Below are 57,671 nucleotides of genomic sequence, written 5' to 3' on the forward strand. Positions count from 1 at the left end.
TTACTTCATATAATTAATGTTTTTAAAATACTATTTTACTTCATTAGCTACAAAAAATTGCTCACAGACACTCGAAATACGCTGTAAGTCTACGTTCCCACCAGATATTACCGCTACTACTTTTTTCCCTTTAATATATTGATCAACTTTCCCTGCCAGTAGAGCAGCAGTAGCTAATGCACCCGCACCTTCTACAACAGCTTTTCCACGTTGTAATAAATCTTTCATCGCTACTTCCAGCTCTTTTTCTGATACTGTTACAATATCATCTACTAATTCTTTTACAACTTCAAAAGTTAAATTCCCAGGTATTTTAACTGCGCAACCATCTGCTATAGTAGGTGCCTCATAATGTTCTACAATTGTACCTTTGTCATAAGATGCCTTCATCCCATGTACATTAGCTGCTTGGACACCAATTATATTAATGGATGGATTAAAAGATTTTAATGCAACAGCAATACCAGAAATAATTCCGCCTCCACCGATTGGTACAATAACAGTATCAACATCCCACATATCATCCAGAATGTCTAATCCAATTGTACCTTGACCAGCCATTACCTCTACATCATCATATGGATGTAAGTATGTTTCACCTGTTTCCCTTGTAATCTCCTCACATTTTGCCTTTGCATCATCAAAAGTTTCACCATGTAAAATCACTTCAGATCCATATCCTTTAGTTGCTTCAACTTTCGCCTGTGGTGCAGAAATTGGCATAACAATTTTACTCTTAATACCAAGTAAATGTGCAGATAATGCAACTCCTTGCGCATGATTACCTGCTGAACATGCAATTACGCCTCGTTCTTTTTCTTGATCCGTGAGTTGCGACATTTTATTAAATGCGCCACGGAATTTAAAAGAACCTGTTAATTGCATATTTTCCAATTTCAAGTGAATTTCCCCGCCCGTTTTACTAGTCAAATAAAAAGATTTTACTAATGGGGTTTTACGAGCATTTCTGTCTAGAATGTTTTGAGCTTTTTTAATGTCTGCTATATGTAATGGTAGTTTTTCAGTTATCATACTAACACCTCTTCCAATGATCTATTCCTAAGTTTTCGTATGTAGCAACTCCTTTATACGAAACCACGTATATTAAGTAAAAGTCTTTATATATGTACCTCACTCTGTAATACACACATTTGCAAACAATTCAACATCCTCTTCATATCACGTTCTTTGTAATGATTTAGGCAGGCAATTTGGATCCAGTTATTCTTTTGTAAATACGCTGATTCATAATGGACGATATATCCTTGTAACGCTAACGCATCTCCTAACGCTTTAGAAGAAAGACCTTTATGTAATTGAATGGTAAGTATAATTGACGCAGCATGTTCTTTAGGTGAAACAAACTTTAAACCCATACCAGTAATAGCTTCTTCAACATAATCATATGTCTCTTTTATTTTTACAAATGCCGTTTCATCTTCAAATCTCTTCAAAGCTTCTTGCAATGCATAAATTAAATTCCATGATTGTGAGTATGGAATGCTTTCATTTTTTTCATACATGCCAATGTCCATATAGGCAGGCACAGCCTCGTTTATTTTTACAATGTGGTTATGAAAAACGAAAGAAATTCCTGTATATGATTTAATCGCTTTACCGCTAACACCACTAGCAAAATACACATCATTCAAATCTAACGAAATTGCTCCAATTGAGCTAATGCAATCTACACATAGTTTCATTTGGTACTTGTTACAAAGAGTATTTAGCTCGTCTAAATCGTTTAAAATTCCAGTTGATGTTTCATGATGAACAAACCAAAGCCATTCATAATTTCCAGTTGTCATTATTTCTTCTAATTCGGTATAAATAAACGGCTCTCCCATTTCTTTTTTATACGTATCAAAATGTAACTGTGCGCGTGTTGCATGCCCAGCTAATCTATTACCAAATTCCCCATTTGTTAATACTAGTCCTTTCCCTTTTAAAGAACGTAATTGTAAAGCAATCGCATCATTTGCTAATGTCCCTGTTCCTAACATTATTTGTACACGTTTTGCTTTTGTCATTTGAAGTAACCGTTTTTTCACATTATCCATCGTCACATGAAATGACTTAGATCGATGCGAAATAGGCCGGGTAGAAAATGCCTTTCGAACATTGTCTTCAATGTCTACTGGACCAGGTAAAAACGTGTATTCTTTCGTCATAATACTTCCAACACTCGATTCTTCAAACATAGCAGGTGTTACATACATTGGCTGGAAGGCTGCTGCTTCTGTGCCAACTAACGTATGGAAAGATTTGAATCCCATTTGTTCATATAAAGGGAGTTCACGTGTTGTTGCAGAAATGAGTGCCAATTCATATCCATTTAGAAGCAAATAACGATGTAAAAAGCGAATTAAACCTAACAACGCTCTTCCATTTCGATATTCACGTTCTACTGAAAGTAAACGAATTTCATATACGTTTTCTCCATGTTCTTGCAAGTAAAAACCTAAATTTGAAATTTTATGATCTAATGAGAATGGTCGTTTTCCTCGCAACGCAACCATCCCCACTAACTTATCCTCATCTAAACAAATTAAATATGTATTTTCTTCATGAAAACGATCTATACGAAAACGTTCTTTCGTTTCTTCATGTTGCGGAATCTCTTCTACAAATGTTTTATAGTTCAATTTATGTATACTTTCAAATTCCCAATCTTGATCAGCAACTTTATAAATTAACCCCATGTCCTATCCCCTTTATCTCTCTACTTATCCTCACTATCTACTTAATAAAAATTATAAGTGGAGATTAACTCCACTTATTAAAAGCTCATTTCATTCTCGATTTACATATAAAATAAGTACAATTATAAGAGCACTTAAAATAGTCGTAACAATAGAGTAAGAATAAAAAATCATGCAAATTGGTAAACAAGCGATTGTAATTAATCCTGGCTTAGTAAATCCTTTAAATATTAAATAAAATACAATAAAAACGCCTATTAGAGTAAGCGCTATCAAATAATCAAAAGCGATTAACCCTCCAATAAATGTTGAAATCCCTTTACCGCCCTTGACTTTAAATAAAATTGGATAAATATGTCCAAGTAAAACAGCCAGTAAAGCTAACATTACAAATGTAGAATCTTCAAAAAGGTATTTTGCAATAGAAACTACAATTGCCCCTTTAATCGCATCACCTAAAAATGTAGCGACAAAATATCCTTTTCCATATACACGCCCCATATTTCTTGCGCCAGGATTTCCGCTTCCTTCATCCCTAATATCAATGTTATGTCTCCACTTTGTTACTATATAAGCGGTCAATATGTTGCCGAATAAATAAGAAGCGACCAAATACAAAAACTGTATACTATTAATCATGTAATCATTCACTTTCTATATGGGAGTACTTATACAATATTCAATGACTATGTATATTGTACTTTTTATCTACATCCCTTTATACATCTTAACATCATATTTTTACAAATCATACAAAAATTCTCATGCGGCTATTTTTTTAAATATATATTCTTCATTAAATAATAAGTCCCTTTCACTGCTGGTTCTGATTGTGATACAAATGTAACTTTCCCTATACTTTTCTCACAGCATTTCTTAAATTCAGTATATATTTCAGGAACGAAACGTAATATGCTTCCACTTACTGCAATTGGAGTGGATAAATCAAACTGCATCTTATTATAAATATTCACCGTAATTCTCGTTAATTCCGTAGCCGCTTGCAGGATAATTTTATGTGCATCATCATTCCCATTTCTCGCTTCCTCAATAATGAATGGTGCAATTGCTGCAACTTTATCTTTTGAAGAGGTGTATACTAGTCTTTTTATGTGTGACGATGTCAAAAGTTGAAACTCGTCTTGAATACTTAAGCTTAATGGGCAAAGTGCAACTCCTTGATCAAATTGATTTGCCATTCTCTTTAAACCCTGTAACGCAATCCAATACCCGCTTCCTTCATCTCCTAAAATATGTCCCCATCCACCGCTATATTCGTACACTTCTCCTTTCTTTCCAAGACAAATCGCGCCTGTACCGCCAATTGTTAAAATTCCATCTTTCCCTTTTAAAGCAGCTGCATGTGCAATCATTGCGTCATTAAAAACTTCAATTTGTGTTCCGTACTTATTTTTTAGACGTAATGTTAATTCATTTGTATTCGCTCCACTTATACCCGCTAATCCTAAACAAATACAAACGCAGTGCCCATCTATTAAAGCTTTCTTGCATTGATCGATCGCCTCCATAATATGCGAAACTGCTTTTTCATAATCTATTAATATGTTTCCAAACCCACTCGTACCTCGTACAACTTCGTTTCCGTCTTGATTAAATGCAATTGCTCCTGTCTTCGTTCCCCCACCATCTACTCCAATCATATACTTCATATATGTTCGCCTCATTTTCTTCATATTGGAGGGAATGTTATATTCCCTAAAACTACAGATTGCTTTGCACCTGTTGCGCTTGGCACATTACTCGGATTACGATGATACGTTTCATTTGCTAAAATCGCAAATGCGACAGCTTCTTTCGCTGCGGAAGAATAGCCTAAATCTTCTTGAATACATATTGCGCATTTTTCTTCTTTCAATCCATTTCGTACCATTTCAACAAGTGTATCATTATAACTTCCCCCACCACCTAAAATCACCTCATCGATTTCATAATATGGCAGAATAAACTCCTTATAATGATGAACAATTGAACTTGCTGTAAACATCGTGACAGTCGTCAATATATTTTCTTTACTATGCTTTTCATATCGCTTCAATAATTCACTTACAAATTCTTCTCCAAACTGTTCTCTACCAGTTGATTTTGGTGGATTCATTTTCAAAAATGGATGGTTCATACAATAAGTCAAAATTTCATCTACAACTACTCCCTGTTTTGCAATCCTACCATTTTGATCATATAGCAACTGAAATAACCTTTGACATACTTCATCAATTACCATATTCCCTGGACCAGTATCAAAAGCTATAACGCTCTTATCACTTAAGTGACTTGGTATTACTGTAACATTTCCAATCCCACCAATATTTTGTAGTAGTCTATTTTTAGTTGGATGACGATACAAAATAATCTCTGAATATGGTACAAGTGGTGCACCTTGTCCTCCTGCTGCCATGTCCATCGTTCGGAAATTTGAGATAACCGTCGTGTTCGTTTCGTATGCTATTACTGCTGGTTCCCCAATTTGCAATGTGGAAGGTATCATATTATCATCTTGCTTTGGTTGATGATAAATCGTTTGTCCATGACAACCTATTAAACCTAATTGTTTCAAAGAAAGATTGACCTCTTTACAAACTTCCTTTACAGCATTGGCAAAACATAAACCGAGCTTAAAATTCAAACTGCATATAAGTTGAACATTTGAATTTTCTATTGATAAGGATTGTTGTATTTCATTTTTTATATCATGACAAAATGGAACTGTAGTAAAATGGATGAGTTCGATTTTAGAATCTACACCGCTTCCTTCTATATAAACGAGTGCTACATCTATTCCGTCTAACGATGTACCAGACATTATCCCTACAATATACATAACATGCATGACCTCCTATTTACTAAAAAACAATCATGTAAGTTACAAACGTACAACCAATCGAAAATAATATAAATCTAAAAAACAACTGAGCTTTCGACGCAAACGATCCATCAATGAAAGAAACAACTACTGTAAGCAAAATACTTGCCGCAATGCTTGTAACGAGCCATATACTATGCATTTGTGATAAATTTAGCATTCTTAATAAAGGTACAAAAAGTAAATTCGCACATATCACTCCAAATAGTAATAAAAATACACCTTTATAACTAAATTTTATATTCATTCCATTTCACCCTCTCTGGACTTAATGTGAAAGAAGTGATAGACAAAATGCCTATCACTCAAAAATAAAATATAAAACTTACGGATTAACAGATTCCCCATCACCATTTTTCTCAATTTCAAGCATGTTTTTGTCGTACATTTTAAAGAATGGTAAGTAAATAAGGAATGATATTGCTATATTAATAAAAACTAATACAATTGCACGCCAATCTCCTCCAGTAGCTAAATACGCACCAATTGGGGCCGGTAATGTCCATGGCGGCATTATATGAGTTGGTGTTACAAATCCCATTGCAGTTGCAGCATACGCTATAGTAGCGGTTACTAATGGTGTAATAACGAAAGGAATAATTAAAATTGGATTCAATACAATCGGCAAACCGAATATAACTGGTTCATTAATATTAAAAATCCCAGGTACAATACAAGTTCTCGATAACGCTTTCGAATATTTTGATCGCCCAAATACGATCATCGCTAACACAAGTCCTAACGTTGCTCCCGAGCCACCAATCCAAATAAACCATTGATAAAACGGCTCTGGTGCAATGAATGGAAAATGACTCGCACCACTTGCTACAGCTTCACCGTTCTTTCCTAAATACACATCCCAAAGCGGTCTTGCCACAGTACCTACAACTGATACACCATGTATTCCAAAGGACCAGAAAAATGTAATTAAAAATACAGGTATAATAACGCCAAAGTAACTATCACCAGCTTTTACTAACGGTGCGGCTAATTTATCTACAACGTAATGTAGATCCACTTTAAAAACGACTGTAATAAGACTCATAATAATAATAACAAAAGCTGCAGGTATAAGTGCTTCAAACGAACGCGATACTGATGATGGTACTTGCTCTGGCATTTTGATTGTTACGTTATTCTTCTTACAAAACCTTAAAATCTCAACTGATAAAATAGAAACAATCATCGTCACGAATAATCCATGACCTCCGAGATTTGTCATCGGAAGCATAAAGCCTTTTTTATCAATTAATTCAGGTGTTAATGTTAATAGTAATGAACATACTGCAAGCTGTGCCCCTGATAAAGCATCTAGCTTATAACTTTTCGCTAAATTATAACCTATTCCAAATGCTATATATAAAGACATAATAAACATCGTTAAACGATATGGTATTAATATACTTGTTTGATTTTTTAATGCCCAAACGGATATGAAACTATCTTTCGGTAATGGTGGAAATGCTACTATTAAAAAGAAACTTCCTACAATAATAAATGGTAACGCCGAAATAACTCCATCACGGATCGCTTGTAAATGCCTCTGTTCAGAAAGCCTTGCCATCGGTCCAGATAAGTTTTTATCAAGAAACGTGACAAACTTATTCATAACGCTTCCCCCTAACTAATTAATTCATTTACAGTTTTTAATAAAGTCGGTCCACCAAGCGGCGTATATGCTTGCGGCGGTATGATACCGCAGGGGATAGATTCTTCTTCTGCAAATTTTTTTACAGAGTCAAATCGATGTCTTACTTGAGGTGCAACCATTACAACATCCCAACCATTCTTTACTTCTTCTTCCACCTCACTTGTTCCAATTGCATGCACTTCCATGTTTACACCCTTTTTCTCCGCCTCTTTTTTTAAAGCGTTTACAACAATTGCGCTGGACATCCCTCCAGAACAAACGAATAAAACTTTCATTTATGAATCCTCCTATACTTATAAATTGTTTCCTTCAAATGAAAGAAAGTTTCACTTTACTAACAAGCATATGAAGTAATGAAATGAATTAGTTATATTGAAAGTAAATTTCATTAAAAATATTTCCCCTATTAAATTAATGTTTCAATATTTATTTTTCTCAATTGCAAGGCCAACCTCACATCGTATAATATTTTAAATAATCATATAATAGGGAGGCGTATAAATGATCATTAAGCGTTTATTAATGATATGTTGTATCGTCATCTTTTTTATTCCTTTCTCTTTCATTTCCCCTCATTCTACTTATGCTGAAGTAACTACTACGTACAAAAAACATGAATTACGCGCTGTATGGATAGCATCTGTTCTCAATATTGATTGGCCCTCAAAAACTGGCTTACCTATTGAAAATCAGAAACAAGAATTTATAAGACTATTAGACGATTTAAAAAACACTGGTATGAATGCAGTCGTTGTACAAATCAAACCAACCGCTGATGCTTTTTACCCTTCAAATCACGGTCCTTGGTCTGAGTACATTACGGGTATACAAGGAAAAGATCCTGGTTATGACCCGCTCGCATTTATGATTGAAGAAGCTCATAAAAGAAATATAGAATTCCACGCATGGATTAATCCATACCGAATAACGATGAATCACACTGATATAAATCGATTATCAAATAATCACCCTGCAAGGCAACATCCCGATTGGGTTGTACCTTATGGCGGAAAGTTATATTACAATCCTGGCATTCCAGAAGTTAAAAAATTTATAACAGAAGGCGCTTTAGAAATCGTTCGAAATTATGACATTGATGCCATTCATATGGACGATTATTTTTATCCCTATAAAGTAGTTGGTGAAGTGTTTCCCGATCAAAAAACGTACGAAACTTATAATAACGGTAGATTTACTAATATAGAAGATTGGCGACGTGACAATGTCAATGAACTTGTAAAAGGGTTACACGCTGCTATTAAACAAGAAAAATTATACGTAAAGTTTGGCATAAGTCCGTTCGGCGTATGGCGAAATATAGCTGACGATCCAACCGGTTCTAACACAACCGCAGGTCAAAGAAACTATGATGACCTTTACGCTGATACACGTGAGTGGATACAAAAAGGATACATTGACTACATTACACCGCAAATATATTGGAATGTTGGTTTCACGCCTGCTGCATATGATATATTAGTAGATTGGTGGATAAAAGAAACAAATAATAGACCCATTCATCTATACATCGGTCAGGCGGCTTATAAAATTAATAACAACTCTGTTCCTGCTTGGTCTGATCCAGAAGAATATCCAAGACAAATTGCATTAAATCGGCTATATCCTCAAATAAAAGGAAGCATGCATTTCAGCTTAAAAGATATAAATAATAATCCACTAGGAATTAAAGATAGACTCTCAAAAGACATATATAAACATCCTGCATTAATCCCGCCTATGCCTTGGCTTGATCATGATCCACCAAAACAACCTACTTTAAAAGGTGCCATTCCAAGAGATGAAGGTATTGCTGTTGGTATCATTGACAATAGCGAGAATGATTCTGCTTATTACGCTATTTACCGTGTGAATAGAAAAAATAAAGTGGACATACAAAATCCGAAAAATTTACTTACTACTGTAAGAAAAACAAAACTTGGAGAAATTTATGTAGATAAAACCGTTATTTCTGGAGAAACGTACACGTATGTAGTAACAGCAGTGGATCGATTGCATAATGAAAGTGTTGCTTCTAGTAAATCTACTATTCAAGCAAAATAAAAGTAAGAGCCCCCATTTTTGAATGCGGGCTCTTACTTTTATTTTCGTAGTTCACTATATTGAATATGAATTCTATTCTCAGGGTTTTTATCTACTGTGTAAAGTACAAATAAGAAGAACCATTCTAGTGGCTTCATAAAAATATAAACAAAATCAGCCGACCATTTCGTATTAATATGTTTACTAATCGGATAACCGTATTTATCATAAAAATTACGAATAACTTTATGACATTTTGGTACGCGCTCCTCAATTACATTTTCAAAGGCGTTCGCAATTAATAACTGTCGATTAACTGTAATTCTTTCTCCATGCCTACTTCCTGCTCGTAATGGCTTAACAATGTTTTTATGCCCTTTCACAGAAACTGTACATAAATAATGCCCATCTCCAGAGACAATTTGAGGACTTGGGGCAGGAATCTTAGAATAATTAAAGCTACTTGTTTCCATAAACACTCTTATAAAACTATCTGGTTTTTGGCCAAACAGTATTAAAATAAATTGAACAATTAACAAGACAGGAAATAAACTTATCATCTAGATTGTAGCCATTTTTTGATATCCAAAAGAAATACGATACAGAAATAATATAATTCTGTTGCTCTGCTTATAATCTTTCTCATGCTGTGATTGTATGAAATAACTTAATGAATTTCTTAATTTAGCTATGAATAATAGACTAAATGCAAGCATCCCAACTTGAATACAAAAAACTGGAATGTATCTCAATCCTCCGAGTTCCGTATAAAAGGCAAAGCCTGTATGGGTAATATAGATGAATGTATATACAATGTTTACTATCATTAAAGTACTATAAAAAATATAAAATATTGGTGAAAGTTTTGTTAGGCCTGTTGTTAATCTCCAATACGAAACCCCACCTAAAATAACTAAGAGAACTATTATAGCAATGTGGTCATGTGCTAAAGAAGCATATTGATCAGACATCATTCCGTTCTTTTCAAATTTATGTAATGGTATTCCTCCTCTTACATCATTTGCATTCCACAAAATACCTAAACCAAAGATAAAATAACTCAAACATATTGATAATATTTCCTGTGGTTCGAACTTTAGTATACTTGAGGAATTCTCCTTCTTCGATTGGAAACTATCCCAGGCTTTACTAGTAGGATAGCCAAGAAATAAAAATAGAATTACAAATAGTATGACTAACTCAAATAACACAATATCATACCCCTTTTATAATAATTGTTTACACAAAGTATAAAAACCACTCTATATTTTACCATTTATAAACGTTTTGATATACAATTTCACAAAAGATTACACTCTCTCAATTCATAAAAAAACGCCTAAAAGCTGAAACATTCAACTTTTTAGGCGATCTCTTCTATTTATTCTTAAACTTCTCAGTCGCTGCTCTCATCTTTACATTCAAATCATGATCAATGGCGTCGCGAATATCTCGTTCTACTTCTTCCATTTCTTTTTGGAAATTTTGCAAGTAGATTTTCAGTTCTTCTTCCTTCTCTGGTCTTTGTGAAGGTGGTAATTGTACTACCAACGATAGCATCGCTGTTAAATCTTTCATTAAGAACGTTTCAAGTTTATGTTGTTGTTCAAACATACGTTGTTCTTGATAATACGGAAGTGCATTTAATACTGAAATTGTAATCTCATCAACCGTTCTTTGTAGTGAAGGATTAATCGAGCGTTTATACGCTTGAATTGTATTTAATGCATCTGGATATCGATCATAGAAATACAATTTATAAAACGATAAGTCTGTCGGTTTTACAGTTTGTTGTGATTCTTGTCTCAAGAAATCTTTCACTTTCATTGTTGCGATATCAATATCTTCATTCGTAAGCTTTTTCGTTGTTTTTGCCATCACATGCACTTTTTTCTGCTTTTCTTTCGGTAACATTGAGAAAACTTGCTCTCTCGTACGTTGGCCTGAAGTACAGAAAAGAGTGTTTAAAGTATTTTGTTCTTTTTTCCCTTCTGTACGAACCCAGCGATAAAAGAGTGGATGTTGCGTAAATTCTTGTAAAAACGGTGTTGATTTGTTCGATAATTTCTCAATGGAATCTTGCGCTCTCTTATATGGTTTCGTCCATGAAAAATAAAGTTTACGTCCGAAGTATACAACTAAAACAACGACAGTAAATGCGATTAAAAGCAATGTACCCAATAGTACTAATACTGTTTGAATGAAACTCATTTTTTCACCTCCTCTAAAAGTCTGTTATTTCCTTGGGCGCTGAATGAGTTTCTGCTTCATCTCATCATTAAATGTATCTAGTTCAATTACAAATTTCTTACTAGACTCAATAATACGTTCTGACGATTTCTCAGATGCTTCAATAGCGGCGAATACATTTTGGAATGACTCACGTAATTTATCCATGCTAATTGCAGGATTTTCAAGGAGTTTTGTTGTTTCTTCTGTATTTTGTTTTAATGCTTGTGAATTGCTTAATACCATTGATTCAATCGCTTCATTTGTTGCATTAACAGCATCAATTGTTTTACGTTGATTTGTTAATGCAAGCTGTATTGCAGCTGAAACCGTTACAACGTTTTGTGTCATCGTAATTGCATTGCGAATTGCTTCTGTTAGCTTTTCATTATTTTTCTTAATAATATCGACAGATGCGATAGATTGTAATAATACACTTTTTGCTTGCTGCATATTACGTGTTCGTACAAGTATCTTTTCTAATGCATCATTTATTAACGGAATATCTCTTTGACGTTCTGGATTTTGCTTCTCAGCTTCAAGCATGCCAGCCAGTTTTCTTCCTAAGTATACTTGTTTATCAAGAGCGTGGATTTTATCATGTGATTGCTCTTTTAACATTTCAAGACCAACTGTATCTTCTTGTAAGTTATCACGACCAATTAAAAGGGATCTTATAATCTCCTCAATTTGCTTATCTATAGATTGATATTTATGCACGTATGTTTCAAGTGGATTTTTCTTGAATACTTTAAACATAATTTTTTTCATACCACTTGCTTTTAATGAATTCGGATCAAGCTCTGATACCACTTTGCGTAATTCTAACAATGTATTTGGAATTTCTTCGTTCTTTCCATTCATCATCGCTGTTACAGGACGTTTTAATGCTGATAACGTTTGTCCTGCTGCTTGTTGCTCTTTATCTCCTAAGTCTCCAAGCTGCGACAATACTTTTGATAAATCTGTATTTTGCTCGCTATTTAACTTTTGTACATACAGATCAGCTTCTTTATTTAATTCTTCAAGTTCGGCATCTTTTATTACTGTATCCACTACTACTTCTACATTATTATCTTTCACAATCGATACAGGTTCTTTTTTCTCGAGTTCAGTCAACAAAATCGCTCCTTTATTTATATGTGCGAATTTATATGCACTATATTTCATCTAACATATCGTATTTCATACACATTTTGCTTGCTTGAAATCGATTTTTCAAGAAATACCTGCTTATGCAGTCATTCCCTGTTTCATAGTATAAGTATACCTGTTCTCTTCATTATTTTCCTCAGACTTAAGACCTAGAGAGGAACATGCTGAAGGCGGATTCTTTACGAATCCCATTATTTATTACCTCTTCAATCTAATTTGAAATTCAATTGGTCAATCTCCTTCAAATCATACAGCACTCAATCTTTTGACATTTGTTATCTTTCAATGTGATAATTATGTCATGCTCACTTCTACTTATTTTTTCGAGCAACGAATGCTCCCTTTTGAAAAGCTAATAACGCCGTTTCATACGTATCATCTTCTTCAATCAGCTTGATAAACTCCGCTAATTCTTCTGTATGTGAAGTTGCATTATCAATAACAAGCAAACCTTTTGGCTCTAAAATACGTTTTATATGTTCCCACCACCACATGTATTGTGTACGTTCTGAATCTAGGAAAATAAAATCAAATGAATGATCTAATTGCGAATCTAAAAACGCCCCTGCTTCTTGATTATGGACATCAATTCTTTGTACAAGGTTCGCCTTTTCAAAGTTTACAATTGCCTCTCCAACCCGTTCTGAAGAAAGCTCTACAGTTGTTACATTTCCATTTGTTTCTTCTACCGCATTAGCTAACCACAATGTAGAATAGCCATTAGAAGTTCCAATTTCTAAAATGTTTTTTGCATTACACCCTTTTACTAAAATTGATAAAAATTGCCCCATCTCACGAGAAATATTCCGTAATTTCTCTTCCCGCGTTTTTTTATTTCGATCATGCTCTTCTCCATATTGTTCAAGTTGCAATAATAATGAATCTACAGTATCCATTCTTTTCATCGCCTTTCCAAGCAATATGATGAAAAAGCTCTTGCTGCCCGTCTACTTTCATTATATGCGAAACGAAAACCTTTTTCTCGTTATATGACAAATTTTTAAATTTTTTTATAGCATATTGTTTCGTTTTTTGGTAAAGTTAATTTCTACGTGCAATTATTCCATTCATACTATTTTTAATTAAATTGCAGTTATTAAATAATATAAACCCCATTTAAATGAATCGGTATTTCAAATTCAATTAAGCGCCCTTTCCGGACGCATTTTCTTTTGTTTATATATTTCTAGAAGAAAGGATGCTTACAATGAACGTAATTAGCTTAGATGCCGCTAGAAAGCGAAAACAGCATAAAAAATTAATGATTACTATACCGATTATTTCACGTATTTATGAAGAAGACGGGGAAATTAAATTTGAGGTAGCCGGCGAAAAAGATGTACCTCTTGAAATGTTAGAAAAATAAAAAAAAGACGCATTTCTAAAGAAATGCGTCTTTTTTATACTATTACATTTAAGTGCATAAGTTTTTCAGGATTAACCATCATATAAATGTTTGAAATTTTCTCATCCTCAAATGCGAATGAAAGTACATACGTCACTTTATTATTTATTGTAACTATAACGCCTGGTGCACCATTTATTTTTTTGAAATCAACACTATACTTTTCTGGCAATCGTTTTGCAATTCCAAAGAACAAACGTATAATTTTATCTGCAGAATAAATCGGATTAATTGCAGTTGTAACTTTACCACCACCATCTGCTTTAAATATCGCATCTGTTTTTAATACTTCTAACATGCCTTGCGCATCCCCACACTGTAATGAAGATACAAATTTTTCCACATAGGCAGCCATTTTCTTCGGACTTAATGTTGATTGCTTCGGCTTATCCAAAATACTGTTCCGTGCACGTTGAAAGATTTTTCGGCAGGTCACACTACTCTTATCAACAATTGAAGCGATTTCTTCGTATTCATAACTGAAAACCTCTCTTAATATGAAAACAACTCTCTCTACCTCAGACAGTTGTTGTAAAAGTAATAAATATGCCGTAGAAATGGATTCTTTCATTACAAATGACTCAGATGGGTCATCAGTCTCTTCCACAAATGGCTCCGGCAACCACATTCCTACATATAAATTACGTTTATGTGCTGCCGAACGTAATTTATCAATTGAGCGATTTGTTACCATTTTACATAAATATGCTTTCATATTTTCTATAGATTGAACGTCCTCTATATTATTTAGCGAGATAAAAACGTCATGAACGATATCCTCAGCATCCATAACACTCCCAAGGATTCTGTATGCTAACGAAAATAATAACGGTTGATACGCTTCATATAACTGCTCCGTTTCCATGATGAACTGCCTCACTTTCGGATTGCTTTAAAATGTGTAACGCTGCACGTTTTCCGCTTGCTACTGCAGCATCAGCTAATATTTCATCATGCCCAGTCCAATCTCCTGCAACATAAACACCTGACATTTCAGGTATATTAGGGCCCGGTTTTTCAACGCGGTCAATATGAGGAAAATCATGTACTACCGTTATTTTTGGTAAATATTGCTTTGCAACAACTTCTCTTTTCCAATTTGGATGTAACAATTCCATCGTATTTTCTAACTGTTCTTTATCTTCTTGAATATGATTCAGCTCTAGCGCAGGGTTATGGTATTTAATTAGACTCACTGCAATTGATCCATCTTCACTTAATTTAGCTGCTCTTGATTGATTCGTGAAAAATATAGGTTGATCTAACCCTAATGCAAATTGATGTGTAGGATTGGTTAATCGTCTCAAACCAATATCTAATGCAGCAACGGTAACTGGTACCGATTGTTCACTCCATCTATGCAAACTTGTTCCTTCTGCACCTTTTATTATTTTACAAGCTTCCTTCGGTGGAGTCGTCACGATGACTGTACCTACTTCAAATACCTCATCATCAAAACAATGTATTCTTTGTTTACCTTCGTAATGCTCTATTTCCAAAACATGCTTTTTAGCCAAAAATTGCACCCCGACATTATTCGCTATGTCTCTTAATTTTGTTATTATCGTCTCCCAACCACCATCTACATAAAATACCCCTTCTTTCATAGAAAGCTGTATTTGCTTTAGTACGGAAGATGCTAATTGTATTGTAGGAGCATACGTATATGTTGTTGTTCGGCATAATGCATAAAATATATTTCGAACCATTGGATCTTTAATCTCATTTTCTGCCCATGTAGTTAGACTCATTTTTGGAACTTTTCCTACATCTAAATTCCCCAAATGAATCATAAGACGAGAGAACTGTACTTTTGCAGACCATGAAAGTAACGGTGTTGATAAAATAGAGCGAAAATCTGTTGGGATGGTGAAAATATCCCCTTTCCATATTCCATGTGCTTTTGTAGATGGGATTCCCCCCGGAAGATTTATACCTAGTTCATTAAAAGTTATAAACGCTTCTCCACCTCTATATAAAGCATGTGCACCAAGATTCATACAAATGCCATTTTTATTTATAGTCATCCCTCGACCACCGAAGTGACTAGATTTTTCTAATACAATAACTTTCCTTCCAGCTTTCGCTAAATATATAGATGCTGTTAGCCCAGCAAGCCCACCGCCAACAATTGCTACATCAAATGTATTCATAATAAAATCCCTCCTTATCGTTCTACATACAAGACGAACGATTTAGGAGGGATGTGACATAAAAACAAATTTTTATTTATCTACTTTATTTCTTTTTTGTATTCGGTCATATTGCATACGAAATAACTCAATTGCGAATGCAATATCCTCTTCACTCTTTATATAATAACTTATCCATCCTGATTCAGGTAATACGTGATGTGGTTTCACTAACCCTTCGTTCACTAATTCATCTCGCTTTACCTTCGGAAATGGTAAATCAACTAACTTTTCACCATGAAGATGACCAAGTTCTTTCTTACCATAATTTATTTCAATACCACCAAATCGATGCGGTTTTTCAGAAACACCCGCCCAGCTGAGCACTTCATTTCTAATCATTTCACTAAATGACATGAACATTCACTCCTTATTATTGATTGATGTAATTTTAAATTAACACGTTCATTACTTTTTTCCATCAATCCAAAGTATGAATGGGAATACGAATATAGTTTAATCTCAATACCTTTATTTTTTTACACATTTAAAACAATTTCGAAGGGTATTTATTCTATTATATAGAATTATTATTAAAAATAATTTTAAGGGACGGATTTATATGAGCAAGGTATTATTACAAAAGGCAAATTATCTTCAATCTGAGGAATTAAAACTATTAAAAAAAGCTATACATTTTGCAGAGAAAGCACATGACGGACAATACCGTCAAACTGGAGAACCGTACATCATTCATCCTTTCGCAATTACAGAAATACTGCTAAATTATAAAGCTGACATTACAACATTGATTGCTGCTTTATTACACGATGTTGTAGAAGATACCGAATATTCTCTAGAAGAAATTGAATCACATTTTGGTGCGACTATTCGATATATTGTAAATGGATTAACAAAAGGAAAAAAACAACAAGATCAAAAGAAAGCATTATACGAAGCAATTAATTTTAAAAAGTTACTATTATCCTCTCAACAAGATATACGTGTTGGCATTATTAAAGTTATAGATCGACTTCATAATATAAAAACATTGAGTGTTAAAAAGCCCGCAAAACAAGTAGCTTATGCGAATGAAACATTAACACTTTTTGCGCCACTTGCAAAGCGATTAGGGTTATATACAATCCAGCACGAATTAGAAAATCTTGCTTTTCAATATCTACATATAGAAAGATATACCGAAGTACATAAATTTTTAACCGGATATGTGCCGCATCTTCAAAAAAATATAACTCATTTAAGAAAGGGAATACATTCTTTTTATGATACTAACCTTTCATTTGAAATAAGCTATGAGTTCCCTCCAATTTATACTGCTTACTCACAATTACAAGAAGTAGAAAACGTATCAGGGATTTCACAAATTTGTATTACAACTACAAGTGTACTAGATTGCTATAAATTTCTTGGAATAATACATCAATTATACAAACCAACTATAAACTATTTCGAAGATAATATAGCACTTGAAAATAGCCATTTTAATAACAATTTAAAAACTAAAATCAATATGAATGATACTGAACAAACAATTATCATTCAAACACAATTAGCAAAAACATTAAAAAACAATGGTATTTTTTCTTTATTGAATAATAGAATTGTAGATGTTCAAGCAATATCTTATAAAATAATGAATGATACAATTGTGAATAATAATTTATTAAATACAGATCCAATCGCTTTCCACAATCTAGTATCGTATGAACTATTTGAAAATACCATTACGGCTTATACTACAGATTTACAACCTATTTATTTACCAGAGGGGGCTACAATTATTGATTTTTCTTTCTCTGCATTTCCAAAAATTGCACATAACATGAAAAAAGCAATAGTAAATGGAATACCCGTTCCACTTAAAACAAAGGTATCTCATTTTGACGTCATCGAAATCCATTTTGGTTTAAAACAAAACTTGGAATTAGATTGGCTAAATTACGCCAATACCGCTAAAGCACAATTAATTATCCAGCAAAAACTATCTTAAATAAAAGACCACTACCACTCTAAAGGTAGTGGTCTTTTATCATAATGTAACCATTATTTCTAAATAGACGAAACACATTTCTATACTTTTTAATCTTTATCCAACATCTATATTAACTGTTATATATCCGTATTAATATTAATGTAAGTACGAGGTACACCCTATATTCTTTATGAAATAGGTAAATTTATTAAGCTACCGACAACGGCACATAACAAACACTAGACACATATCCTAATTTTGTAACCTAACTTACCTATAGAAAGGCGGGTAATACAATTGACTTCTAATATCGACTACACTTCCCCCTCAACTAATTTCACTTATGATTTAAGTAAAAGTAATTTTTTTAAGAAAGATGTCCAAAATTATATAAACATGCTTGGCATGAAACAATTAAACACTTTAGAAAGCACTTCTTTATTAGATATTTATTTAAGTACAGGCAACGTTGTAGAACCACATATTCATCAAAATGCAGCTGAACTCGTTTACTGTATTTCAGGATCTGCTGTTGTTTCTTTACTTAATCCATTTACGAATCAAATATTAAACTTACCGATAAAACCAGGGCAAGTTGCCAACATCCCACAAGCGTGGTGGCATTATGAAATTGCTTCAGCAGATAATACTCATTTATTAGCTATATTCGACGCCCCAACCCCAGAAGTTATTTTTGGTTCTGATATTTTAAGATTAACTCCCACTAATATGATGGCTCATACTTATTGCCTCAATGAACAACAATGGAAACAAGCAGTATCCCCAATTCAATCCACTACGGTAATTGGTCCTCCCGCAAACTGTAATCAAAACCGCGACATGATAAATCGGTCAACTCAGCCCCCTACTCAACAACAAAATCTATATTACCAAGATTCTTATTACTTCCCCCTATACTGGGGGTATTAATTAGTATCATTTTAATAGAACCACCATTTATCTCCTCGGAAAATATCGGGGAGATTTTTTATCGTAACAATTAATAGAGTTCATACATATAATATTTATATATTTAATTGGAGGTGATAGTACTATGAGTAATTATAACTATCGAAAAAACTACTCTAATAATAAAAATAGTAGCTCTTCAGCATCCTCTCAATCTTCGAACTCTCAATCTTCCGATTCCCAGTCACAAAGAGATTTAGCCGAGCAAGGCTATGTAAAGAAAAAAGGATGTAACTGTAATAAAAATAAATAGTTTATTACTAATTTGAGCAATGACATTTCACCGCTCATGATAAATAATTTAAGCCCTAGTATATAGTTTTTTTAATGGATGAATTCTATTTTTAATAGAATTCATCTTTTTTGTTTATATGTAATTTTTCAAACCATATAACTTATTCTATAAACAATAAAGTGCAAAATATAAATTTTGATTTTTCTTATATACCAACTTATCAAACAGTAATTTCTCAATTGATTCATCACCTATCTTTCCATAAAAGATAGCCCCTCCTAATTTTATTAGGAGGGGCTATCTACAAATGCCTGTTTAAATTTCAAACAAACATTGTAACAAGTTAGACGATATTAATACCTGCACTTACAAATCCAGCAACTGCAGCTACTGGACTTGCTGCTGTTAATGAAACATATAATAGTATTTTATCTCCAGCGGCCACTGAAATACTTTCAGCTTGGATCCCTGATGCTGTGTCCAAAATAGCTATTGTAGCAAATGCCGGTGTTAATAATAAAGGTGCTCCTTGTACTGTAAACGTATTACTTGCTGCTGGTGCAGTTAATATTTGTATCTGCACTTGAACAGGTGATAATGGAGATAATGCAGCTGTTGCACTAAAGAAACCTGCTAATGACGTAATAGTCCCTGCACGTGGTGCTACAAATGCATAATCACCTACAGCTAACGCTAATGTGATATCAGTTCCACCAGTTAAAGCTACGCCAGGCTGACTAAATCCAAATCCAAGGAGAGTTCCTGTATTAGCTACTAACGCGTTAACTAACGCTGCCGGTGTTGTACCTGAAGCAAACGGAATAATAGCTCCGCCACCTGTTGCTCCCGTTGCTCCTGTTGCTCCCGTTGCTCCTGTTGCACCAGTTGCTCCTGTTGCTCCTGTTGCTCCTGTTGCCCCTGTTGCTCCTGTTGCTCCTGTTGCTCCTGTTGCTCCTGTTGCTCCTGTTGCTCCTGTTGCTCCTGTTGCTCCTGTTGCTCCTGTTGCTCCTGTTGCTCCTGTTGCTCCTGTTGCTCCTGTTGCTCCTGTTGCTCCTGTTGCTCCTGTTGCTCCTGTTGCTCCTGTTGCTCCTGTTGCTCCTGTTGCTCCTGTTGCTCCTGTTGCTCCTGTTGCACCAGTTGCTCCTGTTGCCCCTGTTGCTCCTGTTGCTCCTGTTGCTCCTGTTGCTCCTGCTCCTCCTGATCCTGTTGCTCCTGTTGGACCTGTTGGACCTGTTGCTCCGCCTCCTGGAGTAGCACCAATTAGTTGTGTTAATAAGTTTAATAGAAGTTGTAAACTCGCAGGATCAATAATTAGAGAGAAGAAGAATGGTGCAAGGGCACTGTAGAATTGTTGTAATAAAGAAAGTAATTCGCTTAAGTTTGGATTAGGGGATTGTAGTACATTGATAATACTTTGAATTAGTTGTTTTAAATAATTACCCTCTGGAGATGGTGCTAATCCATTTAGTAAATTTAATAGTTGAGTAAACAAATTGAGTAAATTTAATCTGTTTGCATCACTTGGATTTGCAAAAAATGCTGCAATAGCTGAAATTAAAGAATTTAGTAAAGTGATTAATTGTCCTAATTGAGTGCTAGTAATTGGAACTGTTTGTGGATTATTACAACATTCTGGAGTGAAAACTATCGGATTGCAGTTATTATGACCAAAACAATTGTTATGTGACATTTATTTCCTCCTTACTTGTCTTATAGTTGAGTGTTTTCCTATTATAAGAACCATAAAAGTGTACAAAGAGTTATGTTATATATTCACTTAAAATAGGAAACATGAATTATAATTAAACTTTAAAACGACATTTAATTATGTTCATGACTCACATATTAATTATATGTTTTTAATAATTGACTGCTTAGATTAAACACCTAAACTTAAGAGTTTGTTTTATTTTTCCACGTTTATCTATTAGGTCCAAAAGCACATTTTCATTTGAAAATTAAAACATAAATAAATCATTAGCATATATTCCACAAGTAACAACATCATTCTTTCAAATAATTAACAATGATACCTTTACTAATATTATGTTCCTTCTATAATCATGAAGCCGTTTCTATTATAAAAAACTTTCATACAATATAGTGGACAAGTTATTCTATACTTCGTTCAAAAAGGTAATTAAAGGAGTGCAATTTAATTGCCAATCATTCAACCATTTATGGCTTCTAGGAGATCTACATCTACACTAGGAGCTGGAACAGGTGCAGCTTTTTCGATTGCTGCAACAGCTTGTTTAAACGATGCCGGTACTACTGCAACTGCCTTTCCAACTTTTACGTATTACAAATTCAACCTAGCGTGAACTCCAGTGTCACCACAGGTCCTACTGGTGCTATTACAATTCCTGGCGGAGATGCATTAGACAGTGGAATCCCAATAACAATTGAATTTATCGTCACTTAATTTTAACTAATGTAATTTAGAACAAAAAAAGACAGATTCCTTTTTCCATTAAGAATCTGTCTTTTTTAATTAATAATAATAAATTGTAATATAATTGATGACCCTTGCGAAGGTGGTTGATTATCCAATAAAGTTAGTTTACCAGTACTAATTTCATAAAATGGTTGTGGTTGCAGAATTCCATTAATAAACAAATTTATATATGAAACCTCACTAGGTGATAATATATTCGTTGTCCCATATTGAGCTATCCCATCTGCATCTGCATCTGCATCTGTATATATAAGTTTCTCTCCATCTGAAAAAGTATAATATAATAAATTGGTTGTTGTTATGGGGCCAATAACCCCAGGTTCTCCTGTTGGTCCCGTTGGAATATAAATTGGGGGAAGAACTGGAAATGTAGGTCCAATATTTCCAGGTTCTATCATAGCTTTATTTATTGATAATTTATCATCTCGCTTCAATTTAATACCTCATTCCACATTTTTGTATACTAATTTATATAATAATAACTCTATCATTTTAGAAAAATTCCATAACTAATCTTTTTTTCAATCTCAAATGATTTTTACATATATTAAACTTTTACCTTTGCTACAACTACTATTGAACTCTTCCACTCCAATCTATTTTTACTCCCGCAATATCAACTTCAAATTATAATAATAATTTAATTACCAATTTATTTGCTGGTAATACAATTTTGCTTCAATTATTCGGCATATTATCCATCTTTAATTTAGTTGAAGGTGGTTCAACAGGTACCTTTCTAACAATTATACGAATCGATTAAAAAATGATTCATTCTTTTTTTAATAAACATTTTTAGATACTAAACTAGTAACTATCACGACAGTGATTAAGCAACAAAAACACATTGCACTATATTCATAGTAGTAACTATCTTTACTAAATTTTCCGTATATATATTATCAATTTACACTGCGCTCATGCTGATGTTACATTAAATAAGAAGACAATTTCTCCTTTACGAACCATCTCAATACGTATTTGAGAAATATTCTCCAATCCTATACGCGAGAACAATACTGTGTTGACACTCAAATGAGTGTCTTTTTTTGTAAAATGTAATAAATAAAACCATCTCTTATAGATGGTTTTATCAAAACATATCTCTTTATATTCTAAATAAAATAGCAAATTTTATGAAGCTGGATAATAAATGGTCATACTTAACCGAGTTACTATTCTTCCTGAATTTTTATAAGTGTGAGGTCTATCCGCCTTAAAGCGAATTGAATCTCCGCTATTTAATTTGTATTGACAATCATTTATTTCAATTGTCAATTCCCCTTCAAACACCGTTATAAATTCTTCCGCTCCTTCTTTATGTGCTTCCGAACTTAATTTTCCTTCTGTTTCAATTTCTACCGTATAGATTTCAAAGTTCCTTTCATCTTGAAAAGGAAAAGAAGGATACACTTTATATCTCCCATTGTCTTCAGACAATACTTGCACATCATTTCGTAAAACTACTTTCGTATCAGCCTGTGGATTATTGATTAAAGAGGTAAAAGACACTTTTAAACCATTCGCAATCTTCCATATTGTTGTAAGTGTCGGGCTTGAATCTCCTCTTTCAATTTGTCCAATCATCGTTTTACTCACACCTGTTAATTGGGAAACTTTTTCTAAACTTAATTTTTCTTTCTCACGTATTGCTTTTATATTTTTCGCCAAAATAAGTTGAATTTCTTCCATAAAAAAACACCCCTACACTGTTTACAATATAACGACCGTTATGTATAATAAAAAGCACACGTTATATTGTTCTTTTTGGTCATTATAACACACGAAAAATACTTAGGGGGGTTTTGAAATGCCTTTATTTTCTTTTTTATTATTTGTTTTTATAAGTAGCTTCACACCCGGTCCTAACAATTTTTTAGCTATGACATACGCAAATCAACTTGGTTTGAAAAGGAGCATGCAATTTTGCTTTGGAGTAGCTTTCGGTTTTTTCCTCCTCACTTCTTTATGTAGTTTCTTTAATATCGTACTAATTAATATTTTACCCAAAATCGAATTACCTTTAAAAATTTTAGGAGTAGCATACATGCTATATCTAGCTATTAAAATACTCACTAGTAAAGGCAGTACAGATCCCGATGAAAAAGATAATAAAAACTTATTTACAGTGGGGATTTTTCTTCAGTTTGTTAACCCTAAAGGGATATTATTCGGACTGACTGTAGTTTCTACTTTTATTCTCCCATACTACAATTCATATTCTAGTTACCTTCTTTTTTCAATATTTCTAGGTACAGTCGGTTTAATGAGTACGTTTAGTTGGAGCTTATTCGGTTCGATATTCCAAAAGCTTTTAGTAAAACATAACCAACTATTCAACATCATTATGGCAGTATTATTAGTTTTTAGTGCTATTTCAATTGTTATTAACTAGCTCCATAACCATACTAATTCTTAATTTAACAGTCAATCTCAAATAAATCATTATCCTCCCACCTATCATCTTTGTTTTTTTGTTTTAAAATGGGGACCTTCTAGTGATAAATTCCCCACCATAACATACTAAATAAGCCGACACCTTAAAAGGCATCGACTTATTTCCTAAATCTCTTCAGCTGTTGACAACACTTTTATTATGTTTAAAGGCGAGCTCATATTTTGTTCCAGTTATCCGTTACTTATAAAATGTATTGTTGATTGATAAGGTCCCTGATTACTCACCACTTCTACTTTAAATCCGCCTTATCCCCAAATGAAATGATATATATATTCTCCCGTTACTCTTTCATTAATCCCAGCAATCCTAGCAAATCGCATTAAATCCGCTCCTTGAAGAAAATACATTGTGAGCGTAACTGGTAATTGTGACCACATAAATTGATAAAACTCATTCACTCTCTGGTTTGTCGAAACAATTAAATCATTTACAGGGCCGTTATTCCATACAGAAGTTCTAACTGAAGTAAACGGAAGGTCTTTCCCATTAACCACTATTCTTGCCATACTTTGAGTTATGTCCACATCAATTCCCTCCGTCATTATAAAATCGGATTTGTTTCCATACTCATATTTTTATAAATATTCTTGACTATAATAAATGTTTAAGGAAAATTCCTATTTTTTCACTTCTACTCAGAGTAATTTTCCATTTCGTACAAAACAGTACGACTAACTCCTGTTTCATTGCATATTTGCTTTACTTTATAGCCTTTATTCTTACGATTTTTAAACAGTTCTAAAGCTTGTTTCATACTTTCATTTGTCTCAGTGTATTTCTTAGGTTTTCCTTTATACACACCACGTTCTTTTGATTTTTCTATTCTAATCCTTTGTAATTCTTTATGTGTAACTCTATTAACGCCATGTATCTTCCCATGACATTCAAGACATAACATAAGTATCAACTTTTAGGGGCTTAAATAAGACATTTTACTTTTTTACATAAACTTGACCAAAAATCTCCTCGTTCCTGCGTCTATGTTAATATAGAGGTGTTAAGATGCGATTTAAATCTAAACAGCGTGAACTTACTATTTCACCTAAATTCATTCGTGCTATAGGCAAAACAATAATAGAATTTCTTCAAGCGGCAGAAGTCACCTGATTCTTCCTTTTCTTTTTCATTCGTTTGTTTTGTTAGACCTTAAAACGAATCGCAACTATATCCTTCATATTTAATAAGTATTAGTTCAGAGAATCCATAAACAAAAAAAACGAGTGCTGTGAAGAAACGCACTCATTGAAAGAAATTTACCACTCTCGACGATTATCGCAATCACAGTCACGATCATGATTACGTCTACGACGACATTCATCACAATCACAGTCGCGGTCGCGTCTACAACGGCGGTCATCACAATCTCTATGTCTACGTCTGCAGAACATTAAATCATCCCAAAATCTATCACAATCTCGGAACCGTCTGAAATCACCATTACATCCCATAAATATAATTCCCTCCTCTTAACTCTAGGATTCATCATATTTTATGCTAAAAAACAAAAACAGCTTGTTTACTAGTCTATTTTCTGCATTTTAAAGTAATAATATTATTATCTAATCTTTAAGTTTCAAATCTATTTCACCCCTTATATTTCCTTAAAAACAAACAAGACGCCACCCAGATCACGGCAGCGCCTACGATAATTGCTATAATCTTAATCAGATTCATTTATCCTCACACTATTTATTTCTTTGCTTCCATACCCCATTCTCTTTACGATATATATTCATGCCATTCATGAAGTCAGCTTGATTACCAGGAATGCTATATTTCTTACTCTTTTTCTTAGCTTTCTTCTTTAGCCTCTTCTCTTCTTGAACAGCTTGCAAATCCGCCTTCCATTGTTTCAACAAATCCTTTTCACTTCGCATCGAATTTGTACCTCTTAAAGTAAAATGTGAATCCAATAATTAGATTCTTCTTATTTATATACTCATTTAAACCATATGTCCATTTTTTACAAAATAAAGAGCACCTTACAATTGCAGGTGCTCAAATGTATGAAGTGGGGCTACCCCATACTCCAATATATACTTGTCCTTATTAAAAGGTGCAAAATAACAAGAGTACCCTTCAACAAATAAGTATGGCGCTCCGAGTTTCACCTCATATGATAACTCATCCACGTTATCATATGTTTGTCTTATTAGAATATTCACTGGTTTAATGTTTAATTTCTATATAACAAAGGAAAGAGCACACGTTTTGGATGCCTTTAATAGATGTAGCAGAGGAATCGAACCTCCGTAGTCTTTCTACTTGGAATTTGTGTATAACGTTTCCACCCAGGAATTCTTTTACTATGCGGTATACGTTACCGTGACATTCTCGCATAAGAGCGTTTCACTTATAGGTGTACTAATCCTCTTCAATATATGGTTGTCAAAGAGCTTGTACCTATATTTTACCGTTGATTTCATTTGCATAATTCCCCTTATTTTATCGGTGTTTTTGTTTTTTATTCCATAAAAAAACACTCCAATTTTCATGAAATGCATTTTGCTTATAAACAATCTTGCTATCAAGTAAAACAACGCGATAATAGTTCGTTAACGATTATATCTTTGATTGAACTAGCTCATAAATGGATTCACTTTTGATGGATTCAACAAATTATTAAATACAATAAAATCAGCACCGTAATTCATTATTATTCCTCGCTTTCCACTTGTAATTTTCTATTTCAATTGAATATGCAATATTCCATATTTTAATATTTTAATATTTTTTATTAACTATCTTTTTCTATCATATCATTAACATTCATTGATAAATCAACATTTGTAATTTAATTCCTTATGTTCGATTTCACTAAAATACGCTTAAATGATATATCCCAATAATTATATTGGAGATTATTATTCTACACATCTATATGTGTTTTGTGTATTATATAGCAGAAGAGTAAGGTAAGAGTTGCTCTTTGCCATTTTAGGAAAGGTTCTGTTGGAGACAGCAGGACCTTTTTTCGTAAAAGGATTATTTTGTTAAGAACTTGATTCCAGTTTATAACATCTATCTTTTTCTTTTATTTTCCATTAAAATTAAATACAACTATTTTGATAACATAGGAGAAAGCTATGAAGCATACCATCAATCTATGCTCCTTTATCTGTTCTTTGATTTGCGTTGGGCTATTCCGTTTATATTTTAAAATTCCACATGACCTATTCAAATTTTTCACGGATTCATTACACATTCACCCTTTATTTATTTTATTAGTTTTAACAATAGGAACTTTTTTTGCTGGCATTAAGGGATTTTCTAAGATGAATAATTGGATTTCGATGCTTAGAAGTGCAACAACAGTCTTACTAACATTGTCATTATCAGTGTTTTTAACACTAACTTTGATTGTGGGCTATGCATTAAGTTAAATGTAATTCCTCGCGAACAAAGCTGAATATTCCAACAATAATATAGACAACCCATTCTCCAATCCCTCTGGAGATGAGCAGTTAGCTTTTGCTAGCTGCTCTTTATTATGAATACTAATTAATTACCCCCAAGCACACTTCAGAAAAGCTTCATATAATATGGTGAATTCTTTCTTTTGAGTAAATGATCTCATCACGAGAGCACTTTATTAAGTGCTCTTTTCGTGTTTCAAGTGAATACAAAATGAAATATTTGTCCAATTATCGAATACATACTCTTCAAATACTTGGATGAATGAACAGTTTGGTCAATCCACTGTTTTTCCGCCCAACTCTCTTATAACCCAGCACCACCTTTAAACCTGTCTTCTAAGTATCCGACTCGATGAATTGCCGGACACGCGAACGCTGAAGTTGTTTCCATAACTAAATCACCAATTTCAATTCCTTTCATTCTTTCAAACTGTTTTTTGTTCTTGCGAATACTGCACTTACAGTATGATTAAAAGTCATACTTGCGTTTGCATCAATAATCTCTGCTAACTTTTCGATTTTCACTATCACCATCAATCTAAGCAAAGCTAATAGCTCAAAACGAGAATATTGACATCTCCCTGATAAAAATGAACAAAATTTTTGCTCCGGGGTGTTATAACATTCTTAAGTTGATGAACATGTGGCGGAACCCCTTTCGCAAATAAAATTCACCTCCTATGACGAGCAATCATAGGAGGTAAATTTATAAATAAAGAAAATATTGTTTTGCGTGGAGCTGCTGTTGAATCACATTTAATTCGCTTAACACTCCCCACCTATTTTCCGTTATTCACTTGGCCAACAGGACCAATAGGACCGACTGGACCAACAGGGCCAATACAATTGACTCCGGAGGCGAACCCCCTTATATATTGAAAGCTGTTTGGAATGAATACATGTTCCTTATATATTATGGAATGGGTTTATATTTGTGACATAAGGGCTTATATTTATATTTTTTTTAATTTTCAAGGGCTTTTTTCTTATACTTGTATGTTAGCTAATTCATAAGTTATAGAGTGTAAGTGGGTGAAAGATAAGGTTGGTGTATAAATGAGTAAATTTAAAAAGAGATTTGAGATTCCGTGTGAGTGTTTTTTCCCCCCTGTACCTCTACCTCAAATAGGACCAACAGGGCCAACAGGGCCAACAGGGTCAACAGGACCGACTGGACCGACTGGACCGACTGGACCGACTGGACCGACTGCAGTAGGATGTTGTCCATGTACTAATATTCTTGATAACCCTGGATTTGATGAACCAGCAATAGTAGGCAATCCAGTTCCTGGTTGGAATCCAGCTGGAGGGGTTACAGAAGTAGGTTTTCCAAATGCCCATAGTGGTCGTATTCTTTCAAATGGGACACTTAGTCTCTTAGCTGCATCAATTGAACCAGGTGGAAGTATTAATCAATCGGTTGATGTTGGTGAAGGTTGTTGTTTTACACTTTCTTTCGCTGCGGATGTAAGGGATAATGCATTTCTTATAGCTTCTGTATCTTTTCCAGAACTTGGACACGGATGTCCTCCTCTCGCTACAACTCTTGGTTCATTAAATATTCCACATATTATACCTGTTGGGAATCAACCGCAATCTCTTTTCCAACATTATGTTCTTGTTGTGTGTATACCTCCTGGTGTGACTACAGCATGTGTTGCTTTTCAAAATATTGCTACAGGTGAAGAAGGCGGAACAGCTTTTGTTGATAACGTTGTATTCCAACCTACTGGTGGACCTTGTCCTTCATGTTCACAAAATTTCTAATGTATTGATGCACTTGCAGTTTATCATTTTACTTGTAAATAACCGTAATCTCTTTTTACGGTAACTAATTACTCCTCTCTTTATAACGCGAACTTGTCACTCGTGTCACCTTTAAAGAGCACTCTCAATTAGTGCTCTTTTTATTCTGGAGGTTTTCTACAAAATAAATTTTTTATATTAATCTTTATCACACATTAAAAAATTAGGATTTATATATTGATCACTAATTCATTAGGTATGGATCATTTCTTATAAGGGCGCTCTTTACTTACGCCCTTACTTAAACACTCAATTTCATCCCCCCATCTATTTTTATAAATTGTATACAGTCCCATATGGAATCGTTGAAAAAGAAATTCCATATGGTGTAATTTGATGCGCTGGATAATAATACCCCATAGGTGAATAATACGGTTGTATGTCTTGTTGCATTTGTTGTTGCATTTGCAATGCTTGTTGAACAGCTTGAATTGTACTTTGTGCCCCACTATATGTTATACCAGCAGTACCATACGCCGGACGCATACTAGCTCGGGGATTAAAATATGAATAAAACATTTTTATTCAACTCACTTTCATATAACTTATTACAAAGTATGTTATGAGGGTTAAATTCAGTGAGTGTTAAAACCTATTCCACTAGCCTTTTTGTTTATTCCTATTTCGCTCACATTTTTGTAACGTACGAATTAGTATATAGACAAGTAGGCGCTCTATAATTATCCTAGCAAATAGAACATTCGGAATGGAGACCTTTTCGACAATTTCTGTACGGAGATGAAATTGTAATAAGAAAATCGCCTTTAAAATTTATCTATATTATTTAAGCGCTTTTGATTCTAATTCAGATGTAATAAACCCACAATATACATAAGATTAGGAACACTTTGTAACTGATTATATCTTCCTTGAAAACTTTTCTAATGAAATTGCTAAACTAGAAAATCGATATAGATTAAAGAAATCGCCTTTAGATTCATTAGAAACATCACGGCACTATCAGAACGATATACACCGTTTACGATACAATCCACCTAACTTCAATCCTTGAATAATATTTTGAAATCAATACATACTATTTCCAAGCCGCTTAATCTACGGCTAGTACTTCTTTCTTTTGTTACAGTAGTAAGCAGGTAGGTTCATCACTTATCTGCTTTCTCTGTATATTTTTTAAAATATTGAAAACACTACCTACAAGCTGTTTGAACTAGCAGCTTCACTCTTCTTGTAATGGGAAAACAATTTATCACAATTAGCTAACTCATTCGACTCACTAGCAGACAACAAAAATTGTTGTCTGCTTTTTGTATAAATTTTTTCATTTTACATATACTACCTTTGAGCCTGTTTACCAATGTAAGCCATTTTGGTGTTTTGAATTCCGACTAATTTTTTGTTGCATAGATTATTACATCTTTGACAACACTGGTTATAAGCAGAATTTCTGTTTATTCGTAGTTCTAAACCAGAATATTTTTTCTCCTATTAAAAGGACAGCAGGTACGACTGCTTGTCCTTTTTTCTTTACACCGCATACTCGGATTGTGATTTAGTTATTAGTACCCAAAGAGGAAAATGCATTTGTCGCGGTGGCTTTCATGACGTGTTTAAAACCTATTTGAAAAAATCCGAGCTAAAAAACATTAGATTTCACGATTTACGCCATACACGTGCAACACTACTTTTAAAACAAGGAGTACACCCAAAGATTGTAAGTGAACGATTGGGCCATAAAGACGTTTTCATAACCTTAAATCGCTATTCACATGTTATACCCGGAATGAAAGAGGATGCTGTTAAAACATGTAGTGAAAGACTATTCGGATAGCAATGTTTGCAAATATAAAAAAATGCGGTTTCTCTTTCCGCGAGAAACCGCATTACATCAATATTTTTATTAAATTTTAAACTGACTCGTATACAAATCGAAATAGAATCCTCTATCTTCCATTAGAGATTCATGATTTCCTCTTTCAAAAATACTACCATCTTTAATAACGAGTATTTGATCTGCTTTTTCAATCGTTTTCAGTCGATGAGCAATTACAAAGCTCGTTCGCCCTCGCATTAAATTATTTAATCCTGCTTGAATTTGCAATTCTGTTCTCGTATCAATATTAGATGTCGCTTCATCGAGAATTAATATATCTGCATCTGCTAAAATTGCTCGTGCGATCGCAAAAAGCTGTTTTTGTCCTTGACTTAAATTTGAACCTTCTGAAGCAATTTCTGTTTCATATTGATCCGGTAAATGTTTAATAAAAGAATGCGCCGATGCTGCCTTAGCTGCATTAATTACTTCTTCATCACTTGCATCTAATCGTCCATAACGGATATTATCCATAATCGTACCAGCAAATAAATACGTATCCTGTAAAACAACCCCTATTTTACTCCGTAAAGAATTAATATCATAATCCTTTATATCTTTTTCATCAATACTAATTTGTCCTTTTGGAATGTCATAAAAGCGAGTCAGCAAATTTATAATTGTTGTTTTTCCTGATCCAGTTGGACCGACTAAAGCGATTGTCTCCCCCGGATTCGCCTCAAGACTCACATCTTTTAAAATCATCTTGTCCTGTTCGTATCCAAATGAAACTTTCTCAAGCGTAACGCGCCCTTGTAAATTTTGTACAAGTACTGCATCTTTTTTATTTTGAATTTCTGGTACTTCATCCATAATCTCGAAAACACGTTCTCCGCCAGCAACTGCGGCTTGAATCGTATTCATTAACGTTGCAAATTGACTAAGCGGTCTTGCGAATTGACGAGAATAGTTAATAAAAGCAGCAATGACACCTACTGTTGTCATTCCGTTTAATACCATAACTGATCCAGCTCCAATTACAAGCCCCATTCCTAAGTTATTAATAAAGTTCATACTCGGAAAAATAAATGCTGAAAATGTTTCAGCCTTCGTTGCTGAAATTCTTAGCTGTTCGTTAATTTCATTGAAGTTATGTACGGTTTCTTTTTCTTTTCCATATAACGTAGTTACATCTGCACCTGTAATAGCTTCCTCAATAAATCCATTTAATTCTCCTAAATCCTTTTGACGCTTCGCAAAGTTTTCCCCACTATAAGCAACTAGTTTTTTTGTAACGAAAAACATAATAGGTACCGTAATTAAAGTGACAATTGCTAAAATCCAATCTAATGAAAACATCGCAATTGTTACACCTATAAACGTTAACGCTGATGAAATGATTTGCACAACACTTTGTGTCAAAGCTTGATTTAAGTTATCAATATCATTTGTCACGCGGCTCATTAAATCACCTTGAGAACGTACATCAAAGAATCGTAGAGAAAGTGTTTGGATTTTCTCAAAAATATCTTGTCGTATTTTTTGTATTGTTTTTAATGCAACATTAATCATAACAAATGTTTGTAACCATGTTAACAATACGGTTATCCCATATATTGCAATGAGCAGCATGCACATTCTCGCTGTCCCGCTTAAATCCTTCGGTACAATATATTCATCAATGATGACCCCCATATAATATGGCCCAAGTAAACCGAGTAATGTCGTGATAAATACAAGAGTAATAACGAATATAAGAGATGCTTTTTGATACCCCATGTAGTTCCATACTCGCATTATAGTTCCTTTGGTATTCTTTGCTTTTCCCTTTTTCGGATTATTACGTCCACCTTTATTTCCAAATTGTCCTTGAAAATTACGCACGCTCTTCCCCTCCTTCTTGCTGCAGGTTACCACCTTGTGAAAGATAAATTTCCTGATACACTTCACAAGTTGCCAATAAAGCCTCATGCGTACCACTTCCAACTAATTCACCGTTATCCAGAACGAGAATTTTATCAGCATCTATAATAGAGGATATTTTTGATGCGATTAAAAATGTCGTTGTGCCACTATATCTCGACCTTAATGCTTCTTGTATTACAGATTCTGACTTCGCATCAACTGCCGATGTAGAATCGTCTAATACAAGAATAGATGGTTTTCTCACTAAGGCTCTTGCAATAGATATACGTTGTTTTTGACCGCCAGATAGATTTGTTGCACCTTGTGTTAAGTTATATTGATAAGAGTCTTCCAGCTTATTGATAAACTCAGTCGCACAAGCAGATGAAGATGCTAATTCCAATTCATCATAAGTGGCATCTTCTTTGCCATAACGTAAATTCTCTTCTATACTGCCTGAAAAGAGAAGTGCCTTTTGTGGAACGAAGCCAATTGAAGCACGAAGTTTCTGCAAATCGTACGCTTTCACATTGACATCGTCTATACATATTTCACCTTGATCAACATCGTAAAGTCGTGGCAATAGTTTTGCCAATGTAGATTTACCACTCCCAGTAGATCCAATAATCCCTATCTTTTCACCTTTACGTACAGTAAATGAAATATCTTTCAAAACATATTCATTATTTTTCGTATAACTGTAGCTAACATTTTTAAACTCTACATTACCCTCCACTTGCTTTGGTTCATATACGTCGCCTTCAGTTGTAATGTCAACTTCAGTATGTAAGACTTGTTGTACACGATCAGCTGATGGAAAAGCACGGGCAATTTGAATAAATACCATACTAATAGACATAAGTGACATTAAAATGATATTTAAATAATTAATGAAAGCTAAAATGGCCCCTACTTGGAGTGTACCGTTAAAAACTTTCTCGCCACCAATCCATAAAGTTGCTACAATCCCGCCATTTACAACTAGCATAATAATTGGCATCATCAATGAAATAATTTGTATAGCACGAATATTTATTCCAGTTAAATTTTTATTTACTTTCTCAAACTGTGAGATTTCATATTTTTGTCTTACATATGCTTTTATAACACGTACACCGGATAAATTTTCTTGTAGCTTTGTGTTTACTTTATCTAACGCTTCTTGTACTCGTCTAAATGAACCGCTCGCTTGACTTGCAATCAATACAATTGCAACTAATAAAATGGGTACGACAACAAGTAAAATAGGAAATAGGTCTCTCGCTGTCACAAAGACTATAATGATACTTCCAATAAATAATAACGGTCCACGGACAAGTACACGTAACGTCATCGTCATCGCCGATTGGATGGATGTAATATCATTTGTAACAATCGTTAATAATTTTCCTGTTCCAAATGAATCACGATTTTTGCTAGAAAATGTTTCTATTTTCGCAAACACATCTTTTCGTATGTCTGTAGCGAAATTAACAGCAGCTTTTGTAGAATACATCATACAACCAAGCCCTCCAACTAAACCGATCGCTGCTGCCCCTATCATTAGAAGCCCCATTTTTATTACATAATTCAAATCCCGATTTGCAATTCCAACATCAATAATATGTTGCATAATTGTCGGTTGAATTAAGTCCATCGCAACCTCAAGTACCATAAATAGCGGTCCAATAATAGCGAAGAACATGTATGGTTTTAAATACTGTAACAACTTGCGAAATGATTTCATACATAATCTCCTTTTTTCATGAAATTACCATTGAATAATTCATATTCCTCCTTATCTAAACGATATAGTCTAGAATTTTTTCATTACTTCTAATATATTATACAAATTAATATTTAACATTATTAAATGATAAGCATTAATGACTTTCCGGTCAATAAATGTGCTTTATCTTACGTAAATACAAAAACCGCATTCTAAAGAAAAAGAATGCGGTTCTTTATTTATATTTGTTTAATTGTAAAATTCAATCTTAAACCCATTATTTTCAGATGGATTCCACATGTAAAATCTTATTTTAATACGATTATTACCTTTATCCTTCATCAAAAGCATCTAAATGAACATTTAAAAATCCGTTAAAACTGGGAATCTATACCCTTTTAAATCTAATTCTTTATTACTCCGAACCATTAAATACTTACTAGACTGTAATTCTGTATATTGTATCTCATCAATCCCTAATTGATCTGGGCAAAAGTAAAATTCAACCTCTGTAAATGATTCAGAGATTTCCTCACATAATTCATCTAAAATCGGAAGTACTGGAGCAAACACTCCATATAACTTTAGCTTTTCATTTTCTACTTCATAAACGATCATCGCATCTAGTTTCTTAGAATAATACAGTCTCTCATTCCACTTTAAGTCATACATTTTCAAATAAAACGAAGATCGATAATTTATTGTCGAAAACATATTAGAAAGCCTTTGACCATTTTCAATTATTTCATTTATTAAATTTCTATCCTCTTCATTATAAAAATCTAACTTTCTAAGTATCGAATCTTTATTATTCTTTTTATCATACGGTATAGTCATCAGATATTCCTGCACAATTTGAAATCCAAATGATTTATATAGTTCAGGGGTTTCAGTAAACAAGAAAGCATATTCACATTCCTTATCAATTTTTTCTATCATCTTATTAAGCAATTGTGTCATTAGTCCTTGTCTACGAAAATCCGGATGTGTCATTACTGATTGAATGCCCGCTGCATTTATTTTTTCACCATTAATTAGTAACGGAAGTGAAAACGCGGCAACATTTGCAATCACTTTATCATCTTGTATAAATGATAACGCTTTATATGTATAATCCCAATATCCTTTCTCTGAAAAATCATGTAATGTTTGACTTGTAATCCCAAACACTTCTTCAAATAAAGGAAATAACTGCTCTCTTTTCGGTTCTTCTAATAGAAGATATGCAATTTTTTCAATATTCCCCATGTTGTACCTCCATACGTCGATTCCATTAAATTAGATAAACTTATAAGACCTACCCATAAAATAATAGGCCTTACAAATCAATATAGTATCATAAAATATAAAAAAAGAATCTAATTAATTTTATGTTTTGACTCTTTAAAAATAAGTCGAATAAACCAATATTAAGTTTTTTTGAATATTAATAAGTTTATTATATAAAAACAGCGCTTTCTAATGAGTTTTTGCTAATAGAAATGCACCATTTATAAAAAATATTTATTTAATCTTTAGTTCCTTCAATCCTCTCCTTCGTATTAATTTCTTCTCCCCTTATTCGTGTTTCAAATGTCTTTCTCCAACTAGTAGAAAGCGCATGTACTTCTAAAATTCTTTTTAGTCCTTCCATATTTTGTTTTTCTTTATGCATGATACAATTAGCAAACGCTACTGTAATGCCTTTCGAATCAGACTGCAGCAATTTTAACGTATCGACTGGTGATACCCATCCTTCTTTTAATACGCGAAAATAAAACCCTGTATATCCTGTTTCTTGAAAATACAATGGTAACCTTGGAACATTGTATTTCTTAGCTAGTTTAAAACAAGGCTGTCTTGGCTGCGTCACTTGTACTATCGCTTCTCCAAGTTGAAACGTATCACCAATACAAACATCCTCTTCGCGCATACCGCTAACTGTTATATTTTCTCCGAAGGCTCCATATACAAGGTCTTGACTCAATTCTTTCTCCCAATATCCATAATGTTCTCCCGAATACACACAAACCGCTTTATCCACTCCACCATGATGAACTAAATCCGCTTGGCCATCACCTTTAAATTTTACAAACGATAAATATATAAGCTCCTTTGTTTCAACTTTATTTATGCCTGTTTGAATTAACTTTCCTCCATATATAACCTCTTTTGGCAATCCTATGTTTAGAGATAGTATCTCATATTCTTTATTCATCCTTATCGCTCCTCTTGCTTATTTTACATATAAAGGCGTTAAACGATATATTCCTGTCGGTAAACCACCTCATACCTTTTTTGAAGTACTTGTGAATAATTTCCTGTTAATACGTTCGATTTCAACAATTCTACTTCACCTCATCTAATTTTTATAATCAATCCATTTCTGATAAAGTGATTATAAATCTCATAAAACCATTGTTCAATTCAATTATTTATATAATAATGATAGGTATATCCTATGATTAAATTTGAGGTGATTCCAATCGAATTACGACAACTAGAATACTTTTTAGCTGTTTCGAAAGAGTTACATTTTACAAAAGCAGCTGAGAAATTAAACATTTCACAACCTTCACTAAGTCAACAAATACGTGCATTAGAACATGAAGTGGGAATACCGCTTTTCGATCGAATTGGTAAAAAAATATCTTTAACTAAAGCAGGAAGAATTTTATTATCACACGGTAAAGCAATTTTTCATGAAGTCGAACAAGCTCGTTCTGCCATTCAAGATTTAAATGGATTACAGCACGGCTCCTTAACAATAGGATCTTTGTTAACCGTAGTAAATTATTTACTACCACCAGCTATATTAGATTTCAATAAGCAATATCCAAATATCGAACTTTCTGTGTTGGGACTTCGTACAGGAGAGATCCTTGAAAAATTATTACAAAACGAACTAGATATTGGCATTACATTTCTCCCGGTGCAAGATAAAGAGATTATTTCTATCCCTCTATACAAAAGTGAACTTACATTAGTCGTGCCAACCGGTCATCAATTAACTGAACGTGATCATGTATCTATTGCTGAATTACAGAACTACCCTTTAATTCTTTTGCCTAAAAATTTCTTTTTAACCGAACTAATTACATCTCATTGTCAAAAATTCAACTTTACACCAAAACCAATTTTAGAAATTAGTACGATGGAATCTTTAGTTCAAATGGTCTCAAGAGACATGGGAATTACAGTATTACCAAAACCTTATATAGATTTTTTGCAAAGCGAACATATTCAATCTATTAAAATTGAAAACCCCACTCCAACAATAGATATAGGACTTATTTATAGAAAAGATAAATACATGTGCGCTACTACCCGAGAATTTATTGAACAACTAAAGTTAACAGTACACTCTCTACAAAATTAAACATAAAAAGAGATTATCCTATGCAGCCGTTACACAACGACCTATTAGAATGATCTCTTTTTATAATGATATAAAACATTACATTTTGTGGTTTCTTTTCTAATAACCTATTATTCATTATAAGTGCTGAATTATTATCGTATTATTAAGCTACACATCAGCGATATTTTATGTCTATTTCGTATAGGTGTTAGCAAGTCCGTTTGCAAACTTGTTAGCACATTTTTATAAAAATTATATAATGCTTCACAAAGTAGGAATCCGTTTCGATCAATCTTTTTTCAAAATGGATTCCTTTTTGTCTCTTATCAATATTCAAATGTTACAGTAGTACCATTAAACCCATCAAAACAATTAGAGCAATTAGAGCAACCACCACAACCACCACAACCAAAACAACTAAAGCAACCGAAGCAACCAAAACAACGGAATCCACCACAACGGCCACCGCCACAACCGCCACAACGACCACCGCCACCACAACGACCACAACCGCCACAGCGACGAGCATCATCTGTAATATAGTAATATGGATATTGGTTTTGCTGGTCCCAATACACAATATTTCCAGACTGATAATCATTAAGGCTTAACGCTTGTAGTTCTTGTTGAAACTTATTCATTTTCATGACCTCCGTTTATAAACTACAACCCCATCGATGCTTACCTATATTTCTGTTCGTTAAATCTAAGTAGAAATAGCGCTATAAACTAAGTTCAATACGTACACCAACAAAATATGACCTATCACTTGATGATGCACCTTGTTCATATGCCTATTTTTACTATGGGCTCATTTTTATAAATGGAAATTATAAAATATGAATTTAAACAATAACATATAAACTTATATAATTTTAGTGCACCTTTTTGGAGAATGGAATATATTTTGTAAAATACGCCCCCACTAGCAACAATACTATTGAGACTAGCCAAGTAAAAATACCGCCAAAATGAAGCCAATATGCAAACAAATTTAAGATTGCAATTAAAAAGCAACAAATAGAAGTTAATGAGCTTTTTAATCCTTTTATCCCTGCTTTTTTTCTTCTTTGATAAGTTATATACATCGAAACGACTAGAAAAAAGATAAAAACAATTAGTAACATAACTTGTAGCAAAGTCAATCCCTCCTATCTATTTCCATCCCCTTAATTTTACCATCTTATTCCTTTTTAATCTTTAGGAACCCATTCATTTTTGTCTTCTCTCCAAAAATCAGTATATTTACTATTTTTAAAGTTCACATTCACCTCAGAAAACGGAAGGCTCTCTCCAACTTTCAATGAGTACCACCCGTTCAAAAGTGGCGATCCGAAGCAAATATTCAATGTACGATCCTTTAAATCAAATAATACAGAATGCAAGGTCCCGAACCACTCTTCATAATTATGTACTGTTAGCCCTTTAGGATATTCACATTCTACCAAACTTTTTAAAGAATCTTTGCTAATTTGTTCACCTTGATTTAAATAGTCTTGTAATATTTGATATCTCTTAGTAGACTGTTCTAGCCTTCTATTATTTAACTTTTTAATGGATGAACTAACCGCATGATTCGTAGATACAATAAAAGCATGATTATTATCTTCAATTGTTGTTATGGATTTATGCCCGTCAAACATTTCAATATGTGCTGCATTTAAAGGATCAGCTACAATAATATTAATATTACTTGCAATTGGCATTTCGTCTATTAGTGACTTAGCCTCCTCTACATTTTTGCATTTCTCCAATAATACTCGAATTACCGCAAAACATTGTAAACCACTTACCATTGGCTTTCTTAAACCTTCAATATTTCCTACTGGTTGCCCACATGCTGAAAATGTGACAGATAATCCATGCTCGTTAACTCCTTCTGTTCGGCCAAAATATTGAGTAGAAAAGCCACTATGTGTATACGCACCTTCAACATGCGTCGAGCAAAAACGCATATCATCTATTTTGGGTGATAAATCATAATTTCTTAATACATACGTATGCTCTGAATCCGTCTTTTGTGGTAATACTGCACAATGACTACAACCTGCCTTTAATAGCGTTTGATAATAATACATCATATTTCTAGACGGAATTTTTAACACTTCGCAAAACCCTTCAATTTCTTCATTAATTCCTGAACAATATTGATTTAATACATTTCTAGATTCTGTCCAGTGGTTATCTGATATAAAATGTTCTTGCTGTATAAATTGTGGAATGAGATACGGATGTTTCTTTACGAATTCTCCTTGTTGCTTACCAATTTCATAATAATTTCCTTTTAGTGACGAAAAATACCCCTTTATTTGATACACCTTAAATTCCCCCTCACATTGAATATATCCATATCATACCGAAATCCTTTTGTTCATTCTTGATGTTTTCCGCTCTTTTCCACTTACATTAACAATCCTTTTTTCTTTTCAATCAGGTCAGTTAATAACTATTTGATACCTACTCAAAACATTGTTAAAACCACTACAGGAACAAGTGTTCGGAATATTATTAGGATGAGTACAGTATTTCGGAACTAGTTAAAATAATATCAAATGGAATAAACTCTACATTGAACCTGTTTATTGGCGTTCAACTGATTATGAAAATGCGAAAACTTGTATTTCAAATGGATGCAAATGGCCATATTGTTCAGTTAATGAAAGAATATTTTTTAATCATCCATTTATTATGATAAAGGGAGTAATTGTATATGAGTAAAAGCAAACCAATTGATGAATTAACTATTAAAGACTTGAAACACAACCCGATATGGGAGTGGGCAATAGATGAAAAGGAAAATGAAGAGTGCGATGAAACGTGGGTAAAACTAGTGGAAACTATAAATTTTTACAGAAGAATTAAACGGTTCAATAGTACTGGGCGAATTAATAATACATAATGATGAAAAATTCCCTATGATGTGTAGTATTGATATTGAAAATAACGAGGTATTAATTAGTTCCATTGTTTTTTATAACGAAAAAGAAAATGAGTATATTGCTATAGCAGATGTAGTAAAAAAGGTTGAGATGCCAATCTCAATTAATATTTATCTCACAATTAATGGAGAGCCTAGATTTTTAAAATTCTTTGCAAATAAAATTGATATTTATAAAAACACTATAAAAACTAACTTAAATTAAATTCTAATTGAAGTTAGGAGAATACTCATTAAGTAAAAAATGGGAAACCATTATAATTAACGGTTTCCCATATATCCTCCTATTTTCAATATTTATATAAATTTATACTAAATAATCCCCTTTTCCACCAATGTCTCTGCGATTTGAACTGAGTTCCAGGCCGCACCTTTTAATAAATTATCAGAAACAATCCAAAGATGGAATCCTTTTGGCGTATCCGGATCTTTGCGTATTCTACCTACAAATGTATCTTTTTTACCCTCTGCATATAATGGCGTTGGATAAATTTGTTCACTAGGATTATCTTGTAAAATAACACCTGGTGCATTCAGTAGTACTCCTTTAATTTCTGCAACGGTCGCTTCTTTTTCAAGTTCAATATAAACAGATTCAGAATGCCCCGATACAACTGGAACTCTGACGCAAGTAGCTGCCATTTTCAGCTTTGGATCTTCTAAAATTTTCTTCGTCTCTTGAATCATCTTTACTTCTTCGAATGTGAAATCGTTTTCTGTAAATATATCCACTTGCGGCAATACATTAAATGCAATTGGGTAATGTTTTTTATCTTTTTGTGCTGGTAATATAGTACTCTTCACTTCTTCACCTGTAAGCATTGACTTAGCCTGTTCTTTTAATTCATGAATCGCGTGAATTCCTGAACCTGATACGGCTTGATACGTTGAAACAATAATTCGATCTAAACCAAATGATCTTCGAATTGGCTGAAGAGCTGTTACCATCTGTAGTGCTGAGCAATTCGGAACTGCTATTATACCTTTATGTCCCTTTAAAGTGTGCGCATTTACTTCCGGAACAACAAGCGGTACATCACGTGCCATTCGGTATTCACTTGTGTTATCAATTACGATGGCACCACTAGAGACTGCGTGATTCACAAATTGCCTAGAAACTTCTCCTCCAGCACTAAAAAAGGCAATATCTACACCTTCAAAGCTATTTGTTTCTGCCTCTTGTATTATTATCTCTCGTCCTTTAAATTGTACTACCTTACCTGCGGATCGTTTTGACGAAAGCAATGTAACTTCAACTATATTAAATTTAGTTTCTTTCTCTAACAGTTCAATAATTTTCTGTCCTACTGCACCTGTAGCCCCAACTACAGCTACATGATAGCCCTTTTTGATCATCTTTTTTCCTCCATTATCACTTGAATGAATATTTCTACAATTTTATTTTATAAAGAATTTAATCATTTGGAAAATTGAAATACGTGATATAATCATTCACAAATCATGATAATAAAAGAGGGATTGCTTATGGAAATGAGACATGTTAAAACATTTTGTGCGATTGTTAAGTATGGTGGTTTTTCTAAAGCTGCTCATGCATTAGGTTATGCGCAATCTACAGTTACAGCGCATATGAAAGCATTAGAGAACGATTTACATCTCCCTCTTTTCGATCGGTTAGGAAAAAAAGTGCTTCTTACAAAAGCAGGTCATCAATTTCATCCTTATGCTTTAGAATTACTTGCAATTTACGAAAAAGCGCAAGAAATCCCTCAAAATACCGATCAATTAGAAGGTACATTGAGTATTACATCAAACGAATCATTAGCAGTGTACCGTTTACCACAATTATTACGTATTTACAAACAGAAAAACCCGAAAGTAAATATCGTACTTGAAACAAACACAAATGAACAAGCATTACAAAAATTACGTGAAGGAGAAACAGATGTTATCTTCATAATTGGAGAAAGTATAGAACATAATGATTTTATTACGTGTACTTTTAGTAATGAAACATTTGGATGGATTTTACCTTCGCATTCCTCAACACACTCTAATCCATTTTGTTTACTAAACGATACCCAATTTATCTTTACAGAACAAAGCTGTGGCTATAGACCGATGGTAGATCGTTTTTTACGTCAAAGCGGGAATATTCCAGCTAAAACATTTGAAACTTCCAACGTTGAAGTCATTAAACAATCAGTCATGTGTGAGTTAGGAATTTCGATTCTTCCTTACATCGTTGTAAAAGAAAGTTGCGAAAAAGAGCAACTCTGTTTTCAGCCTATCGAAACGCCAGCAGTTATTCAAAGCCATGTAATCTATCATAAATCTAGATGGATTTCACCCGTTTTACAATCGTTTCTTTCACTATTAAAAGTGATGAAAATATAAAAATAATATGAAAGAAAACATGAGTTGAGTTCCTTTGAAGAATATCAAACCATGTTTTCTTTCATTCAACTTATATAGTCATCTTCTTTTTATTAGCTGATTCTTTTCCCTCAACTAGAACAAATACAATCGGAAGGACAAGCAAACTAGCAATTGCACACATAATTCCTAAAGAAGAAAACGGCAATCCATTACTTACTGCAAGTGAAGCTGCTCCAGAAGCAATGGTCATTCCAATATACATGGCAGAACTATTTAATGCCATCACAGTCCCTCGCACAGCTGGTTTTAATTCTGAAATTAAAGCCGTTAATGATGCTTGGCCAAATCCAATAAATAAACTCCAAATTATATGTACAGTAATTGCAATTGCTAGATTTTCTATAGAAAGCGAGAATATCATTACACTAATTGAGGCTACAATACTGGCAATGGAAACAACATTCCTCTTTCCTACTTTATCAGCTAACTTTCCACCAAAAATATTTCCAGCCACACTACCAATTCCCGCCAGAAAGATGACAATACCTATCTCGCCAACGGAAAGTCCAAAGTTATTTCCATAATAAACACCTATGTATGAAAACATTCCGTGTAATCCAATTGTCCATAGGAACGTTGCTAATAATGCAAATAAAACTGATACATTTACTAAAACCATTTTTAACGATGCAATCAACGTCTTCGTTATAGAAACACGCACCTCATCTCTCGGTTTTTCATTTTCTAATAGCTGATTAACTAGTAATGTAATAAATAAAGTTAATAGTCCTATACTATAAAATGTCCACTGCCAATTTCCTACTTCAGATAAAAATGCTCCTATAGGTACTCCGATGACTGTCGAACCTACCATTGCTCCCATAATCGTTCCCATTGCTTTTCCCCTTGACTCATATGTAACTTTATCTCCTACTAATGCAAATATACTTGGCATGATCATTGCACCGGATAAACCTGTTAGACCACGAAATAATAAAAGCATTTCAAAATTCTTAGCTATTCCAGTACAAAATGTAGAAATGGAGAAAATAACAAACCCCATTATGATCATACGTTTCCTTCCAACTCTATCAGACATTGGTCCGAATAAAGGTGCAGTTATTCCATAACAAAGTGCATAAATAGTAATTAAAAGTCCTCCACTCCCATCAGGCATACTGATTGTTTCTGTAATAGCTGGTAATAAAGGTGCCACAAGTAATGAATCTAGCCCAACAAAAAAAGCTACAATTGCCAAAATACGTATCATCGACTTTACCTCCATATAAAACTCCCCTTTTATTTCATATATGAAATAACCCCTTATAATTATCCCCCTTCTTTTTATCGCACTAGTTTTTACTTCATATATGAAGTATTTATATAAATAAAAATGTAACAAAGTGTTACATTTTTATTATATTTAACTCAAATGTTTCTTCCACTTTAATAATAAAGCGTCTAAATGTTCTTCTTCTTTCGTAAAACAACCACAGTTCTCTTTTAAAAAATCACTATATTGCACATCTACTTGCTTTTTTGCTTCTTCACCTTTTTTAGTTAAATAAACGAGCGTTTCACGTTGGTCATTGGGGTTCTTCTCTGTCATAACGTAACCATCACGCTTCATCCGTTGAATCATTGTTGTCATATTACTTGGAACACATCCCATGTTTTCAATTAATTTTGACATGGATACTTTCCCAGATTTTGCGAGTACTTGAATTACTCCGAATTGAACATAGCTTATATCATATTGTTCAATTGCTTTATCTAAATTTCTTTGGAGTAAATGATAAACATCACGAATATTTCCGTAAAGCTCTCTGTTATTCATATGTATATTTAAGCCCCTCTAATTTATTTCATATATGAATCATATTCCCATTTATTTCTTGTGTCAATAAAAAACACCTTTGCATTTATACCAACAAAGGTGTTTCAAAATCAATATGTATATTATTTATTAGCTTGTACCTCACCTGCAATTAATTTACTACCTGAATATGTACCTTTTTGTATAAAAACTTGATTAATTAATTCTTTTTGTTCCTTTTCTGACATTACTCCTTTCCCTTCTCCTAAATTCCCACTTTGTAATTTCCAAATCTTGTTGTGGTCCACATCAACCTTTTCATATTTTCCTTGTTTCCATCGTTCTAAAATATCCACATATGTACTTTTTTGTGCAACATCATTACTATTTATAATTTCAAGTAAACTTTCAATACGTTCTTGTGTAATAAAAATATAGCCCCATTTTTGATCAGCTTTCGTTTTTTGATGTGCCATTTCATGTAATGCTGTCTGTATGTTCTCATCTGTCCACTTAAAATTTTTATTAAAACCGCTATTCGGTAATGAATGATTGCCATTTTCTAAAAGCTTTGCATCTTCAGCTTTTACATTACTATCAGCTAGCACTTCTACTGCCGGAGCGGCTGGTGATGCCTTTTTCGCAGCTGGTTTACTATTATTCAGATAATACAGCATACCATACGTTACACCTACCCCGATTACTACCATCCCCACGATAATCCCTAATACTTTAAATAGTGTTTTCATCTCGCCTATTTCCTCCCACATAGCCCTTTTCATAATTTTTATCTATCAAAAACAGATGTAGCATCTCTTTTTTCGCAGCTTGCTGCGATTCATTTTTCCATACTAATTAACATAACTATAACTATTACTTTCCAGAAATGTAGCAACTCCATCCTCATCATTACTTTTGGCAATAAATTTAGCGACGGATTTTAATTCTTCAACAGCATTGCTCATTGCTACGCCAATCCCACACTTCTCTATCATTTCCATATCATTGTAGTCATCTCCAAATGCAATTACTTCTGATACATCTCGATTTAAGTGCTGTAGAACATGCTGAATGCTATTCCATTTTGAAACATCCGTATGCATAATTTGACACAATGTTCCGTTATCTGTAATGACTGCCTTACACTCATCAGGCAATTCCTTAGTGAACTCCTTATTTATTGAGCCATTAGTACAAATGATTAATTTAGAAGCTTTTTCAAAGTTTAACTTTCTTATATCCATGACTTCACACGGCACATCACCAAAATAATCAGTAACATCAAAATTTGAGTACAGCTTATCATTTATTTCAAGACAAATCTGATGGAGATTATACTTTTTTGCTATTTCTATGATTTCTAAAATATCATTTTTAGAAATCTTCATTTCATATAAAATATCATTACCTTTAAGAACTAGAGCTCCGTTATAACAAATAATAATCTCATTCTTTAACACGCTGGGAATATACTGATTTATAGCTCTTGGAGGCCTTGCCGTAGCAAAAATCAATTCGTCTCCATTATTTTTACATTCCCTCAAAATATTAATAGATTTCTCTGAAATTGTTTTATCACTTCTTAATAAAGTCCCATCAAGATCTGAAATAATAATCTTTTTCATGCTTATATTTATTCCTCCTTCACAAGTTATAACTCGACACATCGATTATTTGTTGAAGCAATCGAGCTTTTACGGGTAGTTGACCTCCGCCTAATTTTTTGTCACAGCTGAATTTTGAGTCTAATTCCCCCAAAATGGCGGAATTCATTTTCGTTTATTACATATTTTCTATTCCCTGAATCATATATACATTTCCTTATATTGTATTTCTTTTCTTTGTAAATTGAAAGATTATTCCGTCAAAAAAAACAGTCTTTTTCAAGTGCTAACTCCACTCTAAGCATTTCGTTTTAAATTTATAAAAATATATGCTAGCCCAATATTTAAAGGAGCTGCATAAATATGAGTTTATTGTATGGTGGTTTAACATCTTCAAACTTTGATGAAACTATCTACACTTTTAAAATGTATTCATTCTCTCACTATGAATAATTCTGTTTATAGTATCCATGTTTGTGATGAACGAACAGTTTATCCTTCTCAACTCTTTCTTCCTAAATATACAAATGCTATTAAGAAAAATGAAAAAGCAAACTTACAAATATTAAAAATAATATATAATACGAACCCACATATTCAATATGTATAAAAAAACAACGAGTACCTTATAAGGCACTCGTTGTTTTTTATGCACGATTCTCTTTTAACCACCCCGTAATAGCATCTAACCTCGAAACATCAAAACGGCTTTCTTCACACACGTTCAAGCTGTTTAAACTTTTTACAATTTCTAATTCATTCGACTTTACACTTTTCGCTTCAATCAATTTACAGTATCCGTCCGTTATGGTATTTAAATTTTCATAATAACGCTGAAACGATTTTGATATATGTAAATGCTTTTCAAAGTTTCTTCTTCTTTTCGTCTCATCAGATTCTTTCCTTTTTCTAAGTTCTTCATCATTCGTGTACAAATAAAAATATTGATCCGGAAAACCAATTTCCCTATTTATCATCTTTTCTTTATAAAAGTTTTCTATTAAAGATAACGGTTGATTAAATATATCAAAATGAAAGCACCAATTATAACTAAGTGGCTGATATATGTCCCCATCAAGTATTACAATTTCATATTGCTGTGATTTCTGCACTGCTATTTTCCAGCGCTCTACTTGTTTTTCAAAATACCATGTTCTATGTTCATTTTCTGGTCTTTCAAATAAAAAATTCACTTCAGGTATAATATAAGCACCATAATTTTTTTCTAATTCACGACACGTGCTGCTCTTACCAACAGCACTTGCTCCCTCGAACACTATAATCCCCATTGTTTCTCCCACTTTCATTAACTTAGATCTCGTTGTTTCGCTTTTCTCCCCCATAACTGTCTCCATAAAACAATCGAAGCAATAGAAAGCATGATTGTTGTAATGATACTCCCCTCAATTCCGAACGAGCCTCCATGAAGGAATTCCGATCCGTTTGTTACAGGTTTAAAAAGTGGTGTAGAATACATTGCCATTCCACTTACTGCAAAACCATAAATATTAAATTGCGCCCAATTCCACAGCGAATGCCACGCGCATATCCCCCAAAGACTACTGTCTTTCAAAGCGTAAAAAGCTGCAAATACACCAACTAATATTATATTCGATATTGAAAGAATTGTAATACCTGGATTAAGTAAATGAAGAAAACCAAATAAAAAAGACGTCACAACAATCCCAATCCATATACGGCTTCTAACAGAGAGAACCGGGAATAACCAACCTCGTACAACAATTTCTTCAGTTGCCCCTTGTATTAAAAATGCAACTAAAGACCCTACAATACCAAATATAGCTGTCATTGTAATTTCTTGCATTTGTAATTTCACATTACCTGTTAATAAGAGTAAAATTACTGGTATTGAGATGAAAACAAACCCTATTAAAGCACCTCTCAAATATTTTCTAATCCATTGATTTTTCCAAAAACCAATTGATGAAAATGATCTTTTCTCTACAAATCTAATCCATAAAAAAACAAAAAATATAGCTCCACCAAACGTTAATATCATCTCAATATTGCTATAAATCGCCTTCATAAAGGTTGTTTCTGCTTTCGGTAAGAACAGCATAAATAACATAAATAATTCACCTAAAGTCAAGAATACAATAGCAAGTATAACAGCGAGAACAGGATGAACTTTTCTTCTCCCTTCTTTTGCTGCTTCAATTATTTTAAATTGTTTATTTAGCAATATTCTATCCTCCTTATTGTTGTGATCATCTGTATTCTTAAAATATATATCGTTTCCCCTAAACATACTTTTTAATATAAATGATTTCTGTTTGGAATAAATTCAGATTAGGAATAATATATAAATAAAAGAGATGTCTTTGTGCCCTTTACCATTATCACCCAAATCATTCACTGGTATTACCAGCACTTGCTATTTCACACCATTTGTTGTAAGATAGTAATTAAGGTCAATTTAACAATATATTTTCTTTGCATATTATCAAGTATCAATCAGGACCATTTCGTACTCCTTATGGGTTTTTGATAATATGTGAACTTTTATTTTCATTCAAATAAGGCCGATCATATTGTAATCTTTTTAAATTTTAGGAGGCATTACCATGACATTAACAGGTAAAGTAAAATGGTTTAACAGCGAAAAAGGTTTCGGTTTCATCGAAGTTGCAGACGGTAACGACGTATTCGTTCACTTCTCAGCTATCACTGGCGACGGATTCAAATCTCTTGACGAAGGTCAAGAAGTTAGTTTCGAAGTTGAAGACGGTAACCGTGGACCTCAAGCTAAAAACGTTGTAAAGCTATAATTCAAACAATAAAAAGGTTGTTACCAGCTCGGTTAACAACCTTTTTAATATATAACTAAAAATTTTTACATAAAAGGAGTGGTTACATGTATCGCAATCGAAAGAACGATGTAGCAGAAGTACCACCAGAACAAACACCTGTTTGGGAATGTGAATCAGAGGATTGTTTAGGATGGATGAGAAAGAACTTTTCATTTGAAGAAGAGCCTAAATGCCCTTTATGTAAAAGTAGCATGAAAAGCGGAGAACGTTTATTACCTAAGTTAGGTTAATTTTTACATGCCCCTCTTATTTTATTAAGAGGGGCTTTTTATTAATAATGATTATGCTCTACATCCGTTCGCACAACAGAATACATTAATGCATCGTGTTGTTTATTTCCTTGATGAATGTATCCGCGTAACAGTCCTTCCTTTTGAAAACCTAATTTAGATAACATATTACACGAAGTTATATTTTCAGGATATGTAATAGCTCCAATTCTAAATAAACCTAAATCTCGAAATCCATAAGTAATAATTTCTCGAGCAGCTTCTGAAGCATAACCATTCCCCCAATAACGAGGATGTAAATCATATCCAATCTCAGATCGTTTGCTCCAAAGTTGTAAATTATTTAATCCAATTGTTCCTACTAAAGTATTTGTTTCTTTTAATACAATCCCCCAACGTATCGCCTTTTTCTCAAAGTAATTTTTCGAAAAAGATTCAATCATACGTGAAGCTTGTCCAAACTCAGTAAAAGAATTCATACCGTAATAACACGTTACCTCATCTAATGAGAATATTTCATATATTTTTTGACAATAAGATTGTTCTATTTCAACTAAGCGCAAGCGTTCTGTTTCTAACATAGGAAATGCCATAGGATCACTCCTTTCTCTCTACTCATTTATTATAGCAGAAAAAGTATTTATAATTAGGAAAGTCCTCAATGTCCCATAAATCAAATATTTCTAGCGATGCTTTTATCCTTCTTATTCTATATAAACTAAGAGTATACCTTCTTGCTTTTTGATTACCATTTAGACCTCATGCTATAATTACTATAAAGTGAAACATTAATCAGTAAAAGTTTTGTTCACCTCAACTGATTATTAATTACACCACTCGGATATTTACGGGATATATTAAATTTCAAATTATCAAGAACTGTTAAGAGGTTGGTTTTATGACAAAATATAATTATTTTACATACGCTCTCATGAACACAATTATCTTCTTACCTTATTTTCTTTTTATCATTATTGGAAATTCATATAACACACTGTTAAACGGTTGGTTTCCTCTCATTATCTTCTACACTTTTAAATATACAGGTACTTTTCTTATTCATTCATTTAAAACAAAACTAAACACACGTGAACAGTTATTAAACTTTCTAATAGTAGCGATTATCGGAACTATATGTGGATCGTTAGCTTCTTTTTCAACAATTTGGCTTGAAATCTCAGCTCTTTTTATGGGAATTGCATCAAGTATTTTGTTACCACTTTATACAACTACCCAATATCATGAAAAATTATTATTTGGTAGGAAAATGAAAAGGAATCAATATCTTTTTGCACTATTAACAGTTATATTGATTCTTCCACTTATATTATTTACAGCTAATTCTAATCATGCAAGTTTAGCTTTTATATTTTACGGAATCGCTCTTTATATTTGTTACGTATCCCTAAGAAAAATGCCAACATACGAAGTCACAGTAGAGAACTCATTCCATTTTTCAGTGCCTTCATTTTTATTATTCATTCTCTTTACTACACTACTTTTCCTTATGAAGGCGACTCGTGAAATAAATTTACAACTGCTACTTGTACTATTAGTCGTCACCATTCTTGTTGCAATAGCACTACTAACTATATACATTACTAAAGTGAAATTTCAGCTTCAATTACCTAAGTTTATTTATTACTTCGGATTCACACAAGGAATGATCGTTAATTTTTACCTATTGTATGGCACATTCTTTGCATTGTCACAGAAAAACAGTACTTTCATGATTTATGGCGTTTATTTACCATATGGAATTGGGATTATTCTATCCTTATTTTTAGGATCCAAACTATCCCATCACTTTAACTCTTACCATCCGATAACAGTAACAAATGTGGGTGCATTGTTAGGTATACTATGTACAATGCTATCATGGACATTACCAATCGGTGGTTTACTAGTCGGTTTCTTCTCATCTTTACAAGCAAGACAATTAAATCGTTTCGCATACGACGCCACTAGTTCCCTTAAAGATTCTAGCTTATCACTTCGTAACCGATGGTCTAAACTAGGAAGTATGATAAATCAAATTTTATTAATTACGTTTATATTAGTACTTAGTTTCATTTATCGTATACCATTAAATGAAGTATTCGTAGCCCTTACTGGGAAAGGAATCCAAAACGAACTTCCGATGTTCCCTGTTTTAATAACAGTCAATATTGTCATTTGTTTTATTATTGGTAGCTTATTAATATTTGGTTCTTGGAAATTAGAAAAAACAAAAAGATGATTTTCTCTTTGTTTTTTCTTTATATGCGACTAGCGCTCAATAACAACGTGCTGTTTATCCCCGTTTTCACTTAAAAATCCAGTTAGTCTGAGAAGTGTATCTAACTCATTAACGAAGAGATAGACATCAGTGTATTTCCCCCTGTAAAACAATCCCCTAATCCATACTTTTATGTTAAATTTAGGTAATCATTATTCTTACGGAGGTGTATTAACTTTATGTATATTTTCATTGGCTTAGCACTTCTACTTATATTACTCATTTTTTTATTCGCAAAAAAATTCACACCAAATTCTTTCATGATGACAAGTTTTAAAGGAAATAGCTTAAAAACATTTTCAATTAGTATTTTAATCGCTGCCGTACTTTCTCTTTCATACGGGATTTATCACGCAGTAACATATCAACCTAGTCATTTAGATATTACATTACAAAATCAAGATCGCACTGTTTTCGGTAATATTGGCGAATTCGGTTATTTCTCAGAAGAATTACTGAAAAAAGATGTGAAAACTAAAGTGTATTTTGTTTCTTGGGAACCAATACATTTAGAACACCCGCAAATAAAAATCGACTACCCTTCCGGTAAACAAGAAAATTGGAAACCTACTATATCGTCCATATCTACAAGTACGTTAAAAGAAAAACATAAAATTGAGGAAATTTATCAACTAGCACCATACACCTTTAAAGAATCCGGAAAGGTAACATTAACAATTCAGCATAATAACAAAACAAATAAAAAAATAATACTTACTGTAAAATAAAACAAAAACATCCCTCCTTTTTGCTGGAGGGATATTTTTGTTTATATATTTTAAAACTACTCATTATGCGTTTCATTTAATATAGCAATAATTTCATTGGCAGTATTCTTTCCATTTCCAATACAAGCTCCAATTCCTACACCGTAATAGGAAGCGCCTGCTAAATATACATTAGGATAAAGAGCAGCCAATTTTTCTTGTAATGATTGAACTGCTTGATTATGTTCTAAATGATATTTCGGCATTAAATCTTTCCAATTTGTAACTTCAATTACTTCTGGTTCACCTTTAATTCCAAGACTGTTTTCAATATCATATAAAGCAACTCGTACTAATTCTTCTTCGTTATAATTTTTAATCGTTTCATATACTGGATTTGTGCTCTTATAAAACATTCTTACTAACAGCTTTTGTTTACCCGATGTATGTTTCCACTTCCTGCTTGTCCATGTGCAAGCATCACAATGTAAATCACTGTTTTCCGTTACGATAAAACCTGTTCCGTCAGCCGGTAGTTGTTCATCTAGTATGTCAAAACCTAAGTAAATACTTATAAGCGATGAATTTTTAAATTTATTAAAATTCTCGTTTAACTCTTTAGACTGTAATAAAGTTTGTGCGATATCATGCGGAGCTGCTAAAACGACAGAATCAGCTTGTATTGTCTCATGATTTGCAAAAGAAATCTCATATTGATCACCTTTTTTACTTACAGCAGTCGTTACAACACCTTTTTTAATGACAGTCTCAGTCAGCACTTCTTCTAAGCGATTAATAATCGTAGATAGTCCACTTTTAAATGATACAAATTTTTTATTTCCTGCTGATTGAAATTGTTTTTTATTCTCTTCAAAACCTTTAATAATACTTCCATATTTATTTTTATAATCCACTAAATATGGTAATGTAGATGCCATAGTAAGCTCATTCAATTTACCAGAATATACACCTGAAAGTACAGGCGCAATTTGCCTTTCCACTAACTCTTTCCCTAAAAAGCTTTCTAAAAATACAGCAAGTGATGTATCCTTCGTAAACTCTTTATTTTTCGTAATAAAATCTTTTAAAGCAACGATTTTCCCTTTTTTTGAGACTAGTGTACTGCTAAATAATGATTCAACACTCATAGGAATCCCAAATATAGTGTCAGCAGGAATTGGATGTAATATGTTATCAGAGTATATGTAAGAAATACCTGTTTCGTTATATACCATTTCATTTTCTAAATTCAAATCTTTTACAAGTGGCAACACATGTTCATTACGAGCCACGATAGAATCTGCTCCAGATTCCATAATAAAATCATTTTCTTCCACACTGTGGATTTTACCACCTAAATACTCTTCTTTCTCAATAAGGATTAAATTTAAATCTATATTATAATCCTTCTTTAATTTTTCTAAGTAAAACATAGTAGAAAGTCCAGTAATACCTCCACCGATGACAACGACTGTTTTCATATTTGCTGCGCCCCTAACCGATACAATTAATAATTCCTTTATTATTATAACCAAAAATCATCATAGTCGACTAGCAGCTTGTGCATTCTGTAAGAAATTAGACAATATATATGAATACATTTTAGGTTGATCATTATGTACTAAATGACCTGCAAACGGAATAACAGCAATATGTATATTTTTGTTTAATTGTTTAAACGTTGTAGCAGCTGTAACTTCATCTTCTGAATCTCCCCCGACAATACACAGTGTAGGTATTTGAAGATTAACTACATCACCCGTTTCATGAAATGGGTACCAATCCTTAACTTGCCACGATTCGAACAATCCTTTCCAATCACTTTTTACATGAATTTGATTCATATAAGTTACAACTTCTTCATTTTCCATCAACTGTTGATGACACTTTGCTTCATACTCCTGAGACTCTTCCCAATTATCTCCCTTAACTGGAAAAACACCTGAAAAGGTTAATGTTCTCACTTTATCTGGATATTTTTTTGCAAATAATAAAGCGGCTAATCCCCCTAGTGAAACACCCGCTATGTGACAACTATTAATTCGCAAATGTTCTAGCGTATCATTTAAATCATCAGCAGAGCACAGAAAATAATTATCTAATGTACCTCCTGATTCTCCATGTCCTCTCAAATCAGGACGAATTACTTTATATTGTTTTTCTGTAAAAAATTTCACTTGTTCTTCAAACTCTACTAAACCCGTCATACCACCAGAATGTAGAAGCACAATTGGTTCCCCTTCGCCTGAAATATGCGTATGTAAAATCATTAATTACCCTCTTTCCAAATTGAATATTCCGTTTATTAACAGTATATCGAATATACTTTTGAATTTCCAAATAAAAAAGAACTATAACATATTCAAACCACGTCATAGTTCTTTCTATTTTAAAAACATAAACCAATTTATTAATTTGTCTATTTCTTGGCTGAGCTCTATTACTTTTTCATGCTGAAGTCCATAATTTGAAACTAGATTCAATAATTCTTCTTTTTTCACTTCAATTACTTTTTCTAGCTTTACTAATTCCATGTCGTTTTATTTCTCTCCAATAATAAAATGTATGTATTTTAGTATAGCCTACTTACATAATTAGTAAAAGTAAAATGCGCATGTAAAATCTTACAAATATAAAAATAATATACTATCAACAAAGAAATTTTAAATTTAGCCCCTTTATACAGATCATTCACTATATTACGTATTAATAACAAATCGGAATTTCTCTAATGTTATATCTTTATATTCCGGAGTTCTCTTTATATGATCAAAATAACTATATGAAAATTTGAAAATATGTCCAAAATCCCAATCGAATTTACTATAGTCTTTTAGCCAAAATTGATTTTCCGTTGGTAATACGTGAGCACGTTTAGATTCAATTAAAGGTAAATGATCTATAGGTGAATGTATATTTATTTCAATATTCAGCATAATCTTTTTACTAGCACGCAATACGTATACTAGTTTTAAAAGTGGACGTATTCCTCTTTGAAATATATCTTTATATCCTAAATCATACATTATATTAATTGCGTGGGAAAAAGTAAGCATATGGCCAATTAAATCATGATGTGATTCTGCTCTATAAATACTCTTAAACTCCGATAGTTCATTTAAAATAAACTTAGATAATTGTTTTGGATTTCTTAATTCACTTCGTATCTCATCTTTTATACTTAATTGTTTTACTTCCTTCGTCGTAAAACCAATCCACGATCTACCGGGAATTGTTTTTTGAAATGATAATATAAGGTCCGTTATCCCTTCTATTGCTTGATTATCGCCCCATTTTTGTAGTTCTTTCATAGCTAATAAACTTAATGCCGCATAAATAACATTATGCCCCGCCCAATGAAGTTCATCAATTGTATGTTCCAATGATTTTATTATCATTTTTTCGGCACTTTGAAAATCAATTTCTTCTTTACTATCGATGATTTCATCTAAGTTTTGCTTGTTCAGCATCATTTTTGTATGAGAATGCATATTGCGAGCTATCTCTTCCTCAATATTATTATCTTTCATGAAAAAATAACTAGCAATTGCAGCTGCCCCGTAATGTGCATGCCAAATATCATTTGTTTGTTTTTTGCATTGAGAAATAATTGAAAGGCCGCCTTTTAACACACTTTTATCTTCCATTTTCTATCCCCCATTATAAAACTCATTTTGTACTCATCCTAAAGATGGCGTTAATACAAATAAAATGTGATTCGATTCATTACTTTTATTCAAAAATCGATGCTTCACGTTTGGTGGGATACGTACAACATCACCTTCTTCTAAAAAATATTCTTTTCCTTCTAATTCCACATACACTTCCCCTTTCATGACAACCGCAATCTCTTCCTTTTCTTCATGTGAATAGTGACTTTCCGTTGTGCTTGCTTTTTTATTTAAATCCATCATCAACATTTCAATACGCGCTTTCATAAAATCCGGTGTTAATACATCATATACAATGTGATCATTATTTTCCCGATATACTTTTTTTCGATCTTTTTTCTTAGAAATGAGTGAATCTGTATCAATCTCATTAATAAAAAGTGTAAATAACGGTACATTTAATGCTTTCGCAATTAATTCTAATACACTTAAAGAAGGGTTCGCATATCCTCGTTCAATTTGACTAATTAGTGAAGTACTAATCCCTGCATAATCAGCAAATTCACGAATTGTCATCTTATTTTTCTTACGATAACTTAATACAGTTTGTCCGAGTCTATCATGTATCATAGTAAAAACTTCCTTTCGTCCATCATATTGCATGTTTCATTGCCTTTGTGCTGACATACTAAACAAAGGCAACTAATCCTTTCCTATCGTCTCAGGGTCTTATATACTTACCTTTGTACATTATATCTTATTAAGTTTATTATAATAAACATTCTATCGGAGGGACAGAATTTGAAATCACCTATTCTTTCATATTTCATCTTATTTTTCGGTGTATTCGCCTTATCAACTTCAGCAATTTTTGTAAAATTGGCAGATGCTCCTGCGGCGATTATCGCTTTTTATCGATTATTATTTGCTACAGTAATTCTGTTACCGTTATTACTATTTAATAAAAGGAATCGAAACGAACTAAAAACATTATCGAAAAAACAATGGGGATTCGGATTTCTATCCGGGCTATTTTTAGCTGCACATTATGTACTATGG

The 57,671-nt window shown here is 33.0% G+C and carries 56 protein-coding genes and 7 pseudogenes (1 of these 63 running past the window's edge); 19 read left to right on the top strand and 44 right to left on the bottom strand.

What is annotated here, in order from left to right; genetic code table 11:
* Positions 1 to 30: 30 nt before the first annotated feature.
* The 8 genes from tdcB to ACP6L7_RS00040 form a co-directional block, all read right to left on the bottom strand.
* Positions 31 to 1,032: a bifunctional threonine ammonia-lyase/L-serine ammonia-lyase TdcB gene (gene tdcB, locus ACP6L7_RS00005; protein WP_098362049.1), complete on the bottom strand. Its 1,002-nt coding sequence runs from the start codon at positions 1,030 to 1,032 to the stop codon at positions 31 to 33.
* A gap of 86 nt (positions 1,033 to 1,118) precedes the next feature.
* A complete protein-coding gene (locus tag ACP6L7_RS00010; RefSeq protein WP_097833261.1) occupies positions 1,119 to 2,702 on the bottom strand; it encodes an aminotransferase class V-fold PLP-dependent enzyme in 1,584 nt (527 codons plus the stop codon).
* A 90-nt stretch (positions 2,703 to 2,792) separates the two neighbouring features.
* Entirely contained in the window at positions 2,793 to 3,341 is a 549-nt protein-coding gene (gene plsY, locus ACP6L7_RS00015) for a glycerol-3-phosphate 1-O-acyltransferase PlsY (RefSeq protein WP_097833260.1), read from the bottom strand.
* 131 nt (positions 3,342 to 3,472) lie between these two features.
* On the bottom strand, positions 3,473 to 4,372 hold the full coding sequence (locus ACP6L7_RS00020) for a BadF/BadG/BcrA/BcrD ATPase family protein (protein ID WP_097833259.1): 900 nt from the start codon (positions 4,370 to 4,372) through the stop codon (positions 3,473 to 3,475).
* Between the two features lie 20 nt (positions 4,373 to 4,392).
* Positions 4,393 to 5,541, bottom strand: a complete 1,149-nt coding sequence (gene anmK, locus ACP6L7_RS00025) for an anhydro-N-acetylmuramic acid kinase AnmK (protein WP_097833258.1) — start codon at positions 5,539 to 5,541, stop codon at positions 4,393 to 4,395.
* 22 nt (positions 5,542 to 5,563) lie between these two features.
* Positions 5,564 to 5,830: a hypothetical protein gene (locus ACP6L7_RS00030; protein WP_097833257.1), complete on the bottom strand. Its 267-nt coding sequence runs from the start codon at positions 5,828 to 5,830 to the stop codon at positions 5,564 to 5,566.
* Positions 5,831 to 5,908: 78 nt separating this feature from the next.
* Complete coding sequence (locus ACP6L7_RS00035; RefSeq protein ID WP_097833256.1) at positions 5,909 to 7,192, bottom strand: PTS sugar transporter subunit IIC; 1,284 nt, start codon at positions 7,190 to 7,192, stop codon at positions 5,909 to 5,911.
* A gap of 11 nt (positions 7,193 to 7,203) precedes the next feature.
* Positions 7,204 to 7,509, bottom strand: coding sequence for a PTS sugar transporter subunit IIB (locus tag ACP6L7_RS00040; RefSeq protein ID WP_097833255.1), 306 nt, complete (start codon positions 7,507 to 7,509; stop codon positions 7,204 to 7,206).
* A gap of 226 nt (positions 7,510 to 7,735) precedes the next feature.
* On the opposite strand from ACP6L7_RS00040, the gene ACP6L7_RS00045 reads away from it, so the two are divergent.
* Entirely contained in the window at positions 7,736 to 9,295 is a 1,560-nt protein-coding gene (locus tag ACP6L7_RS00045) for a glycoside hydrolase family 10-like protein (protein WP_097833254.1), read from the top strand.
* 38 nt (positions 9,296 to 9,333) lie between these two features.
* On the opposite strand, the pseudogene ACP6L7_RS00050 reads toward ACP6L7_RS00045, so the two are convergent.
* From ACP6L7_RS00050 to ACP6L7_RS00065, 4 genes and pseudogenes are all read right to left on the bottom strand, one after another.
* Positions 9,334 to 10,485 (bottom strand): annotated as a pseudogene (locus ACP6L7_RS00050) (DUF6688 domain-containing protein).
* Positions 10,486 to 10,651: 166 nt separating this feature from the next.
* Positions 10,652 to 11,485 carry a DUF3974 domain-containing protein gene (locus tag ACP6L7_RS00055; protein ID WP_097833253.1) on the bottom strand — a complete coding sequence of 278 codons (834 nt, stop codon included), beginning with the start codon at positions 11,483 to 11,485 and terminating at the stop codon, positions 10,652 to 10,654.
* Between the two features lie 24 nt (positions 11,486 to 11,509).
* On the bottom strand, positions 11,510 to 12,622 hold the full coding sequence (locus ACP6L7_RS00060) for a toxic anion resistance protein (RefSeq protein ID WP_000137398.1): 1,113 nt from the start codon (positions 12,620 to 12,622) through the stop codon (positions 11,510 to 11,512).
* Positions 12,623 to 12,969: 347 nt separating this feature from the next.
* The gene (locus ACP6L7_RS00065) at positions 12,970 to 13,563 is read right to left on the bottom strand and encodes an O-methyltransferase (protein WP_097833290.1); all 594 of its coding nucleotides are present in this window, start codon (positions 13,561 to 13,563) and stop codon (positions 12,970 to 12,972) included.
* A gap of 302 nt (positions 13,564 to 13,865) precedes the next feature.
* On the opposite strand from ACP6L7_RS00065, the gene ACP6L7_RS00070 reads away from it, so the two are divergent.
* A complete protein-coding gene (locus tag ACP6L7_RS00070) occupies positions 13,866 to 14,024 on the top strand; it encodes a hypothetical protein (RefSeq protein WP_001100983.1) in 159 nt (52 codons plus the stop codon).
* A 34-nt stretch (positions 14,025 to 14,058) separates the two neighbouring features.
* On the opposite strand, the gene ACP6L7_RS00075 is transcribed toward ACP6L7_RS00070, so the two are convergent.
* The 3 genes from ACP6L7_RS00075 to ACP6L7_RS00085 form a co-directional block, all read right to left on the bottom strand.
* The gene (locus ACP6L7_RS00075) at positions 14,059 to 14,928 is read right to left on the bottom strand and encodes a sigma-70 family RNA polymerase sigma factor (protein WP_097833252.1); all 870 of its coding nucleotides are present in this window, start codon (positions 14,926 to 14,928) and stop codon (positions 14,059 to 14,061) included.
* On the bottom strand, positions 14,906 to 16,216 hold the full coding sequence (locus ACP6L7_RS00080) for a phytoene desaturase family protein (RefSeq protein WP_097833251.1): 1,311 nt from the start codon (positions 16,214 to 16,216) through the stop codon (positions 14,906 to 14,908). The genes ACP6L7_RS00075 and ACP6L7_RS00080 overlap by 23 nt, the downstream gene beginning before the upstream one ends.
* A 72-nt stretch (positions 16,217 to 16,288) precedes the next feature.
* Positions 16,289 to 16,612, bottom strand: a complete 324-nt coding sequence (locus ACP6L7_RS00085) for a luciferase domain-containing protein (protein ID WP_071772496.1) — start codon at positions 16,610 to 16,612, stop codon at positions 16,289 to 16,291.
* Positions 16,613 to 16,817: 205 nt separating this feature from the next.
* Between ACP6L7_RS00085 and ACP6L7_RS00090 the strand changes: the two genes are divergently transcribed.
* Positions 16,818 to 18,206 carry an HD domain-containing protein gene (locus tag ACP6L7_RS00090; RefSeq protein ID WP_097833250.1) on the top strand — a complete coding sequence of 463 codons (1,389 nt, stop codon included), beginning with the start codon at positions 16,818 to 16,820 and terminating at the stop codon, positions 18,204 to 18,206.
* Between the two features lie 279 nt (positions 18,207 to 18,485).
* The gene (locus ACP6L7_RS00095) at positions 18,486 to 19,118 is read left to right on the top strand and encodes a cupin domain-containing protein (RefSeq protein WP_098362047.1); all 633 of its coding nucleotides are present in this window, start codon (positions 18,486 to 18,488) and stop codon (positions 19,116 to 19,118) included.
* Positions 19,119 to 19,735: 617 nt separating this feature from the next.
* Here ACP6L7_RS00095 and ACP6L7_RS00100 read toward each other — a convergent pair.
* The gene (locus tag ACP6L7_RS00100; RefSeq protein ID WP_430528864.1) at positions 19,736 to 21,082 is read right to left on the bottom strand and encodes an exosporium glycoprotein BclB-related protein; all 1,347 of its coding nucleotides are present in this window, start codon (positions 21,080 to 21,082) and stop codon (positions 19,736 to 19,738) included.
* A gap of 469 nt (positions 21,083 to 21,551) precedes the next feature.
* Here ACP6L7_RS00100 and ACP6L7_RS00105 point away from each other — a divergent pair.
* Positions 21,552 to 21,817, top strand: a pseudogene (locus tag ACP6L7_RS00105) (DUF4183 domain-containing protein).
* Positions 21,818 to 21,882: 65 nt separating this feature from the next.
* On the opposite strand, the gene ACP6L7_RS00110 reads toward ACP6L7_RS00105, so the two are convergent.
* Positions 21,883 to 22,284: a DUF4183 domain-containing protein gene (locus tag ACP6L7_RS00110; RefSeq protein ID WP_098361835.1), complete on the bottom strand. Its 402-nt coding sequence runs from the start codon at positions 22,282 to 22,284 to the stop codon at positions 21,883 to 21,885.
* A gap of 127 nt (positions 22,285 to 22,411) precedes the next feature.
* Between ACP6L7_RS00110 and ACP6L7_RS00115 the strand changes: the two are divergent.
* Positions 22,412 to 22,613, top strand: a pseudogene (locus ACP6L7_RS00115) (BclA C-terminal domain-containing protein); the annotation flags it as partial.
* 371 nt (positions 22,614 to 22,984) lie between these two features.
* Here ACP6L7_RS00115 and ACP6L7_RS00120 read toward each other — a convergent pair.
* Positions 22,985 to 23,542, bottom strand: coding sequence for a helix-turn-helix domain-containing protein (locus ACP6L7_RS00120; RefSeq protein ID WP_071745902.1), 558 nt, complete (start codon positions 23,540 to 23,542; stop codon positions 22,985 to 22,987).
* A 118-nt stretch (positions 23,543 to 23,660) separates the two neighbouring features.
* Between ACP6L7_RS00120 and ACP6L7_RS00125 the strand changes: the two genes are divergently transcribed.
* Positions 23,661 to 24,245 carry a LysE family translocator gene (locus ACP6L7_RS00125; protein WP_097833458.1) on the top strand — a complete coding sequence of 195 codons (585 nt, stop codon included), beginning with the start codon at positions 23,661 to 23,663 and terminating at the stop codon, positions 24,243 to 24,245.
* A gap of 308 nt (positions 24,246 to 24,553) precedes the next feature.
* Here the strand turns inward: ACP6L7_RS00125 and ACP6L7_RS00130 are convergent.
* From ACP6L7_RS00130 to ACP6L7_RS00145, 4 genes and pseudogenes are all read right to left on the bottom strand, one after another.
* A pseudogene (locus tag ACP6L7_RS00130) lies at positions 24,554 to 24,906 on the bottom strand (hypothetical protein).
* A gap of 33 nt (positions 24,907 to 24,939) precedes the next feature.
* Positions 24,940 to 25,206, bottom strand: a complete 267-nt coding sequence (locus ACP6L7_RS00135; RefSeq protein ID WP_141533491.1) for a helix-turn-helix domain-containing protein — start codon at positions 25,204 to 25,206, stop codon at positions 24,940 to 24,942.
* 355 nt (positions 25,207 to 25,561) lie between these two features.
* Entirely contained in the window at positions 25,562 to 25,756 is a 195-nt protein-coding gene (locus tag ACP6L7_RS00140) for a hypothetical protein (RefSeq protein WP_097833456.1), read from the bottom strand.
* Positions 25,757 to 25,993: 237 nt separating this feature from the next.
* The gene (locus ACP6L7_RS00145; protein ID WP_097833455.1) at positions 25,994 to 26,185 is read right to left on the bottom strand and encodes a hypothetical protein; all 192 of its coding nucleotides are present in this window, start codon (positions 26,183 to 26,185) and stop codon (positions 25,994 to 25,996) included.
* A 1,209-nt stretch (positions 26,186 to 27,394) separates the two neighbouring features.
* Here ACP6L7_RS00145 and ACP6L7_RS00150 point away from each other — a divergent pair.
* Complete coding sequence (locus ACP6L7_RS00150) at positions 27,395 to 27,691, top strand: hypothetical protein (RefSeq protein ID WP_097833454.1); 297 nt, start codon at positions 27,395 to 27,397, stop codon at positions 27,689 to 27,691.
* Positions 27,692 to 28,780: 1,089 nt separating this feature from the next.
* Complete coding sequence (locus tag ACP6L7_RS00155; protein WP_430528865.1) at positions 28,781 to 29,491, top strand: collagen-like protein; 711 nt, start codon at positions 28,781 to 28,783, stop codon at positions 29,489 to 29,491.
* A gap of 312 nt (positions 29,492 to 29,803) precedes the next feature.
* Here the strand turns inward: ACP6L7_RS00155 and ACP6L7_RS00160 are convergent, their stop codons facing one another.
* The gene (locus ACP6L7_RS00160) at positions 29,804 to 30,049 is read right to left on the bottom strand and encodes a DUF3947 family protein (protein WP_097831114.1); all 246 of its coding nucleotides are present in this window, start codon (positions 30,047 to 30,049) and stop codon (positions 29,804 to 29,806) included.
* A 955-nt stretch (positions 30,050 to 31,004) separates the two neighbouring features.
* On the opposite strand from ACP6L7_RS00160, the gene ACP6L7_RS00165 reads away from it, so the two are divergent.
* Positions 31,005 to 31,322 (top strand): tyrosine-type recombinase/integrase, encoded by a 318-nt coding sequence (locus ACP6L7_RS00165; protein ID WP_097831115.1) that lies wholly within the window; start codon positions 31,005 to 31,007, stop codon positions 31,320 to 31,322.
* A 69-nt stretch (positions 31,323 to 31,391) separates the two neighbouring features.
* On the opposite strand, the gene ACP6L7_RS00170 is transcribed toward ACP6L7_RS00165, so the two are convergent.
* The 5 genes and pseudogenes from ACP6L7_RS00170 to ACP6L7_RS00190 all read right to left on the bottom strand — a co-directional run.
* On the bottom strand, positions 31,392 to 33,188 hold the full coding sequence (locus ACP6L7_RS00170) for an ABC transporter ATP-binding protein (RefSeq protein ID WP_097831116.1): 1,797 nt from the start codon (positions 33,186 to 33,188) through the stop codon (positions 31,392 to 31,394).
* Entirely contained in the window at positions 33,181 to 34,935 is a 1,755-nt protein-coding gene (locus ACP6L7_RS00175) for an ABC transporter ATP-binding protein (RefSeq protein ID WP_098361833.1), read from the bottom strand. The genes ACP6L7_RS00170 and ACP6L7_RS00175 overlap by 8 nt, the downstream gene beginning before the upstream one ends.
* 345 nt (positions 34,936 to 35,280) lie before the next feature.
* Complete coding sequence (locus tag ACP6L7_RS00180) at positions 35,281 to 36,165, bottom strand: GNAT family N-acetyltransferase (RefSeq protein WP_097831118.1); 885 nt, start codon at positions 36,163 to 36,165, stop codon at positions 35,281 to 35,283.
* A gap of 259 nt (positions 36,166 to 36,424) precedes the next feature.
* The gene (locus ACP6L7_RS00185; protein ID WP_097831119.1) at positions 36,425 to 37,114 is read right to left on the bottom strand and encodes an MOSC domain-containing protein; all 690 of its coding nucleotides are present in this window, start codon (positions 37,112 to 37,114) and stop codon (positions 36,425 to 36,427) included.
* A 21-nt stretch (positions 37,115 to 37,135) separates the two neighbouring features.
* Positions 37,136 to 37,242 (bottom strand): annotated as a pseudogene (locus ACP6L7_RS00190) (aminotransferase class III-fold pyridoxal phosphate-dependent enzyme); the annotation flags it as partial.
* A gap of 130 nt (positions 37,243 to 37,372) precedes the next feature.
* On the opposite strand from ACP6L7_RS00190, the gene ACP6L7_RS00195 reads away from it, so the two are divergent.
* Positions 37,373 to 38,275, top strand: coding sequence for a LysR family transcriptional regulator (locus ACP6L7_RS00195; protein ID WP_097831165.1), 903 nt, complete (start codon positions 37,373 to 37,375; stop codon positions 38,273 to 38,275).
* 308 nt (positions 38,276 to 38,583) lie between these two features.
* Here the strand turns inward: ACP6L7_RS00195 and ACP6L7_RS00200 are convergent, their stop codons facing one another.
* From ACP6L7_RS00200 to ACP6L7_RS00210, 3 genes are all read right to left on the bottom strand, one after another.
* Positions 38,584 to 38,898, bottom strand: a complete 315-nt coding sequence (locus ACP6L7_RS00200; protein WP_141533489.1) for a heterocycloanthracin/sonorensin family bacteriocin — start codon at positions 38,896 to 38,898, stop codon at positions 38,584 to 38,586.
* Positions 38,899 to 39,132: 234 nt separating this feature from the next.
* The gene (locus ACP6L7_RS00205; RefSeq protein ID WP_141533488.1) at positions 39,133 to 39,396 is read right to left on the bottom strand and encodes a hypothetical protein; all 264 of its coding nucleotides are present in this window, start codon (positions 39,394 to 39,396) and stop codon (positions 39,133 to 39,135) included.
* Positions 39,397 to 39,450: 54 nt separating this feature from the next.
* Complete coding sequence (locus ACP6L7_RS00210; RefSeq protein WP_097831120.1) at positions 39,451 to 40,575, bottom strand: C45 family autoproteolytic acyltransferase/hydrolase; 1,125 nt, start codon at positions 40,573 to 40,575, stop codon at positions 39,451 to 39,453.
* Between the two features lie 392 nt (positions 40,576 to 40,967).
* Between ACP6L7_RS00210 and ACP6L7_RS00215 the strand changes: the two are divergent.
* Positions 40,968 to 41,400: pseudogene (locus ACP6L7_RS00215) on the top strand (hypothetical protein).
* 107 nt (positions 41,401 to 41,507) lie between these two features.
* Here ACP6L7_RS00215 and ACP6L7_RS00220 read toward each other — a convergent pair.
* Positions 41,508 to 42,551, bottom strand: a complete 1,044-nt coding sequence (locus tag ACP6L7_RS00220) for an aspartate-semialdehyde dehydrogenase (protein ID WP_097831123.1) — start codon at positions 42,549 to 42,551, stop codon at positions 41,508 to 41,510.
* Positions 42,552 to 42,680: 129 nt separating this feature from the next.
* Between ACP6L7_RS00220 and ACP6L7_RS00225 the strand changes: the two genes are divergently transcribed.
* Positions 42,681 to 43,553, top strand: a complete 873-nt coding sequence (locus ACP6L7_RS00225) for a LysR family transcriptional regulator (RefSeq protein ID WP_097831124.1) — start codon at positions 42,681 to 42,683, stop codon at positions 43,551 to 43,553.
* A 70-nt stretch (positions 43,554 to 43,623) separates the two neighbouring features.
* Here ACP6L7_RS00225 and ACP6L7_RS00230 read toward each other — a convergent pair whose 3' ends face one another.
* The 4 genes from ACP6L7_RS00230 to ACP6L7_RS00245 form a co-directional block, all read right to left on the bottom strand.
* Positions 43,624 to 44,820 carry an MFS transporter gene (locus tag ACP6L7_RS00230; RefSeq protein ID WP_097831125.1) on the bottom strand — a complete coding sequence of 399 codons (1,197 nt, stop codon included), beginning with the start codon at positions 44,818 to 44,820 and terminating at the stop codon, positions 43,624 to 43,626.
* Positions 44,821 to 44,958: 138 nt separating this feature from the next.
* Positions 44,959 to 45,372: a MarR family winged helix-turn-helix transcriptional regulator gene (locus tag ACP6L7_RS00235; RefSeq protein ID WP_430528866.1), complete on the bottom strand. Its 414-nt coding sequence runs from the start codon at positions 45,370 to 45,372 to the stop codon at positions 44,959 to 44,961.
* 122 nt (positions 45,373 to 45,494) lie between these two features.
* A complete protein-coding gene (locus ACP6L7_RS00240; protein WP_071745597.1) occupies positions 45,495 to 46,100 on the bottom strand; it encodes a PRK06770 family protein in 606 nt (201 codons plus the stop codon).
* Between the two features lie 102 nt (positions 46,101 to 46,202).
* Positions 46,203 to 46,976, bottom strand: a complete 774-nt coding sequence (locus tag ACP6L7_RS00245; RefSeq protein WP_097831127.1) for an HAD family hydrolase — start codon at positions 46,974 to 46,976, stop codon at positions 46,203 to 46,205.
* 382 nt (positions 46,977 to 47,358) lie between these two features.
* On the opposite strand from ACP6L7_RS00245, the pseudogene ACP6L7_RS00250 reads away from it, so the two are divergent.
* Positions 47,359 to 47,565 (top strand): annotated as a pseudogene (locus ACP6L7_RS00250) (arginase family protein); the annotation flags it as partial.
* 37 nt (positions 47,566 to 47,602) lie between these two features.
* Here ACP6L7_RS00250 and ACP6L7_RS00255 read toward each other — a convergent pair.
* Together ACP6L7_RS00255 and ACP6L7_RS00260 are read right to left on the bottom strand one after the other, a co-directional pair.
* Positions 47,603 to 48,244: a DEAD/DEAH box helicase family protein gene (locus tag ACP6L7_RS00255; protein ID WP_097831167.1), complete on the bottom strand. Its 642-nt coding sequence runs from the start codon at positions 48,242 to 48,244 to the stop codon at positions 47,603 to 47,605.
* Between the two features lie 17 nt (positions 48,245 to 48,261).
* Entirely contained in the window at positions 48,262 to 49,158 is an 897-nt protein-coding gene (locus tag ACP6L7_RS00260) for a CPBP family intramembrane glutamic endopeptidase (protein WP_097831128.1), read from the bottom strand.
* Between the two features lie 382 nt (positions 49,159 to 49,540).
* Here ACP6L7_RS00260 and cspD point away from each other — a divergent pair, with 382 nt between their 5' ends.
* Positions 49,541 to 49,744, top strand: a complete 204-nt coding sequence (gene cspD, locus ACP6L7_RS00265; protein ID WP_000176365.1) for a cold-shock protein CspD — start codon at positions 49,541 to 49,543, stop codon at positions 49,742 to 49,744.
* 86 nt (positions 49,745 to 49,830) lie between these two features.
* On the top strand, positions 49,831 to 50,016 hold the full coding sequence (locus ACP6L7_RS00270; RefSeq protein WP_000286203.1) for a cold-shock protein: 186 nt from the start codon (positions 49,831 to 49,833) through the stop codon (positions 50,014 to 50,016).
* Between the two features lie 41 nt (positions 50,017 to 50,057).
* Here the strand turns inward: ACP6L7_RS00270 and ACP6L7_RS00275 are convergent, their stop codons facing one another.
* On the bottom strand, positions 50,058 to 50,609 hold the full coding sequence (locus ACP6L7_RS00275; protein WP_097831129.1) for a GNAT family N-acetyltransferase: 552 nt from the start codon (positions 50,607 to 50,609) through the stop codon (positions 50,058 to 50,060).
* Between the two features lie 305 nt (positions 50,610 to 50,914).
* Here ACP6L7_RS00275 and ACP6L7_RS00280 point away from each other — a divergent pair, with 305 nt between their 5' ends.
* Together ACP6L7_RS00280 and ACP6L7_RS00285 are read left to right on the top strand one after the other, a co-directional pair.
* Positions 50,915 to 52,255 carry a hypothetical protein gene (locus ACP6L7_RS00280; RefSeq protein ID WP_098361831.1) on the top strand — a complete coding sequence of 447 codons (1,341 nt, stop codon included), beginning with the start codon at positions 50,915 to 50,917 and terminating at the stop codon, positions 52,253 to 52,255.
* Between the two features lie 218 nt (positions 52,256 to 52,473).
* Positions 52,474 to 53,022 (top strand): hypothetical protein, encoded by a 549-nt coding sequence (locus ACP6L7_RS00285; RefSeq protein ID WP_097831131.1) that lies wholly within the window; start codon positions 52,474 to 52,476, stop codon positions 53,020 to 53,022.
* 56 nt (positions 53,023 to 53,078) lie between these two features.
* On the opposite strand, the gene ACP6L7_RS00290 is transcribed toward ACP6L7_RS00285, so the two are convergent.
* The 5 genes from ACP6L7_RS00290 to ACP6L7_RS00310 form a co-directional block, all read right to left on the bottom strand.
* Positions 53,079 to 54,482, bottom strand: a complete 1,404-nt coding sequence (locus ACP6L7_RS00290) for a protoporphyrinogen oxidase (RefSeq protein WP_097831132.1) — start codon at positions 54,480 to 54,482, stop codon at positions 53,079 to 53,081.
* 60 nt (positions 54,483 to 54,542) lie between these two features.
* Complete coding sequence (locus tag ACP6L7_RS00295; RefSeq protein ID WP_097831133.1) at positions 54,543 to 55,271, bottom strand: alpha/beta fold hydrolase; 729 nt, start codon at positions 55,269 to 55,271, stop codon at positions 54,543 to 54,545.
* A gap of 114 nt (positions 55,272 to 55,385) precedes the next feature.
* Positions 55,386 to 55,535: an aspartyl-phosphate phosphatase Spo0E family protein gene (locus tag ACP6L7_RS00300; protein ID WP_097831134.1), complete on the bottom strand. Its 150-nt coding sequence runs from the start codon at positions 55,533 to 55,535 to the stop codon at positions 55,386 to 55,388.
* Between the two features lie 165 nt (positions 55,536 to 55,700).
* Positions 55,701 to 56,648 carry a hypothetical protein gene (locus tag ACP6L7_RS00305; protein ID WP_097831135.1) on the bottom strand — a complete coding sequence of 316 codons (948 nt, stop codon included), beginning with the start codon at positions 56,646 to 56,648 and terminating at the stop codon, positions 55,701 to 55,703.
* 33 nt (positions 56,649 to 56,681) lie between these two features.
* Positions 56,682 to 57,275 (bottom strand): helix-turn-helix domain-containing protein, encoded by a 594-nt coding sequence (locus ACP6L7_RS00310; protein ID WP_306475217.1) that lies wholly within the window; start codon positions 57,273 to 57,275, stop codon positions 56,682 to 56,684.
* A 138-nt stretch (positions 57,276 to 57,413) separates the two neighbouring features.
* Between ACP6L7_RS00310 and ACP6L7_RS00315 the strand changes: the two genes are divergently transcribed.
* Positions 57,414 to 57,671: the 5' portion of a DMT family transporter gene (locus ACP6L7_RS00315; RefSeq protein ID WP_097831137.1), read on the top strand. It continues 630 nt past the right edge of the window; 258 of the gene's 888 nt are visible here — the first part of the coding sequence; the start codon lies at positions 57,414 to 57,416; the stop codon falls past the right edge of the window.

The sequence above is a fragment of the Bacillus silvicola genome (assembly GCF_050524305.1).
In the GTDB taxonomy this organism is placed as follows: domain Bacteria; phylum Bacillota; class Bacilli; order Bacillales; family Bacillaceae_G; genus Bacillus_A; species Bacillus_A cereus_AT.

Excerpts from the sequence above, each read along its gene's own strand:
- ACP6L7_RS00180 (WP_097831118.1), bottom strand. The coding sequence starts at position 36,165 with ATGGGGAATATTGAAAAAATTGCATATCTTCTATTAGAAGAACCGAAA.
- ACP6L7_RS00090 (WP_097833250.1), top strand. The coding sequence starts at position 16,818 with ATGAGCAAGGTATTATTACAAAAGGCAAATTATCTTCAATCTGAGGAA.
- tdcB (WP_098362049.1), bottom strand. The coding sequence starts at position 1,032 with ATGATAACTGAAAAACTACCATTACATATAGCAGACATTAAAAAAGCT.
- ACP6L7_RS00295 (WP_097831133.1), bottom strand. The coding sequence starts at position 55,271 with ATGATTTTACATACGCATATTTCAGGCGAAGGGGAACCAATTGTGCTT.
- ACP6L7_RS00135 (WP_141533491.1), bottom strand. The coding sequence starts at position 25,206 with ATGTTATGTCTTGAATGTCATGGGAAGATACATGGCGTTAATAGAGTT.
- ACP6L7_RS00255 (WP_097831167.1), bottom strand. The coding sequence starts at position 48,244 with ATGGGGATTATAGTGTTCGAGGGAGCAAGTGCTGTTGGTAAGAGCAGC.
- ACP6L7_RS00225 (WP_097831124.1), top strand. The coding sequence starts at position 42,681 with ATGGAAATGAGACATGTTAAAACATTTTGTGCGATTGTTAAGTATGGT.
- ACP6L7_RS00070 (WP_001100983.1), top strand. The coding sequence starts at position 13,866 with ATGAACGTAATTAGCTTAGATGCCGCTAGAAAGCGAAAACAGCATAAA.
- ACP6L7_RS00040 (WP_097833255.1), bottom strand. The coding sequence starts at position 7,509 with ATGAAAGTTTTATTCGTTTGTTCTGGAGGGATGTCCAGCGCAATTGTT.
- ACP6L7_RS00270 (WP_000286203.1), top strand. The coding sequence starts at position 49,831 with ATGTATCGCAATCGAAAGAACGATGTAGCAGAAGTACCACCAGAACAA.
- ACP6L7_RS00300 (WP_097831134.1), bottom strand. The coding sequence starts at position 55,535 with ATGGAATTAGTAAAGCTAGAAAAAGTAATTGAAGTGAAAAAAGAAGAA.
- ACP6L7_RS00085 (WP_071772496.1), bottom strand. The coding sequence starts at position 16,612 with ATGTCATTTAGTGAAATGATTAGAAATGAAGTGCTCAGCTGGGCGGGT.
- ACP6L7_RS00285 (WP_097831131.1), top strand. The coding sequence starts at position 52,474 with ATGTATATTTTCATTGGCTTAGCACTTCTACTTATATTACTCATTTTT.
- ACP6L7_RS00030 (WP_097833257.1), bottom strand. The coding sequence starts at position 5,830 with ATGAATATAAAATTTAGTTATAAAGGTGTATTTTTATTACTATTTGGA.
- plsY (WP_097833260.1), bottom strand. The coding sequence starts at position 3,341 with ATGATTAATAGTATACAGTTTTTGTATTTGGTCGCTTCTTATTTATTC.
- ACP6L7_RS00075 (WP_097833252.1), bottom strand. The coding sequence starts at position 14,928 with ATGGAAACGGAGCAGTTATATGAAGCGTATCAACCGTTATTATTTTCG.
- ACP6L7_RS00280 (WP_098361831.1), top strand. The coding sequence starts at position 50,915 with ATGACAAAATATAATTATTTTACATACGCTCTCATGAACACAATTATC.
- anmK (WP_097833258.1), bottom strand. The coding sequence starts at position 5,541 with ATGTATATTGTAGGGATAATGTCTGGTACATCGTTAGACGGAATAGAT.
- ACP6L7_RS00150 (WP_097833454.1), top strand. The coding sequence starts at position 27,395 with ATGAAGCATACCATCAATCTATGCTCCTTTATCTGTTCTTTGATTTGC.
- ACP6L7_RS00035 (WP_097833256.1), bottom strand. The coding sequence starts at position 7,192 with ATGAATAAGTTTGTCACGTTTCTTGATAAAAACTTATCTGGACCGATG.
- ACP6L7_RS00100 (WP_430528864.1), bottom strand. The coding sequence starts at position 21,082 with ATGTCACATAACAATTGTTTTGGTCATAATAACTGCAATCCGATAGTT.
- ACP6L7_RS00185 (WP_097831119.1), bottom strand. The coding sequence starts at position 37,114 with ATGAATAAAGAATATGAGATACTATCTCTAAACATAGGATTGCCAAAA.
- ACP6L7_RS00235 (WP_430528866.1), bottom strand. The coding sequence starts at position 45,372 with ATGAATAACAGAGAGCTTTACGGAAATATTCGTGATGTTTATCATTTA.
- ACP6L7_RS00045 (WP_097833254.1), top strand. The coding sequence starts at position 7,736 with ATGATCATTAAGCGTTTATTAATGATATGTTGTATCGTCATCTTTTTT.
- ACP6L7_RS00010 (WP_097833261.1), bottom strand. The coding sequence starts at position 2,702 with ATGGGGTTAATTTATAAAGTTGCTGATCAAGATTGGGAATTTGAAAGT.
- ACP6L7_RS00145 (WP_097833455.1), bottom strand. The coding sequence starts at position 26,185 with ATGCGAAGTGAAAAGGATTTGTTGAAACAATGGAAGGCGGATTTGCAA.
- ACP6L7_RS00175 (WP_098361833.1), bottom strand. The coding sequence starts at position 34,935 with ATGAAATCATTTCGCAAGTTGTTACAGTATTTAAAACCATACATGTTC.
- ACP6L7_RS00305 (WP_097831135.1), bottom strand. The coding sequence starts at position 56,648 with ATGGAAGATAAAAGTGTGTTAAAAGGCGGCCTTTCAATTATTTCTCAA.
- ACP6L7_RS00310 (WP_306475217.1), bottom strand. The coding sequence starts at position 57,275 with ATGCAATATGATGGACGAAAGGAAGTTTTTACTATGATACATGATAGA.
- ACP6L7_RS00080 (WP_097833251.1), bottom strand. The coding sequence starts at position 16,216 with ATGAATACATTTGATGTAGCAATTGTTGGCGGTGGGCTTGCTGGGCTA.
- ACP6L7_RS00055 (WP_097833253.1), bottom strand. The coding sequence starts at position 11,485 with ATGAGTTTCATTCAAACAGTATTAGTACTATTGGGTACATTGCTTTTA.
- ACP6L7_RS00140 (WP_097833456.1), bottom strand. The coding sequence starts at position 25,756 with ATGGGATGTAATGGTGATTTCAGACGGTTCCGAGATTGTGATAGATTT.
- ACP6L7_RS00065 (WP_097833290.1), bottom strand. The coding sequence starts at position 13,563 with ATGAAAAGAATGGATACTGTAGATTCATTATTATTGCAACTTGAACAA.
- ACP6L7_RS00125 (WP_097833458.1), top strand. The coding sequence starts at position 23,661 with ATGCCTTTATTTTCTTTTTTATTATTTGTTTTTATAAGTAGCTTCACA.
- ACP6L7_RS00020 (WP_097833259.1), bottom strand. The coding sequence starts at position 4,372 with ATGAAGTATATGATTGGAGTAGATGGTGGGGGAACGAAGACAGGAGCA.
- ACP6L7_RS00120 (WP_071745902.1), bottom strand. The coding sequence starts at position 23,542 with ATGGAAGAAATTCAACTTATTTTGGCGAAAAATATAAAAGCAATACGT.
- ACP6L7_RS00240 (WP_071745597.1), bottom strand. The coding sequence starts at position 46,100 with ATGAAAACACTATTTAAAGTATTAGGGATTATCGTGGGGATGGTAGTA.
- ACP6L7_RS00245 (WP_097831127.1), bottom strand. The coding sequence starts at position 46,976 with ATGAAAAAGATTATTATTTCAGATCTTGATGGGACTTTATTAAGAAGT.
- ACP6L7_RS00230 (WP_097831125.1), bottom strand. The coding sequence starts at position 44,820 with ATGGAGGTAAAGTCGATGATACGTATTTTGGCAATTGTAGCTTTTTTT.
- ACP6L7_RS00275 (WP_097831129.1), bottom strand. The coding sequence starts at position 50,609 with ATGGCATTTCCTATGTTAGAAACAGAACGCTTGCGCTTAGTTGAAATA.
- ACP6L7_RS00290 (WP_097831132.1), bottom strand. The coding sequence starts at position 54,482 with ATGAAAACAGTCGTTGTCATCGGTGGAGGTATTACTGGACTTTCTACT.
- ACP6L7_RS00220 (WP_097831123.1), bottom strand. The coding sequence starts at position 42,551 with ATGATCAAAAAGGGCTATCATGTAGCTGTAGTTGGGGCTACAGGTGCA.
- ACP6L7_RS00160 (WP_097831114.1), bottom strand. The coding sequence starts at position 30,049 with ATGTTTTATTCATATTTTAATCCCCGAGCTAGTATGCGTCCGGCGTAT.
- ACP6L7_RS00200 (WP_141533489.1), bottom strand. The coding sequence starts at position 38,898 with ATGAATAAGTTTCAACAAGAACTACAAGCGTTAAGCCTTAATGATTAT.
- cspD (WP_000176365.1), top strand. The coding sequence starts at position 49,541 with ATGACATTAACAGGTAAAGTAAAATGGTTTAACAGCGAAAAAGGTTTC.
- ACP6L7_RS00155 (WP_430528865.1), top strand. The coding sequence starts at position 28,781 with ATGAGTAAATTTAAAAAGAGATTTGAGATTCCGTGTGAGTGTTTTTTC.